At 67.1% G+C, this 57,671-nt stretch carries 46 protein-coding genes (2 of these 46 cut by a window edge); 17 read left to right on the forward strand and 29 right to left on the reverse strand.

Going from position 1 to position 57,671, the window contains the following annotated elements; genetic code table 11:
• Positions 1-807 carry the 3' portion of a phytanoyl-CoA dioxygenase family protein gene (locus ABC728_RS05215; protein ID WP_416621314.1) on the forward strand. Its footprint begins 153 nt before the window's first position, so 807 of the gene's 960 nt are visible here — the last part of the coding sequence; its start codon lies off the left edge, out of view; it ends in the stop codon at positions 805-807.
• A gap of 81 nt (positions 808-888) precedes the next feature.
• Positions 889-1,374, forward strand: a complete 486-nt coding sequence (locus tag ABC728_RS05220) for a hypothetical protein (protein ID WP_416621315.1) — start codon at positions 889-891, stop codon at positions 1,372-1,374.
• An 18-nt stretch (positions 1,375-1,392) separates the two neighbouring features.
• Here the strand turns inward: ABC728_RS05220 and ABC728_RS05225 are convergent, their stop codons facing one another.
• From ABC728_RS05225 to ABC728_RS05245, 5 genes are read right to left on the reverse strand one after another with little or no spacing between them, the layout of a single operon-like run.
• Complete coding sequence (locus ABC728_RS05225; protein WP_416621316.1) at positions 1,393-2,166, reverse strand: crotonase/enoyl-CoA hydratase family protein; 774 nt, start codon at positions 2,164-2,166, stop codon at positions 1,393-1,395.
• 2 nt (positions 2,167-2,168) lie between these two features.
• The gene (locus ABC728_RS05230; RefSeq protein WP_416621317.1) at positions 2,169-2,939 is read right to left on the reverse strand and encodes an SDR family NAD(P)-dependent oxidoreductase; all 771 of its coding nucleotides are present in this window, start codon (positions 2,937-2,939) and stop codon (positions 2,169-2,171) included.
• A complete protein-coding gene (locus ABC728_RS05235; protein WP_416621318.1) occupies positions 2,936-3,820 on the reverse strand; it encodes a succinate--CoA ligase subunit alpha in 885 nt (294 codons plus the stop codon). The genes ABC728_RS05230 and ABC728_RS05235 overlap by 4 nt, the downstream gene beginning before the upstream one ends.
• A complete protein-coding gene (locus tag ABC728_RS05240) occupies positions 3,813-4,976 on the reverse strand; it encodes an ATP-grasp domain-containing protein (RefSeq protein ID WP_416621319.1) in 1,164 nt (387 codons plus the stop codon). The genes ABC728_RS05235 and ABC728_RS05240 overlap by 8 nt, the downstream gene beginning before the upstream one ends.
• Before the next feature lie 37 nt (positions 4,977-5,013).
• Positions 5,014-5,769 carry an SDR family NAD(P)-dependent oxidoreductase gene (locus tag ABC728_RS05245; RefSeq protein ID WP_445376372.1) on the reverse strand — a complete coding sequence of 252 codons (756 nt, stop codon included), beginning with the start codon at positions 5,767-5,769 and terminating at the stop codon, positions 5,014-5,016.
• A 233-nt stretch (positions 5,770-6,002) separates the two neighbouring features.
• Between ABC728_RS05245 and ABC728_RS05250 the strand changes: the two genes are divergently transcribed.
• The 7 genes from ABC728_RS05250 to ABC728_RS05280 all read left to right on the forward strand — a co-directional run bounded on the left by ABC728_RS05250 (position 6,003) and on the right by ABC728_RS05280 (position 15,521).
• Complete coding sequence (locus tag ABC728_RS05250) at positions 6,003-7,055, forward strand: amidohydrolase family protein (RefSeq protein WP_416621321.1); 1,053 nt, start codon at positions 6,003-6,005, stop codon at positions 7,053-7,055.
• 215 nt (positions 7,056-7,270) lie between these two features.
• Positions 7,271-9,646: a TonB-dependent receptor gene (locus ABC728_RS05255; RefSeq protein ID WP_416621322.1), complete on the forward strand. Its 2,376-nt coding sequence runs from the start codon at positions 7,271-7,273 to the stop codon at positions 9,644-9,646.
• Positions 9,647-9,891: 245 nt separating this feature from the next.
• Positions 9,892-10,728: an enoyl-CoA hydratase-related protein gene (locus ABC728_RS05260; RefSeq protein ID WP_416621323.1), complete on the forward strand. Its 837-nt coding sequence runs from the start codon at positions 9,892-9,894 to the stop codon at positions 10,726-10,728.
• Positions 10,729-10,731: 3 nt separating this feature from the next.
• Positions 10,732-12,426, forward strand: coding sequence for an acyl-CoA dehydrogenase family protein (locus ABC728_RS05265; RefSeq protein ID WP_416621324.1), 1,695 nt, complete (start codon positions 10,732-10,734; stop codon positions 12,424-12,426).
• A gap of 50 nt (positions 12,427-12,476) precedes the next feature.
• A complete protein-coding gene (locus tag ABC728_RS05270; protein ID WP_416621325.1) occupies positions 12,477-13,259 on the forward strand; it encodes an enoyl-CoA hydratase-related protein in 783 nt (260 codons plus the stop codon).
• A 6-nt stretch (positions 13,260-13,265) separates the two neighbouring features.
• On the forward strand, positions 13,266-14,756 hold the full coding sequence (locus ABC728_RS05275; protein ID WP_416621326.1) for a 3-hydroxyacyl-CoA dehydrogenase: 1,491 nt from the start codon (positions 13,266-13,268) through the stop codon (positions 14,754-14,756).
• A 3-nt stretch (positions 14,757-14,759) separates the two neighbouring features.
• On the forward strand, positions 14,760-15,521 hold the full coding sequence (locus ABC728_RS05280) for an enoyl-CoA hydratase/isomerase family protein (protein WP_416621327.1): 762 nt from the start codon (positions 14,760-14,762) through the stop codon (positions 15,519-15,521).
• A gap of 57 nt (positions 15,522-15,578) precedes the next feature.
• Here ABC728_RS05280 and ABC728_RS05285 read toward each other — a convergent pair whose 3' ends face one another.
• Positions 15,579-15,896, reverse strand: a complete 318-nt coding sequence (locus tag ABC728_RS05285) for a 2Fe-2S iron-sulfur cluster-binding protein (protein ID WP_445376373.1) — start codon at positions 15,894-15,896, stop codon at positions 15,579-15,581.
• Positions 15,897-15,997: 101 nt separating this feature from the next.
• Positions 15,998-19,558, reverse strand: coding sequence for a response regulator (locus ABC728_RS05290; protein ID WP_416621329.1), 3,561 nt, complete (start codon positions 19,556-19,558; stop codon positions 15,998-16,000).
• 255 nt (positions 19,559-19,813) lie between these two features.
• Between ABC728_RS05290 and ABC728_RS05295 the strand changes: the two genes are divergently transcribed.
• Both ABC728_RS05295 and ABC728_RS05300 read left to right on the forward strand, forming a co-directional pair.
• Positions 19,814-21,871, forward strand: coding sequence for an MHYT domain-containing protein (locus ABC728_RS05295; RefSeq protein WP_416621330.1), 2,058 nt, complete (start codon positions 19,814-19,816; stop codon positions 21,869-21,871).
• The gene (locus ABC728_RS05300; protein WP_416621331.1) at positions 21,868-22,953 is read left to right on the forward strand and encodes an HD domain-containing phosphohydrolase; all 1,086 of its coding nucleotides are present in this window, start codon (positions 21,868-21,870) and stop codon (positions 22,951-22,953) included. The genes ABC728_RS05295 and ABC728_RS05300 overlap by 4 nt, the downstream gene beginning before the upstream one ends.
• A gap of 7 nt (positions 22,954-22,960) precedes the next feature.
• Here the strand turns inward: ABC728_RS05300 and ABC728_RS05305 are convergent, their stop codons facing one another.
• On the reverse strand, positions 22,961-24,136 hold the full coding sequence (locus ABC728_RS05305) for a glycosyltransferase (RefSeq protein WP_416621332.1): 1,176 nt from the start codon (positions 24,134-24,136) through the stop codon (positions 22,961-22,963).
• Positions 24,137-24,475: 339 nt separating this feature from the next.
• Between ABC728_RS05305 and ABC728_RS05310 the strand changes: the two genes are divergently transcribed.
• From ABC728_RS05310 to ABC728_RS05325, 4 genes are all read left to right on the forward strand, one after another.
• Complete coding sequence (locus ABC728_RS05310; RefSeq protein WP_416621333.1) at positions 24,476-25,756, forward strand: efflux RND transporter periplasmic adaptor subunit; 1,281 nt, start codon at positions 24,476-24,478, stop codon at positions 25,754-25,756.
• Positions 25,753-27,735 (forward strand): MacB family efflux pump subunit, encoded by a 1,983-nt coding sequence (locus ABC728_RS05315; protein WP_416621334.1) that lies wholly within the window; start codon positions 25,753-25,755, stop codon positions 27,733-27,735. Before ABC728_RS05310 ends, ABC728_RS05315 begins: the two co-directional genes overlap by 4 nt.
• Before the next feature lie 21 nt (positions 27,736-27,756).
• Positions 27,757-29,163 (forward strand): efflux transporter outer membrane subunit, encoded by a 1,407-nt coding sequence (locus ABC728_RS05320; protein ID WP_416621335.1) that lies wholly within the window; start codon positions 27,757-27,759, stop codon positions 29,161-29,163.
• 237 nt (positions 29,164-29,400) lie between these two features.
• Positions 29,401-30,228, forward strand: coding sequence for a MipA/OmpV family protein (locus ABC728_RS05325; RefSeq protein WP_416621336.1), 828 nt, complete (start codon positions 29,401-29,403; stop codon positions 30,226-30,228).
• Positions 30,229-30,316: 88 nt separating this feature from the next.
• Here ABC728_RS05325 and scpA read toward each other — a convergent pair whose 3' ends face one another.
• The 11 genes from scpA to ABC728_RS05380 all read right to left on the reverse strand — a co-directional run bounded on the left by scpA (position 30,317) and on the right by ABC728_RS05380 (position 46,790).
• Complete coding sequence (gene scpA, locus ABC728_RS05330; RefSeq protein WP_416621337.1) at positions 30,317-32,470, reverse strand: methylmalonyl-CoA mutase; 2,154 nt, start codon at positions 32,468-32,470, stop codon at positions 30,317-30,319.
• A 169-nt stretch (positions 32,471-32,639) separates the two neighbouring features.
• Entirely contained in the window at positions 32,640-34,640 is a 2,001-nt protein-coding gene (locus ABC728_RS05335) for an acetyl-CoA carboxylase biotin carboxylase subunit (protein WP_416621338.1), read from the reverse strand.
• A 148-nt stretch (positions 34,641-34,788) separates the two neighbouring features.
• Positions 34,789-36,321 carry an acyl-CoA carboxylase subunit beta gene (locus tag ABC728_RS05340; RefSeq protein ID WP_416621339.1) on the reverse strand — a complete coding sequence of 511 codons (1,533 nt, stop codon included), beginning with the start codon at positions 36,319-36,321 and terminating at the stop codon, positions 34,789-34,791.
• Positions 36,322-36,517: 196 nt separating this feature from the next.
• Positions 36,518-37,177 (reverse strand): biliverdin-producing heme oxygenase, encoded by a 660-nt coding sequence (locus ABC728_RS05345; protein ID WP_416621340.1) that lies wholly within the window; start codon positions 37,175-37,177, stop codon positions 36,518-36,520.
• A gap of 6 nt (positions 37,178-37,183) precedes the next feature.
• Complete coding sequence (locus tag ABC728_RS05350; RefSeq protein ID WP_416621341.1) at positions 37,184-39,661, reverse strand: response regulator; 2,478 nt, start codon at positions 39,659-39,661, stop codon at positions 37,184-37,186.
• A 4-nt stretch (positions 39,662-39,665) separates the two neighbouring features.
• On the reverse strand, positions 39,666-40,163 hold the full coding sequence (locus ABC728_RS05355; protein ID WP_416621342.1) for a response regulator: 498 nt from the start codon (positions 40,161-40,163) through the stop codon (positions 39,666-39,668).
• On the reverse strand, positions 40,156-42,438 hold the full coding sequence (locus ABC728_RS05360; RefSeq protein ID WP_416621343.1) for an ATP-binding protein: 2,283 nt from the start codon (positions 42,436-42,438) through the stop codon (positions 40,156-40,158). The genes ABC728_RS05355 and ABC728_RS05360 overlap by 8 nt, the downstream gene beginning before the upstream one ends.
• Before the next feature lie 210 nt (positions 42,439-42,648).
• Positions 42,649-43,275, reverse strand: coding sequence for a PRC-barrel domain containing protein (locus ABC728_RS05365; RefSeq protein ID WP_416621344.1), 627 nt, complete (start codon positions 43,273-43,275; stop codon positions 42,649-42,651).
• A gap of 28 nt (positions 43,276-43,303) precedes the next feature.
• On the reverse strand, positions 43,304-43,651 hold the full coding sequence (locus ABC728_RS05370) for a hypothetical protein (RefSeq protein WP_416621345.1): 348 nt from the start codon (positions 43,649-43,651) through the stop codon (positions 43,304-43,306).
• Positions 43,648-46,131, reverse strand: a complete 2,484-nt coding sequence (gene ctaD, locus ABC728_RS05375) for a cytochrome c oxidase subunit I (RefSeq protein WP_416621346.1) — start codon at positions 46,129-46,131, stop codon at positions 43,648-43,650. The genes ABC728_RS05370 and ctaD overlap by 4 nt, the downstream gene beginning before the upstream one ends.
• Entirely contained in the window at positions 46,128-46,790 is a 663-nt protein-coding gene (locus ABC728_RS05380; RefSeq protein ID WP_416621347.1) for a cytochrome c oxidase subunit II, read from the reverse strand. The genes ctaD and ABC728_RS05380 overlap by 4 nt, the downstream gene beginning before the upstream one ends.
• 129 nt (positions 46,791-46,919) lie before the next feature.
• Here ABC728_RS05380 and ABC728_RS05385 point away from each other — a divergent pair, with 129 nt between their 5' ends.
• Positions 46,920-47,444: a DUF2231 domain-containing protein gene (locus tag ABC728_RS05385; protein WP_445376374.1), complete on the forward strand. Its 525-nt coding sequence runs from the start codon at positions 46,920-46,922 to the stop codon at positions 47,442-47,444.
• On the opposite strand, the gene ABC728_RS05390 is transcribed toward ABC728_RS05385, so the two are convergent.
• From ABC728_RS05390 to ABC728_RS05415, 6 genes are all read right to left on the reverse strand, one after another.
• The gene (locus ABC728_RS05390) at positions 47,426-47,902 is read right to left on the reverse strand and encodes a CopD family protein (RefSeq protein ID WP_416621349.1); all 477 of its coding nucleotides are present in this window, start codon (positions 47,900-47,902) and stop codon (positions 47,426-47,428) included. The two genes, ABC728_RS05385 and ABC728_RS05390, sit on opposite strands and share 19 nt — an antisense overlap.
• On the reverse strand, positions 47,899-48,633 hold the full coding sequence (locus ABC728_RS05395; protein WP_416621350.1) for a cytochrome c oxidase assembly protein: 735 nt from the start codon (positions 48,631-48,633) through the stop codon (positions 47,899-47,901). Before ABC728_RS05395 ends, ABC728_RS05390 begins: the two co-directional genes overlap by 4 nt.
• Before the next feature lie 138 nt (positions 48,634-48,771).
• Positions 48,772-49,692, reverse strand: coding sequence for a 2-dehydro-3-deoxygalactonokinase (locus ABC728_RS05400; protein WP_416621351.1), 921 nt, complete (start codon positions 49,690-49,692; stop codon positions 48,772-48,774).
• Positions 49,693-49,763: 71 nt separating this feature from the next.
• Complete coding sequence (locus tag ABC728_RS05405; RefSeq protein WP_416621352.1) at positions 49,764-50,399, reverse strand: 2-dehydro-3-deoxy-6-phosphogalactonate aldolase; 636 nt, start codon at positions 50,397-50,399, stop codon at positions 49,764-49,766.
• A complete protein-coding gene (locus ABC728_RS05410; protein ID WP_416621353.1) occupies positions 50,396-51,262 on the reverse strand; it encodes a 2-dehydro-3-deoxygalactonokinase in 867 nt (288 codons plus the stop codon). The genes ABC728_RS05405 and ABC728_RS05410 overlap by 4 nt, the downstream gene beginning before the upstream one ends.
• Before the next feature lie 4 nt (positions 51,263-51,266).
• Positions 51,267-52,859, reverse strand: a complete 1,593-nt coding sequence (locus tag ABC728_RS05415) for a sodium/sugar symporter (protein ID WP_445376375.1) — start codon at positions 52,857-52,859, stop codon at positions 51,267-51,269.
• 155 nt (positions 52,860-53,014) lie between these two features.
• Here ABC728_RS05415 and ABC728_RS05420 point away from each other — a divergent pair, with 155 nt between their 5' ends.
• The gene (locus tag ABC728_RS05420) at positions 53,015-53,755 is read left to right on the forward strand and encodes a FadR/GntR family transcriptional regulator (protein ID WP_445376376.1); all 741 of its coding nucleotides are present in this window, start codon (positions 53,015-53,017) and stop codon (positions 53,753-53,755) included.
• 30 nt (positions 53,756-53,785) lie between these two features.
• On the opposite strand, the gene ABC728_RS05425 is transcribed toward ABC728_RS05420, so the two are convergent.
• The 4 genes from ABC728_RS05425 to ABC728_RS05440 form a co-directional block, all read right to left on the reverse strand.
• On the reverse strand, positions 53,786-54,712 hold the full coding sequence (locus tag ABC728_RS05425) for a family 43 glycosylhydrolase (RefSeq protein ID WP_416622248.1): 927 nt from the start codon (positions 54,710-54,712) through the stop codon (positions 53,786-53,788).
• A complete protein-coding gene (locus ABC728_RS05430; protein WP_416622249.1) occupies positions 54,709-55,857 on the reverse strand; it encodes a cellulase family glycosylhydrolase in 1,149 nt (382 codons plus the stop codon). The genes ABC728_RS05425 and ABC728_RS05430 overlap by 4 nt, the downstream gene beginning before the upstream one ends.
• 129 nt (positions 55,858-55,986) lie before the next feature.
• A complete protein-coding gene (locus ABC728_RS05435) occupies positions 55,987-57,144 on the reverse strand; it encodes an aldose epimerase family protein (RefSeq protein WP_416622250.1) in 1,158 nt (385 codons plus the stop codon).
• A 17-nt stretch (positions 57,145-57,161) separates the two neighbouring features.
• Positions 57,162-57,671, reverse strand: partial view of an SMP-30/gluconolactonase/LRE family protein gene (locus tag ABC728_RS05440; protein ID WP_416622251.1) — the 3' portion only. 345 nt of this gene lie beyond the right edge of the window; only the last 510 of its 855 coding nucleotides appear in the window; its start codon lies beyond the right edge, outside the window — the gene reads right to left on this strand; the stop codon is at positions 57,162-57,164.

Here is a 57,671-nt window from a genome sequence, read left to right on the forward strand (position 1 = left end):
GATGCGGCCTGGATGCGGGGCGTGATCGAGAAGGTGTTCCGCGACAATCCCGACTGGCACGGCATCGTGCGCATGCCGCACATCCCCTTGCGCGAGGGGCAGCAGGAAGGGGTGAAGGGCGGTGAGGAACTGTTCAAGATCGCCATCCATCCGACCCTGATCATGGCGGCCAGCCGGCTGGTCGGCCCCAACCTGATCATGTGGGGCGGGGAGATTTTCGCCAAGCCGGCCGGGACAGGCAAACGCACACCCTGGCACCAGGACTGCTACAACCCCGCCGTGAAGGCCGGGCCGGGCCGCCGTCTGCCGCAGAGCGCGCAGATATGGATCGCCGTCGATGATGTCGACCCGGACAATGGCAGCCTGAGCTTCATCGCCGGCAGTGGTCGTGAAGGACCCATCCGTCATGAACAGCACCAGGAACTGCGCGACCTGCTGAATTTCGAGGTCGACCGGTCGGGCCTGCAGGATGCGCGCATCGTCAACAGCGTCCTGCCCTCGGGCCATTTCTCCATCCACGACCTGTTCGTCGTGCATGGGGCCAACGCCAACACGTCCGGCCGGCGCCGGGCCGGCCTGACCTTTCACTACATGGCGGCGGAGGATGTTTACGATCGCAGCTTCGGCGCGGCCATCGGCACGGGCCGGGACCGCCCCGCCCCGCTGGCCCAGCGGCCCATATGGCTGGTGCTGGGGGAGAACAAGGTGCCGCAGAATGATTTCGTGACGGGGCATCAGAACCTGTCGGACCTGGACGCCATGGCCGAGGCGCGGCGGCGGGAACTGACCCCGCAAGCGGCGGCCTGAGTGCCGGCCAGCCGCCCCCGTCACCCTTAATCCGGCATATCTACCCGGACCGGCCGCTGCTGCCCGCGGCGGCCCCGGTCTATGCTGTCCGGGGTCCACAATGGCGGCGGGTGCGGCATGGAATGGAACGATCCGGGTGATATGGCGCTGATCACGCGCATTTTCCGGGCATGGGCGGAGGCCGTCCTTGCCAAGGATGGGGATCGGGTGGAGAGCTTTCACGACGAAGGCTTCAAGGTGCGCATCGGGGAGCGTCTCTTCGACAAGCGGGCACATATCGCCATCGAACTGGCCGTCGACAGCCGGGAGATGCGGCTGGTCGCCATCGATGCGGTGCGCCGTGTGGGCGACCTGCTGCTGGTCTGGTCCTCCCATTTCATCCGGGCGGAGAATGTGCCCGCGATCCCGGCGTTGGGCCTGCCGGATGGTTGGGCCGATGGCGATCTGGCGCGCGCCGGCTTCACACAGACGGAATTCACTGTGTGGCGGGTGGACGGTGATCACGCCCGCTGCCTGGCCTTCGATATTTCCGGCGCACAGCCGGGGCTTGCCGGCGGCGGGCCATAACGACCGGAGGGGCGACGCCTATTCCCCCTGCCAGCGGGGGCTGCGCTTTTCGATGAAGGCGCGCAACCCCTCGGCCCGGTCGCGGGCTGTCAGGGCCGGGGTGGCCAGCCGCCGCTGTTCCTGCCAGGCATCGTCGTCCATCCCCCCGCCGGCCCGGCGCAGGATGGCCAGTGTGGCGGCCAGGGCCGTCGGCCCGTTGGCCAGCATGTCGCCCGCCAGCACCCGCGCCGCCGCCAGCGCCCCGCCCGGCCCGGACAGCCGGTTGACCAGCCCGTGCCGGTGCAGGGGTGCCGCCGCCACCATGCCGCCCGTCAGCGCCATTTCAGCGGCCAGCGCATAAGGCAGGCGGCGGGGCAGGCGCAGCAGGCCGCCGCCCAGTGCCACCAGGTTGCGCCCGACCTCGGGCAGGGCGAACCGGGCATCCTCGGCGGCGACGATCAGGTCGCAGGCCAGCGCCATCTCGAACCCTCCACCCACGGCGTGCCCCTCCACGGCCGCGATCAGCGGCTTAAGGGGCGGGCGCCGGCACAGGCCGAAGGGCCCGCGGTCCGTCACCGCCCCGCTTTGCCCGTCGCGCGCCGCCGCCTTCAGGTCGGCCCCGGCGCAGAAGGTGCCGCCGGCCCCCGTCAGGATTGCGGCGAAGATGGACCGGTCCCCGTCGATCCGGTCCATGGCGGCGTGCAGGGCGGCGGCCGTCGGGCCGTCGACGGCGTTGCGGACCCGTGGCCGGTCGATCGTGACGATCAGCAGATGGCCGTGCAGATCACACCGCACGCCTTCATCCCCGGCCATGGTCAGCCGCCATTGGCCAACTGGCCGCCATCGGCCAGGATGGTCTGTCCCACCACCCAGCGCGCTGCATCGGAAGCCAGGAACATCACCACGCCGGCAATATCCTCCGGCGTGCCCATGCGTCCCGTGGGCTGGCTGGCCAGCGCGGCCTGATAGGCCGGGTCGCCCGACAGGCGCCTCTTCTCCCAGAAATGGCCCGGCGCCTCGGTGGAACCCGGCGCCACGCCGTTGACCCTTATGCCGCGCGGCAGCAGGGCCAGGGCCTGACTGCCCGTATAGTTCATCAGGGCGGCCTTCATCGCGGCATAGGCGGGGGCGCTGCGCGATCCGCGATAGGCGGTGATGGAGTTGATATGGACGATGGCCCCACCCCCATCGGCCCGTTCCAGCCAGGGCAATGCCGCACCGGACAGGCGCACGGCGCCCAGCAGATCCGTCTGTACGCCGGCCAGCCAGCTTTCCTCCCCGTCGCCGCGTGCGATGGCCGACACGTTGCTGACCAGCACGTCGATGCCGCCCAGTGTCGCCGCCGCTTCCTGCACATAGGCGGTTATCTGGGCGCCATCGGCCATGTCGCAGCGGGCGGCATGCACCGTGCCGCCCAGCGCGGCCAGGTCCGCCCGCGCGTCCTCCAGCCGGTCGGGCCGGCGGGCACAGATGGACAGGGCGGCACCGGCCCGGGCGAAGGCCTGCGCGATGCCCCGGCCGATCCCCCGGCTGGCGCCTGTGACCAGCACGCGCCGGCCTGTGAAGTCGAATGCCGTCCGTGTCATGCCGCCGCTCCTTCCCGCCGGACGCCGGCAACGGCGTCGACCAGGTCCCCGATGCGGGTGAAGACCCGGGCGCCGGCCGCCGTCAGGGCGCGGGTTTTGCTGGCCACCGTGCCCGTTTCCCCGTGGATCAGCGCGCCGGCATGACCCATGGTCACGCCCTCGCGCGAAGACTGGCCGGCGATCAGGGCGTAGACGGGCTTGGCCAGCCCCTGCGCCATGATGGCGGCGGCCAGTTCCTCCTCCTCGTCCCCGCCGATCTCCCCGATGACCACCAGGGCGCGCGTGCCGGGATCGGCCGCAAAGACCGGCAGCAGGTCGGCGAAGCGGGTACCCTTCACGGGATCGCCGCCCACGCCCACCCACAGGCTCTGTCCCATCCCCCGGACCACCAGCCGGTGGCAGACTTCATAGGACAGGGTGCCGCTTTTCGACATGACGCCCAGATCCCCCGGCGCCAGCGACACGTCGGGCAGGAAGCCCATCTTCAGCCGGCCGGGAATGGCAAGGCCGGGGGTGGACGCACCGATCCAGCGCGCGCCCGCCGACCGCACCGCGGCCTTTGCCTTCACGGCATCATGGATGGGCATGCCCTCCGTCAGGGTGACGATGGTGCGGATGCCGGCGTTCACCGCTTCCAGGATGGCGGGCAGCACGGACAGCGGCGGCACGATGGCAACGCTGGCCGCGGCCCCCGTCGCCGCCACGGCGGATGCGCAGTCGCGGAACAGCGGCACGCCCTCCACATCCTCCTCACGCGGGGAGACGCCGCCCACGATGCGGGTGCCATAGGCCAGCATGTGCCGTGTGTGGGTGCGCCCGGCGCGGCCCGTGATGCCCTGCACGATGACGGGTGTGCCGGCGGTGATGAAGGCGTCATGCATGGGCTGTCTCCGCGGCGTTGATGGCCAGCGCGATGGCGCGCTCCAGGTCCGTTTCGATCCGTACCGGCTCGCCGGCTTCCCGGATGATGGCGCGGGCCCGGTCCAGCCCGTTGCCGATCATCCGCGCTGTGACGGGCGCTTTCAGATGCGGCACGGCCTTCAGCGCGATGACCAGCAGCCGCGCGATTTCCCCCAGGTCCGTATGACCGGCGAAGAAGTTGATCAGCACCGCACGGATCGACGGCCCGGCCGCGATGCGCTCCAGCACTTCGATCAGCCGCGCCGGGTCGCCCCTGAACTGGCCCGTGCGTATGTCGCAGAAATTGAAGGGTCGCCGCCCGCGTGCCACCAGCTCGTCGACCAGTTGCATCGACAGGCCCGCTCCCGTGGTCACCAGCCCGATATCGCCGTCGGGATCCAGCAGGACATAATCGTATCCCTGTTCCAGCTTCAGGGCGGCCTCGGGATAAAGGTCGGGATTGTCGCGCACGATGGCGGCCAGTTCCGGCTGGCGGACAAAGGCGTTCTCGTCCACCGCCAGCTTGGCGTCGCCCGCCACCCATGACCCGTCGGCCCGGATGAACAGCGGGTTGATCTCCACCAGCAGCGCCTCCAGCCGGAAGAACAGCGGCACCAGGGCTCGCGCCGCCGCCATCAGCGGCGCGCGGGCGGCATCGGGCAGATGCGGTGCCAGGGTGTCGATGCCGGCCATCAGGCTGTCCGGGTCGGCAGGGACGGCGGCGGACAGCAGGTGCGGGCGCATGGACGGGTCTTCCACATCCATCCCGCCCCGGGCCGACATCAGCAGCCGCACATTGCCCGGCCCCGCATCCAGCGTGAAGGACAGATACGCCTCGCCCGTGAAATCCACGGCCTGTTCCAGGCGGCAGGCGCGAACCTTATGCCCCCGTATCTCCAGCCCCCCCACGGCGTGCAGGGTGTGGGCCAGGGCGTCGGCGTCGCGCACCATGCGGATGCCCCCGGCCTTGCCGCGCCCCCCGACGGGCACCTGTGCCTTGACGACCAGCGGCAGGGGAAGGGCCGGGGGCACGGACGCCAGTCCGGCAATGTCGGTGCTGCGGACCAGCCGGCCGGACGGTACAGGCAGGCCGGCATCCGCCAGCAGGCGCTTGGCATCATGTTCAAGCAGCATCATGGAAGGAAAACCTCTTGCGGGTTCCGGCCCGGCGGCATCACAGCCACCAGCGGCCGCCATTGACGATGATGGTCTGGCCCGTGACATAGCGGCCTTCATCGCTGGCCAGCAGGGCCACCATTCCGGCGATATCCTCGGGCTCGCCCAGGAAACCGACGGGAATGGCGGCAACGGCCTTGCGCGCCTCTTCCCCCGCACTGCGATCCAGCGCGCGGGTGCGGACGGGCCCCGGGCAGACGGCGTTGACGGTCACGCCATGGGGCGCCAGTTCACGGGCCACGGCGCGGGTGAAGCCGATGATGCCGGCCTTGGCGGCGGCATAATCATGGCTGCCGACGGGGCCGATCACGGCCAATTCCGACGACATGTTGATGATGCGTCCCCGTCCGCGCGCCACCATGCCCGGTGCGGCCAGATGCGAGAAACGCATGGTGGTGAAAAGATTGACCTCCATCACGAAGCGCCAGACCTCCTCCTGCGACTGGAGGAAGCTGGTCTTGCGCTCCCGCGCGCCCTGGCCGACATTGTTGACCAGGATGTCGGCTGGCCCCAGGGCGGCGTCCGCCGCCGCCATGAAATCGGCGGCCTGCGCCCGGTCGGTGCAGTCCGCAGCGCGGGTGAAGACCCGTGCTCCGGCGGTTCCCAGTTCCGTCTGCAAGGCCGTCAGCGGCCCTTGCTCCAGGTCGATGACGGCCAGCGCCGCCCCTTCCGCCGCCAGCCGCAGGGCGCAGCCCCGGCCGATGCCGTTGGCGCCCCCCGTGATGATGGCGACGCGGCCTTCCAGGCGTTTCATGGCGTCCGCTCCCTTGGTCCTTTTCGCTGTTCCAGCAGTGCCGCCGGGCGATCCGGCGCGCAAACGAGTTTTATGCATCGTCATGAGGGGTGGTCATGGGCCGGCCGGCGCGGCTGGGGGTGATCGCGCATGATCCCCCCTCATGCCGCGGGCCGATAATTCGGGCCGGCCCCTGGCGCCAGCGGGTGCTAGGCTGGTGGAAAGCAGGGAAAGCGTGGGAAGGGGGAGGACGCATGCATAATGGAAGGGCGGGTGGCGTTCCTGCCGGCACGCGGACCATGGCCGAACAGGATGCCTGGCTGTCGCAGATGCGGGAGGAGGTGATCGAGCCGGACCTGCCCATCATCGACGCCCACCACCACATGTGGGACCGGCCGCCGGAAAGCTACCAGTTGCCCGAACTGCTGGCCGACACCGGGTCGGGCCACGATATCCGGGCCACGATCTTCGTACAGTGCAACGCCATGTACCGCGCGGACGGCCCGGAGGTGATGCGGCCCGTGGGGGAGACCGAATATGTGAACGGCGTCGCGGCGGCCAGCGCCAGCGGCACCTATGGCGCACGGCGTCTGTGCGCCGGCATCGTCGGCTTCGCCGACCTGCGGCTGGGGGCAGGCGTGGGGCCGGTGCTGGATGCCCATATCGCAGCAGGTGGGGGACGGTTCCGCGGTATCCGGCAACAGGCCCAGCACGATCCCGTCCTGGGTTCCCTCAGCCGTCTGTCTCCGCCGCCCGGCCTGCTGGCCGACGCCGCCTTTCGGCGTGGCTTCGCGGCGCTGTCCCCGCGTGGCCTGTCCTTCGATGCCTGGCTCTATTTCACGCAATTGCACGAACTGGCCGATTTGGCGGCCTGCTTCCCCGATACGCTCATCATCCTGAACCATGTCGGCGCGCCGCTGGGCATCGGGCCCTACGCGGGGCGCCGGCATGCGGTGTTCCAGGAATGGGCGCAGGGCATGCGGGTGCTGTCGCGCCTTCCCAACCTCTGCGTGAAGCTGGGCGGGCTCGGCATGCCCTCCTACGGGTTCGGCTTCCATGAACGGACCGTGCCGGCCAGGTCACCCGAACTGGCGGCGGCCTGGCGTCCCTATGTAGAAACATGCATCGACCTGTTCGGGGTCGAACGCTGCCTGTTTGAAAGCAATTTTCCCGTGGACCGGCAATCCTGTGCCTACCGCACCCTGTGGAACGCCTTCAAGCGTATCGCCGCGGGCTGCACATCTGCGGAAAAGGCGCTGCTGTTCGCCGGCAGCGCTGCGCGGATCTATCGCCTGCCGCCGGTCTGAAGATCCCGGCCCAAAGGGGAGGCGAAGCCCTTTCCAATGACGATGAGCAATGCTCATCCCCTGCCGCACAAAACTCGATTCCGGTCACGCCCCTGCCGCCATACCTTTCAATGGCGCCGAAATGGGAATGCCATTGTATTCAACAGGCAGGCACGGCGCATTTTCCCAAAAAACAAGACGCCGCAAGCGAAGAACATCAGGGAGGAAAAGTGCCCATGCGCACCATCTGTCACTGCGCGCGCAGCGCGTTCCGGCGCTCCACCGCCATCGCCCTTCCCGTCATGCTGGGGTGGCTGGCCGTGCCTGCCGCGGCCCAGGCGCCGGTTGCCGGCGCCGCCACCGGCCTGCTGGAGGAAATCATCGTCACAGCGCAGAAGCGCAGCCAGAACCTGCAGGACGTGCCCATCGCTGTCACGGCCGTCACGGCCAACATGCTGGATGTGGCCGGCACCTATAATGTTCTGGACCTGGAAAAGATATCGCCGGGCCTGCAGGTCTATCAGACGGGTGCATCGGTTCTGCCCTTCATCCGCGGCATCGGGTCCAACCAGTCCAATCCCGGCTTTGAAAGCCCCGTGGCCGTCTATCTGGACGGCATCTATCAGGCCAACAAGGGCGGCAACAGCTTCGATCTGGCCAATATCGAGCGGATCGAGGTGCTGAAGGGCCCGCAGGGCACCCTGTTCGGGCGCAATGCCACGGGCGGCGCCATCAACATCATCACCAAGGATCCCGGTTCCCGCCCTCGGATCGAGGCGGAATTCGGCTATGGCCGCTTCAACGAGAAGCGGGCCCGCGCCTATGCCGACGGGCAGGTGACGGACACGCTGTCGGCCTCCCTGGCCTTCACGGGCCGCTGGGACGACGGCTATATCGACAATATCTATCTCGACAAGAAGGCCAACCCCTCCGAAAACATGGTGGGGATGGCCAAGCTGGTCCTGAAACCGAACGACAATTTCACGGCCCGGCTTTCCGGCTCCTATTATTACCATGACAGCGCAACCTTCCTGTCGCCGCATGTCCTGGCGGGCACGCTCCCGACGGCGGCCGGTGCCGGCTATGCGCCTGTCTACGGCAAGTACGAAACGGCGACCGCGCATGATACCGGGGTGACCAACAAGGGTTACCGCGGCACGTTGAACATGGATTATGATTTCCAGGACATGCGCCTAGTCTCCTACACCGGCTATGTCAAGGGATCGTCGCGGACCCTGTCCAGCAGCGACATATCGGAGGCGACGATCGGCTATTCCGGCAGCCGCAACCAGCCGGGCGAGCAGTTTTCCCAGGAGCTTCAATTCCAGTCGACGGGCAGCGACCGGTTCAACTGGATCGGCGGGCTTTACTACATGTGGTTCAGGGAAGGGTTCGACAACCTGATTTCCACGTCCAACGTGCCCTCGCCGATCCGGCCCATCGACCTGACCCGGCCGGGTGCCAGTGTCACGGCCTTCAACTCCTACATCACCACCAACGCCTATGCCGCCTTCGCGGAGGCCAACGCGCAACTGACAGACGATCTGCGCGTGACGGCGGGCCTGCGTTACAGCAGCGAGAAGAAGGCCGCCGACGGGGAGATGTTCCGTTTTGCCGCCGTGCCCTACACGGGCAGCCCCGGTGAGGATTTCTATAATACCGTGTTGGAGCCGGCCGGTGACAATCTGGCCTTCGGCAAGACGCCGCTGGCCGCCATGGACCTTGCCAAGACCTTCGACAAGCTGACCTGGCGCCTGGCGCTGGATTACAAGATCGATGACGATGTCATGGCCTATGCCAGCTATAATCGCGGCTTCAAGAGCGGCACCTATAATCCCAGCGTGGTCAGCCCCGCGCAGGTGCCCGTCAGCCCGGAAATCCTGGATGCCTATGAAATCGGTGTGAAGACGGAATTGCTCGACCGGCGCCTGCGCCTGAACACGGCCGCCTTCTACTACGACTATTCCAACATCCAGGTCGGCCTGATCTCGGCGGCCGGTGTCACGACGGTACAGAATGCGGCCTCGGCCCGTGTCTATGGCCTGGATGTCGACCTGACGGCCATGTTGTCGGATCGGCTGACCATGCGCGGCGCCGTCAACCTGCTGGACAGCAAATACAAGAACTACGCCAGCGCGCAGATATTCCTGCCGCGCACCGGTGCGGCCTGTTCGGCACCGCCGCCCGCCATTTCCTATGATCAGGCCAAGACGCTGGCGGCCGCCCCCAAGCAGCCGGGAAGCTGTTCCTATGCGTTGAACGCGACCGGGCTGGACCTGATCTTCGCACCGAAGATCAGCGCGAACATCGCGCTGGATTATGAGGTGCCGCTGGACCAGGCGCGGCTGGTGCTGACCGGGGCGCTTTACTACAATGGCGGCTATGACATCGTGCCGGGCGGCCTGTTCGGCCGTATCCCGTCCTATGAGGCGCTCAGCCTGTCGGCCACCTATCATGCGCCGGGCGACCGTTATTTCGTCCGGCTGTGGGGCGACAACCTGACCGACAGCGATCACCCGATCTACATTTCCCCGCAGGCGCTGGGCATCCAGGAGGTCAATGCCCGACCGCTGTCATTTGGCGTGACCGTGGGGTTCAAGTTCGGCGATTGACGGACGGCGCGCCCCGTTTTGCCTGAAAACAAGGCCGCGGCCCCGGTGTACGGGTTGCCGCCCGCCGGGGCCGTCATGTGCCTCCCGGACCCCGGCTGTGCCGGTGATCCCCCGGGAAGGACATGACGGCCCGGCGATGAGCCCGCCTCATGCGGGCGTCCCAAAAGTGGTTTGCCGGGCCTTGCCCCGCATCGGCACTTTCCGGGCGACCTTTTGAAACCAAACGAGATATCTGGAGTTGGACCATGGCCGCAGCACAGGTCGGTAAATCGGTGGAGGAGATGATCCTCGTCCGGCTGGAGGAACGGGCCGAAGGGGGCCGCGTGGCCTATGTGACGGTCGACAATGTCGAAAAGCACAATGCCCTGCCCGTGGAAGGGCGGGCGGCCCTGGCGCGGACCATGCGCGGGCTTGCCGTCGATCCGGAGCTGCGCTGTGTCGTGCTGACGGGTGCGGGCACCAAATCCTTCATCGGCGGGGCCAATATCTCCGAGATGTCGGAATTTCCCGACCATAACATTGCCGAGAACGGCAGTGCGACGACCCATGCCGCCTGTGACAGCGTGCGGCGCATGCCGGTCCCCGTCATCGCCCGTATCGCCGGCTATTGCCTGGGTGCCGGGATGGAGATCGCCACGGCCTGCGACATGCGGGTTGCGGCGGACAATGCGAAATTCGGCATGCCGGAGGTCCGCTACGGCGTGCCGTCGGGTATGGAGGCCTGCCTGATCCCCACCCTGGTCGGCTGGGGCAAGGCGCGGGAGCTGGTCTATACCGGCGATATCATCGATGCGCAGGAAGCGTACCATTTCGGCTATATGGAAAAGCTCGTCCCGCTGGAAAAGCTGGATGAGCAGGTGGAGAAATGGGTTCGGTCCATCTGCATTTCCGGCCCCCGCGCCATCCGCCTGCAAAAGGAACTGATCCGCGACTGGGAGCAGATGTCGGTGGCCGACGCGGTCCAGGCCGGCATCCGGTCCGTCGGCCGCGCCCACACGACCGACGAGCCGCGCCGTCTGATGACCGCGTGGCGTGAGCAGCAGCGGCTGAAGAAGCTGGCGCGGCAGCAGCGGGGGGAATGAGGGATGGCCCCCCCCGACCTGTCGGCCCTCTCCCTGCCGCCGGCCCGGCTGCTGGCTGATTGCCGTGCGGCCCTGCTGGCGGCCGGCCAGTATCTGGCCATGGCGCGCCATCGCCTGGGTCGCCGTGTGGCGCCGGAGGGACAGGTCGATGCCGGTCTGCTGACCGTCCATCAGCATGCCGCCCATGGCCTAGCCTGGATCGCCACCTATGTCGCCAGCTTGCGCGCCCTGCTGGACTGGGCGGTGGCGCTGGAGGCGCAGGGGGCGCTGACCCCGCCGGAACGGCTGATCCTGTCGGCCGGCTTTGCCGAATATCTTGCCCAGATGGCAGGCGGCATTCCCATGGGCCAGGGAGAGTTCGCCCGGCCTGCCGACCTGGATCTGGGGACCGAGGCCGCCATGCTGTGCGCCAACCCGGCCTGTGCCCGGCTGATGGCCGACGGCAACGGCCCGGCCGTGCGTACCGCGCTGGCCGCCCTGCTGGCCGATGGCCGGTTCGGCGATCCCCGGCATGATGACGAAGTGCTGGGCATGATGGCGGCGCAATTGCGCCGCTTCGTGGCCGACCGGGTGGCCCCGTTTGCCCATGGCTGGCACCGCGACAATGCCTATATCCCGCTGGACATCATTGCGGAAATGGCGGACCTGGGCGTCTTCGGCTTGACCGTGCCGGAGGAATGGGGTGGGTCCGGCCTGGGCAAGCTGGCCATGTGCGTCGCGTCGGAGGAATTGTCGCGCGGCTATATCGGGGTCGGTTCCCTGGGCACGCGGGCGGAAATCGCGGCCGAACTGATCCGGCTGGGCGGTACCCCGGCGCAGAAGGAATGCTATCTGCCGCCCATCGCCCGTGGGGCGTTGCTGCCTACCGCCGTCTTCACCGAGCCGGATACCGGTTCCGATCTTGCCAGCCTGCGCACGCGGGCCGAACGGGTGGAAAAGCCGGATGGCAGCCGCGTCTGGCAGGTGACGGGCAACAAGACCTGGATCACCCACGCCGCCCGCGCCGACATCATGACCCTGCTGGTCCGGACCGACCCGGCGCAGACGGGCTATAGGGGCCTGTCCATGCTGCTGGCGGAAAAGCCGCGCGGTGACGATGCCAACCCGTTTCCGGCCACGGGAATGAGCGGTGGTGAGATCGAGGTGCTGGGTTATCGCGGCATGAAGGAGTTCGAGATCCGGTTCGACCGGTTCGAGGTGCCGGAGGCGAACCTGCTGGGTGGTACGCCGGGCCAGGGCTTCAAGCAATTGATGGAAACCTTTGAAAGCGCGCGCATCCAGACGGCGGCCCGCGCCGTGGGCGTGGCACAGGATGCGCTGGAGGCGGGGCTGGGCTATGCCCTGGACCGTCGCCAGTTCGGCCAGCCCCTCATCCATTTCCCCCGCGTCTCGGGCAAGCTGGCCTGGATGGCGGTGGAAACCATGATGGCGCGCCAGCTTTCCTATGCCGCCGCACGGGCCAAGGATGGCGGCCGGCGCTGCGACATGGAAGCAGGGATGGCCAAGCTGCTGGCTGCCCGCGTCGCCTGGAGCAATGCCGACAATGCCTTGCAGATCCATGGCGGCAACGGTTTCGCCCTGGAATACCGGGTCAGCCGCCTCCTCTGCGACGCGCGCATCCTGTCGATCTTTGAAGGGGCGGCGGAAATCCAGGCGCAGGTGATCGCGCGCGGCCTGCTGGGGCGGGACGCGGCCTGACCGGGGGCGTTCCGTTCTCCGCTCGGCCAGATTGAAGGGGTGAAGCATCAATGACCGATGAAACGCCGGCGCCCGTCCGCATCGACCATGACGGCCCCGTCGCCACCGTCATGCTGGACAGGCCCGACCGGATGAATGCGCTCGACCTTGCCATGCGCCGGGCGCTGGCGGCGGCCTTTGCCGGGCTGGCCGCGGACCCGGCCGTCCGCGTCATCATCGTGACGGGCGGGGACAGGGTTTTCGCGGCGGGGGCCGATCTGCGGCTGCTGGCGGACAAGGGACCGGCGGCCGTGCGCGACCTTGGCCTGCCCGACCTTTGGCGGCCGCTGGCCGATTGTCCCAAGCCCGTTGTGGCTGCCGTCGCGGGCCCGGCGCTGGGTGCCGGGTGCGAACTGGCACTGATGTGCGACATGATCGTGGCCGACCGCACGGCCCGCTTCGGCCAGCCCGAGGCGCGGGTCGGCATCATGCCCGGGGCCGGCGGCACGCAACGGCTGGTCCGTGTGCTGGGCAAGCATGTGGCCAGCCATCTGCTGATGACGGGCGGGGTTCTGGACGGCGAGCGGGCCTGCACGCTGGGCCTTGTCTGCGAACTGGCCGATGATGGCGCCGTCCTGGTCGTGGCGCGCCGGCTGGCGGACAGGGTGGCTGCCATGCCGCCGCTGGCACTGGCCGCCATCAAGCGCACCCTGGCCACGGGCGCCGACCTGCCGCTGCCGGCGGCGATGGCGCTGGAGAACAGGGAATTCCTGCTGCTTTTCGATACGGGTGACCAGAAGGAGGGCATGGCCGCCTTCCTGGAAAAGCGGCCGCCCGATTTCAAGGGAAGGTGAGGAACCATGACCAGCGAGATCATCGGTGTCGTCGGCGCCGGTGTCATGGGCCGGGGCATCGCCCAGCTTTTCGTCAGGGCCGGCCATCAGGTTTGCCTGCATGACAGCCGGGAGGGTGCCGCCACGGTCGCGCGCGCGCATGTGCTTTCCATGCTGGACAGGCTGGCCGCCAAGGGGGCGATGACGCAGGCGGATGTGCGTGCCGCGGCCGGACGCCTGCTGCCGGTGCCGGACCTGTCCGGACTGGCCGGCTGCACCCTGGTGGTGGAAGCCATTGTGGAGGATCTGGAGGCCAAGCGTTCCTTGTTCGCGGCCCTGGAAGGGATTGTCGGCGAGGGGTGCCTGCTGGCCAGCAACACCTCATCGCTGACCGTCTCGGCCATCGCTGCCGGCTGCCGCCATCCGGCGCGGGTGGCGGGGCTGCATTTCTTCAACCCCGTGCCGCTGATGCGGATCGCCGAGGTGATCCCCGGCCTGCTGACCGACCCGGCCGTTGCGGACAGGCTGGCGGCGCTGGTGGCGGGGACCGGCCATCGTGCCGTCCTTGCCGCCGACCAGCCCGGTTTCCTGATCAACCATGCCGGCCGCGCGCTTTATACCGAGGGGTTGCGCCTGCTGGAGGAGGGGGTTGCCGGGGTGGCCGATATCGACCGCATCCTGCGGGACACGCTGGGCTTGCGCATGGGACCGTTCGAACTGCTGGACCTGACGGGCCTGGACGTGTCGGGCAAGGTCATGCAGTCCATCTATGAGCAGTTCCAGCATGATCCGCGCTATCGCCCGTCCTCGCTGGTGCCGCCGCGCCTGGCCGCCGGGCTGCATGGTCGCAAGACGGGACGGGGCTTCTACGCCTATGATGACGGGATGAAGCAGGAGCCACCGGAAATGCCGGTCCCGGCCGCCATTTCCGGCACGGCCTGGGTGCAGGATGGCGATGGTGCCGCGACGTTGCGCGCCCTGCTGGCCGCCGGGGGGGCCGCCCTGGCCGATGATCCGGCGGCGGCCGATATCCTGTTCACCCTGCCCTGGGGGATGGATGTGACGGGGGTGGCGGCCGCTGCCGGCCTGGAGGCCGCGCGGCTGGTCGGTGTCGATCCGCTGGGCGGGCTGTCGGGCCGGCTGGTGCTGATGGCGTCACCCGCGACGGACCCGGCCTTGCCGGTCCGGGCCCGGGGCTGGCTGGCTGCCGCGGGGCGGCAGGCAAGCCTGATCGCCGACAGCCCCGGCTTCGTCGCCCAGCGTGTGCTGGCCATGATCGTCAATACCGGTTGCGACATCGCACAAAGATCCATCGCCGCCCCGGCCGATATCGATGCCGCCGTGCGCCTGGGGCTGGGTTATCCCCTGGGGCCGCTGGAATGGGGCGACCGGGTTGGCGCGGCGCGGGTCCTGTCGATCCTGCAAGGGCTTCTGGCCGTCACGGGCGATCCCCGCTACCGGCCCAGCCCGTGGCTGCGCCGCCGCGCCCTGCTGGGCCTGCCGCTGACGGAGGCGTGATCCATGGAGACATTGTTGATCGACATGCCGCTCCCCGGTGTCCGTCGCCTGCGCATCGACCGGCCGGCGGCGCGCAATGCCATCGATGCCACCACGCGGGCGGCCCTGCGCGGGGCCGTGGCGGCTGCGGCGGGCGATCCTGCCGTGCGGGCGCTGGTCATCGCGGGCAATGGCGGCCTTTTCTGCGCGGGCGGCGACCTGGCCAGCCTGTCGGGGCTGGACTATGATGCCGCCCTGGCCCGCATGCGCGACGGGCATGGGCTGGTGGAACGGCTGTGGCATTTCCCCAAGCCGGTTGTGGCGGCCGTGGAACGCTATGCCATTGGTGCCGGCGCGGGGCTGGCGCTGCTGGCCGACCGGATCGTGATGGGAAGCGATGCCGTGCTGGGCCTTCCCTTCCTGAAGCTGGGCCTGGTGCCCGACTGGGGATTGATGGCGACCCTGCCGCGCCGTGCCGGCTGGCCCCTGGCCTGCCGGCTTCTCCAGGATGCGGGCAGCCTGTCGGCCGAAGCCGCCCTGGCGGCCGGTGCCGCCGACGCCGTGGCCGCCCCCGATGCCGTCATGCACGATGCATTGGCAGCGGCGGAACGGCTGGCGGCCCTGCCATCGGCGGCCTTTGCGCTGCTGAAGGCTCGGATGCGGGCAGGCGGGCTGGACCTGCCGGCGGAGGCGCAGGCGCAGGCCCTGTGTCTGGCCGGGCCGGAATTCGCGGAGGGTTACGCCGCCCTGCGTGAACGGCGCCCGCCCCGTTTCCATCCCGGCTGACGGATATCCGCCGTGCCGTACCATATCCCGGTGAGTGCAACTCACTGGGATCCGGTATCAATCCTCCGGCGCGATGGTGACGCGCATGCCGTCCAGCGCCGGGGTCAGCGACACCTGGCAGGACAGGCGGGAATTGTCCCGACGATGGTCGCTGCTGTCCAGCAGGTCGTTCTCGTCCGGTCCGACGGGCGGCAGCACCGGGGTGAAGGCCGGATCGACATAGACATGGCAGGTCGCGCAGGAACAGCAACCACCGCACAGGGCCAGCAGGTCGTCAAAGCCATTGTCGCGCAATATCTCCATGACCGACAGGCCCGCATCCCCTTCCACGGTCCTTTCTTCGCCCTGTCGGGTCGTGACGATCAACCTTGGCATCCTGTTCCCCTTCTTGTCGGCCGCTATCATGACCGGTTGTCAGCAGATCGTTACCAGCACGGCCCCATTGCTGGCAACAATATGCTGCGGTCCTGCGCCGGTCAGGCCGCAGGGGCGGGAAGGGCGGCGATGGTCCCGGCATGGCGGCTCACCGCCGCCCAGCCTTCCGGCGCATCGGCCAGCAAGGCATCGACCAGACCCGCGGCCTGATCATGATCACCCTGGATCAGGGCCTGTTCGATCCGTCCCGCCAGATGCTGCATCCGGCGCAGCCCCATGTTGCCGGCCAGGGAGATCATGCTGTGCGCTTCCCGCCGCAAATGGTCCCAGTTGCCTTCCCGGCGGAGGGTGTCCATCCGGGCGGTACGGTCTTGTGCGGCTTCCAGAAACTGTTCCAGCATCCGGGTCAGTTGAGGCGCGCTGGTGAAATCCAGCAACCTGTCCAGCACGCCGGTTTCCATTATGGATGGCAGGCCGGTATCGTCCCTGCTCTCCTCCTCGCCGCCTGCCCCTGGTTTGCCAGGTTGCGCCGTTGCGCGCGGATGCTGGCCGGCCCAGCGCGACACCGCCTGGCGCAGCGTCGCAGGGGCATAGGGCTTGGAGATATAATCGTCCATGCCGGCCTGCAGGTAGGATTCGCGCATGCCGACCATGGCGTTGGCGGTGACGGCGATGATGGGGGTCCGGTCCATGCCGGTCTGGCTTTCCTGGGTGCGGATCAGGCGGGTGGCTTCGATGCCGTCCATTCCCGGCATCTGGACATCCATCAGGATCAGGTCGTAGCGGCAGGCACCGGCAGCGACCGTCGCTTCCATGCCATCACCCACCAGATCGACGCTATAGCCGTCACGCTCAAGGATCAGGCGGGCCACGTTCTGGTTCACCGGATTGTCGTCGACCACCAGCACGCGCTGACGGCGGTCGGTGGGCGTTGACGGTGCGGCGGCAGGCGTCGGGATGGGTTCGCCGAACAGGCGGCCCAGTGTTTCGCGCAAGGACTGGATGCGGACGGGCTTGGGAATGACGGCGTCGAAGGCGTCGGCAGCGGGGTCGCCCGTATCCAGCCGCCCGGAGGAGGTGACCAGCACCAGCTTGATGCCCGCGAAACTGGGATGGTTGCGCAGCCAGCGGCCCAGCGTGTCCCCGCCCATGCCCGGCATCATATGATCGATCAGGATCACCTTGGGGCAGGTGCCTTCCCGCAGACCCCGTTCCAGTTCCGACATTGCCGTCGGGGCGCCATTCGCCGTCACGGGGAGCATACCCAACTGTTCAAGCTGCCGGCCCAGGATGCGGCGGTTGGTTTCCACATCATCGATCACCAGTGCGCGGTGTCCCTTCAACTGTTTCGGCAGTTCCTTGGTGTCGGGCGGTGCCGCGGCCGCTGGCGGCAGGGCCAGTGTGAAGCTGAAGCGGCTGCCTTCGCCCGCCTGGCTCTCGACCTGGATGTCCCCGCCCATCAGGTCCAGCAATTGCCTGCAGATTGTCAGGCCCAGGCCTGTGCCGCCATAACGGCGGGTGATGGAATTGTCGGCCTGACTGAATTTCTGGAAAAGCTGCTCCATCTGCCCGACCGTCATGCCGATGCCCGTATCGGTCACGGTGAAGCGCAAGGCCGTATGCCCCGCTGCGGTGCCGACTGCACTCTCATCGGTGCGCACATCGATGGTGACACTGCCGCTTTCCGTAAATTTCACGGCATTGCCGGCCAGGTTCAGCAGGATCTGGCGCAGCCGGGTCGGATCGCCGCGATAGGCCCTGTTGACGTCTGGCGCGATATCGGCATTCAGCGAGATGCCCTTCTGCCGCGAACGCGGCGCCAGCAGGGCCACGACCCCGTCCACCATGTCTGCCAGCAGGAAATCGATCGTCTCCAGTTGCAGCTTGCCCGCCTCCAGCTTGGAGACGTCCAGAATGTCGTTGATGATGTAGAGCAGCGCGTCGGCGCTGTCGCGAATCGTCTCCGCGTATCCCTGCTGCTCGGGTGTCAGCGCCGTATCCATCAGCAGGCCCGCCATGCCGATGATGCCGTTCATCGGCGTGCGCACCTCATGGCTCATATTGGCCAGGAACTCCGATTTGGCCTGATTGGCGCGTACTGCCTCGCCACGTGCAGTCTCGGCGGATGCCGCGGATGCCTCTGCCACGCGGCGGGCCCGGTCCAGGTCGGCGGCCAGGGCCTGCAGGTTCCGGGCCTGGTCGCCCAGCCGGTCGCGCGCCGCGCGCAGTTCCTGCTCCTGCGCCACGCGCTGCCCGACTTCACGGGTGGCCGACACGATGCGCTGTCCGGCCCGCGCATCGGCGGCCAGGGCGAATGCCGTTTCCACCCAAATCCAATGCCCGTCGCCATGGCGCATGCGATAGGTCACCGGCGGGCAGGGCATGCCGGCCAGCAGGATTGACAGGCCACGTTCCAGCGTTTGCAGATCATCTTCATGCACCCGGTCCTGCGGCGCGCTGCCCACCAGTTGCTCGGGTGGATGACCCATCATCCAGGTGGCGGTCGGCGACACGTAGAGATAGGTGCCGTCCAGGGCGTGCAGGGCCACCACGTCGCTGCTCTGTTCAGACAGCAGCCGGTATTGCGCATCGCGGGTTGCCAGTTCGGATGCCTGACGCTGCAGGTTGCCGGCCATTTCGTTCACGGCGTCGGCCAGGCGGCCGATCTCCCCGGGACCGGACGGCGCGCGCAGACCCAGTTCGCCTTCGCCCAGCCGCTGCACCGTGCGTGCAAGCTGGCGCAGCGGGTCCAGCACGGTGCGCGACAGACCCAGGTAAAGGGTCAGGATGGCCAGCACGGCCAGCAACAGAACCATGCCCATATGGCGCCGGAATTCCGTCGTGGCATTGGCCAATACCTGCGCGCGGGGATAAGAAATGATGATGTGCATGGCGCCGTTATCCACGGACGCGAACCCCATCAGCCGGTCCACCTCGTCCAGCCCCGGCCCGGTCCAGACACCGCTTTCATGGGTCATTGCCTCCCGGACGAAGGGCAGGTGATCCAGCCGGGTGCCGTCGAGCCCGCGCACCACGGGATAGCGCATCAACAGGGCCCCATCGGCATCCAGCGCCATCAAGGTGGCGCCGGGCGCGCTGGCCAGCGTCCGGGTGGCCAGATCCTCCAGCCCGTCCGTCAGGGCGCCGATGACGGCGACGCCCACCACATGCCGGTCCTGGTCCAGGATAGGCTGTGCATGCACCATGATAGGGCGCCCGCTGACGCGGGAGCGGAGATAGCCGCTGGTGACGGGCACGCCCGTTGCCAGAACCTTCTGGAAATAATCGCGGTCACCCAGATTGACCTTGCTGTCATCCTCCGCCGTGGAACAGACGATCGAACCGTCGGGACGGGCAATGAAGATATGTGACAGCCACGGCTGTATGCTGCGCAGGGTCAGCAGGCTGTGCTGGCAATCCTGGCGCGGCAGGCCGGCGATGCGGGTGGCGACGACATTCACCATCCTCTGCAATCCCAGGATCAGTTCCGTATGTTCACTGGCAGCAAAACGGGCCAGATCCAGGGCGTGGACCATCATCTGCCGTTCCGCGTCGTTGCGCCGTGACTGGTTCTCCACGATCAGAATGGCGGCAAGGGCGGCAATCACCGTTGCCACCAGCAATATCAGGCGCCCGCGCAAGGTGAGGAAATGTACCGCCATAGTGGGTTTGATCCAGGGGGAAGTCGGTCCGCCTGTAACGGCCGACTAACCGCATCATACGCCGATGCACTGACAAACAGAACGTCCCGCCGCGATCGCGGGTCGGTCCATTGGGATAGGCGCAAGAGGTGTGCCTATACGGAATGGGCGCTTGCTTCTGTAGCGTTCGGGGTTAACCTTTAGGCAGGATAATGATGTTAAGCGTCAGGTTGTGTCTGCTGATGTCTGCGTGTGTATGTGCGCCGGGGGCTCGTCTTGGAATTCAACATACTGGGTCTGTGCTTCACCGGTGCCGATGATGGACTGACGATCAGCCATGACCCATGGCTGGTCGCGCTTTCCTATGTGACGGCGGCTTTCGCGTCCTATGTCGCCCTGGACATGGCCGAACGACTGCGTCACGCCGAGGGGCGCTGGCGGGCGGCTTGGCACACCGCGGCCGCTGTGGCGCTGGGCGGTGGCATTTGGGTCATGCATTTCCTGGGCATGCTGGCCCTGCGCGTGGCTTTTCCATTCGGCTTCCACGAGGGGCTGACCCTGCTGTCACTGGCCGTGCCCATCGGTGTCGTGGCCCTGGGCCTGTGGCTGGTGGGGCAGGGAACGGGTCTGCTGCGCCTGTTGCTGGCCGGGGTCATTGTCGGCATGGGTGTCGTGGTCATGCATTACACCGGCATGGCGGCGATGCTGGTGCCTGGCACCATCGCCTATACGCCGGGTCTGTTCTCCCTGTCGGTGATGATCGCGGTGGCGGCGGCCATCGTGGCGCTTTGGCTGGCCCTGACCCCGCAACGCATGGGGTTGCGGGTGGTGGCGGCACTGGTGATGGGCATGGCCATATGCGGCATGCATTATACCGGCATGGAAGCGCTGGTGATCAATATCGACCCCACCCTTCCGGTCGACATGGATGGTCTGCCCCGGCCCCTGCTCGCGGCATTGATCGCTGTCATGGCGTATGGCCTGCTGATCCTGGCCCTGGTGGCCGGCATTGCCGACCGCCGCATCTCCGCCGCGTCCGCGCGTGAGGCCGAGCAGTTGCGCCGCGCCAACCACATCCTGGAAGAGGAGATGCGCGAGCGCCGGCGCGTGGAGGCGGAGCTGGAGCAGGCCCGTCAGGCGCTGGAATGCCGCGTCGCCGAGCGCACCCGCGATCTGGAGGAGGCGCGCCAGCGGGCCGAGGCGGCCAGCCAGGCCAAGTCGGACTTCCTGGCCTCCATGAGCCATGAGCTGCGGACCCCGCTGAATTCCGTCATGGGCTTTTCCCAGCTTTTGCTGTTCAACCGTGCGCGGGAACCGCTGACGCCCAAGCAGGAGCGCGCGGCCACCCAGATCGAAAAGGCGGGTGCCCATCTGCTGCGGCTGATTGATGAGGTGCTGGACCTGGCCAAGGTGGAGGCCGGGCACATGACCTTGTCGCTGGAGCCGGTGGATGCCGCCGCCGTGGCGCGTGACATGGTCACGACGCTGCAGCCCGCGGCGGATGGCGCCAATGTCGGCCTGTCGCTGGAACTGCCGGATGGCCCCGTCAGTGTGGTGGCGGATCAGACACGCCTGACCCAGGTGCTGACGAACCTGACCAGCAATGCCATCAAATACAATGTCCCGGCGGGTCGTGTCGTCCTGTCGCTATCGGAAGGGCCGGAGGGGCGCATCACCCTGGCGGTCAGTGATACGGGCATGGGCATTCCTGCCGACCGCCTGTCTGACCTGTTCCAGCCGTTCAACCGTCTGGGCCGGGAACATGGGGCGGTGGAAGGGACGGGCATTGGCCTGACCATCTGCCAGCGGCTGGTCGAGGCGATGGGGGGCGCCATCGAGGTGGAAAGCCAGGAAGGGAAGGGCAGCCGGTTCTCCTTCCACCTGCCGGCGGCCCGTCTGGCCAGCCTGGCATCTGTGGGACCTGTGGAGCGGGTACAGGCCGGTCCGGCACCGGGTGTGCAGACCATGCTCTATGTGGAAGACAATCCCGCCAACATCCAGCTCATGCGGGACCTGATCGACAGTCTTGGCGGCTTCCGCCTGCTGATCGCCGCCGATCCGGGATCGGGGCTGCATCTGGCCACCACCTACCGGCCCGACATCATGATCCTGGATATCAACCTGCCCGGGATGGACGGGTTCGAACTGTTATCCCGGCTGCGGGCGGACCCCGCCACGGCCGATATCCCGGCGCTCGCCCTGTCGGCCAATGCCCTTCCGCGTGAAGTGGAACGGGGGATTGCTGCCGGCTTCCGCAGCTACCTGACGAAGCCCCTGCGCGTCCCGGAGTTCATGGCCGCGGTGGAGGAGGCTTTGGCGGAGGCACGCAGATGACCCAATTCATCCTCCCGCCTTCGTCCGACATGGAGGATGCGCTTCTGTCGGCGCGCCTGCTCGTCGTTGACGACCTGCCGGCCAATGTCGAACTGCTGCTTGGCATGCTGGAAATGGCGGGCTTCACCGACGTGCAGTCCACCACCGATCCGTTCGAGGGGCTGGCCCTGGCCCAGCACGGGCAGCCCGACCTGGTCCTGCTGGATTACCGGATGCCGGGCCTGGACGGCCCGACCTTCATTTCCCGCCTGAAGGCGGGTTTGGGCACGGAAGCCCCACCTGTCCTGGTCGTGACAGCCCAGAATGACGAGGGCAGCCGGCGCAAGGCACTGGAAGCCGGCGCCCGGGACTATGTGACCAAGCCCTATGCCTTCTGGGAACTGATCGCGCGGTCACGCAATCTTCTGGAACTGCATCTGCTGCACCGGGCCCAGCGCCAGCATTCCGTGCGGCTGGAACAGCAGGTGCTGGAACGCACGGCCGAGCTGGAACGCACGCGGGCGGAAATCATCCGTCGCCTCTGTACAGCCGGGGAGTTCCGGGACGAGGACACGGGCCAGCATGTCACCCGCATCGGCCGGCTGTCGGCCGAACTGGCGGGGCTGGCGGGGCTGGACACCATCTATGTCAACAAGATCGGCAGTGCGGCCCCCCTGCACGATATCGGCAAGATCGGCATCCCCGACAATGTGCTGTTGAAGCCCGGCCGCCTGGACGAGGCCGAATGGGTCATCATGCGCACCCATGCGGAGATCGGTGCCCAGATCCTGGGCGGCAGCGGGTTGAAGCTGCTGGACCTGGCGTCGGAGATCGCCCTGTCCCATCACGAGAAATGGGACGGCAGCGGCTATCCGCGCGGGCTGGCGGGGGAGCACATTCCCCTATCCGGCCGCATCGTGGCCATCTGCGATGTGTTCGACGCCCTGCTGTCGCGCCGGCCCTACAAGGAACCCTGGCCGGTTGAGCGGGTCATCGACCATCTGGCGGCCAGTGCCGGCGCCCATCTCGATCCCGGACTGACACGGCTGTTCCTGGATAATATTGACCGGATGCTGGCCATCCGCGCCGAATTGGCGGACTGATCGCCCGTCACTCGGTCTGCCAGGCAAGGCCCTTGGCCGGCCCTGCCGGGTGGCGGGGCATACCCTGCCACGTGCCCAGATGCAGCAATGCCGTCTCGTAGGAGGTCGTGGCATTGTCCAGGGTGAAATCCTGTACCCGCCGGCGCAGGGCATCTGCGGACACCGGATGGCTCAGGGCGGCATCCATGGCATCGGCCAGCGCCGCCGTGTCGTCAACGGGCACCAGCGGTCCCAGCGCCCCCTGGCGCAGCAATTCGCGCGGGCCGCCAGGGCAATCGGTGGACACCACGGGGCAGCCCAGAGCCATCGCCTCCACCAGCACCCCGGGCATTCCTTCCCAGCGCGAGGACAGAACGAACAGGTCGGCCCCGGCGAACCGGTCGAACGGGTTGCTGACCAGACCGGGAAACTCGACAAGACCGGCGATGCCCAGACTGTCGGCCAGGACATGCAAGGCCGATCGGTCCGGCCCGTCGCCGGCCAGCACCAGCCGTGCCTTGCGCCGGGCCGACAGCAGGGCGAAGGCGTGCAGCAATGTGTCGAATCCCTTCTGCCGCACGAAGCGCCCCATGGCCAGGATGCGGACCGTCCCGTCGCCTGCCGGCAAGGGCCGCCGCGCGGCATGCAGCCGGTCGGGCAGAATGGGGCTGGCCACCGTCAGCACGCGGCCGGCAGGCAGACCGGTCACGCTGACCACGTCGCGCGCGACATCCCCGGATACGGCCAGCACCGCATCCGCCCGGCGCCAAAGCCAGGCTTCCGCTGCGCGGCGGGGGTTGATGGTCGCGTCGTGCCGCCGGGACAGATGATTGCTGGCCCGCAGCACCAGGCGGATGGCGGGCCGGCCGGCCAGCGTATGGGCAAGGACGGACGGAATCACGGCATGATTGGCCATGCCGACCAGCATGTCGGGGCGGTTATGGCGCAGGTAGCGGGAGAGCGGGCGGATGGCAGCGGCAAGATCGCCCGTGCGCACGCCGCCCGATGCAACATCGGGGGCAGGGGAAGGGGCCAGCGGCAGGCGCATCACCCTGGGGCCGACAAGACCGGTTTCCGGGCCGCCATCGACGGCTGTGACCAGATCGATGCGGTGGCCGCGTGCGGCCAGCCCATTCGCCAGCATGATGGTGCGCCGTTGGGCGCCGCCCGTGGAAAGCGAATGCACAAAGAAGGCGAGATGCATGGATAAGGGGCCCCCTCAGACCCTTCAGGCGGTTGTGCCTGCCGCCCGTCTCCATTCCTGTGGGGCGGTCGATATGGCGCCGCAGCATACCGCGTGTGCCTGACAATTTTCTGACGGGGCCATGACCGGACCGTGACGCGGATCGCGGAACAGCATTACAAAAAGTTTATGATCTTTTTGGCGCAGGGCTTTGCCGGGCCGGGCGTATAAGGTGTTGTGAAACCTTGCCCACCTGCCCAAAGACAGGATACGCAACCCGTGAGCACCCATCCGCCCAAGGCCACCCAAAGCCGGACTGGCCGCCGTAAGTCCCTTTCTTTTTTCCGACGCCGATCATTCATGGCCATAGTGGGTGTCGGGCTTGCCGCGGGTGCGGCCTGGTGGTTCCTCGGGCGTGACGACGGGGGCGGGGAGACCGCCCAGTTTCTGACCGCGCGGGTTGAGCGGGGCAATATCGAGGACAGCGTGACGGCGCTGGGCAATCTCCAGCCCCGTGATTATGTCGATGTCGGCACCCAGGTATCCGGCCAGTTGCGCATCGTCCATGTGGAGGTCGGGCAGGATGTGAAGCAGGGCGACCTGCTGGCGGAGATCGACCCCACGGTTTACGAGGCACGGGTGGAGGCCGACCGTGCGCAACTGGACAATCTGGCGGCACAGCTTATCCAGCGGGAAGCCGAGCTGGATCTGGCCCGCCTGCAATTCACGCGGCAGAAGAATCTGCTGGCTGAAAACGCGACCAGCCAGGACAGCTTCCAGAGCGCGGAGAAGACCCTGCGCGCTGCGGAGGGTGCCGTGAAGGCCGTGCAGGCCCAGATCCGTCAGACCAACTCCACCCTGCGCGGGGACGAGGCCAATCTGGGCTATACCAAGATCTATGCCCCCATGTCGGGCACGGTCGTTTCACAGAATTCCAAGCAGGGCCAGACCCTGAATGCCAACCAGTCGGCCCCCATCGTGGTCCGCATCGCCGATCTGTCGGTGATGACCGTGACGACGCAGGTTTCCGAAGCCGACGTGTCGCGACTGCGCATCGGCATGCCCGCCTATTTCACGACGCTGGGCCGGCCGGATCGCCGCTGGACGGGCACGCTCGCCAAGATCAACCCGACCCCCGAAATCGTGAACAATGTCATCCTCTACAACGCGCTGTTCGATGTGGAGAATCGGGGCGGCGATCTGATGACGCAGATGACGGCGCAGACCTTCTTCATCGCCGCCGCCGCCCAGGATGTGCTGCGCGTGCCTGTGGCCGCCTTGCAGCAGCGTGGCTCCGGCCCCGCCGGGGGTGCCGCCGACGGGGAGCGCCGCCGCCAGCGTCCGGCCGCCCCGGCCGGGGAGACTGCCCCCACCGGCGCCGCACCGCCCGAGGCCGCCCCCGCCGATGGCCAGCCGCGTGGCCGCCCGCGCATGGCGCAGGTGCTGAAGGCCGATGGCACGGTGGAGGAACGGCGCATCATGATCGGCGTCAGCGACCGCGTGAATGCGGAGGTGCTGTCCGGCCTGCAGGAAGGGGAGACCATCGTGGTCGGCCGCCGCCCGTCCGCCGGACAGTTGCAGGCGCAGCGTAACCAGCAGCAGCAGAACATGCAGCGCATGCGGCCGCCGGGGATGCTATGAGCACGCCACACGCCAACGGTGGGGTCACACCGCTGATCGAACTGGTGGACATCACCAAGACCTATTCCAACGGCGATCTTGCGGTGCAGGTGCTGAAAGGCGTCTCGCTGAAGATCCATCCGGGGGAATTCGTGGCCATCATGGGCGCGTCGGGTTCCGGCAAGTCGACCCTGATGAATATCCTGGGCTGTCTGGACCGGCCGACCACGGGGCAGTATCTGTTCGACGGGCGGGACGTATCCACCTTCGACCGCGACATGCTGGCCCTGCTGCGGCGCGAGGCGTTCGGCTTCGTGTTCCAGAGCTATAACCTGATCCCCATGGCCACGGCGGCGGAGAATGTCGAGGTCCCCGCCGTCTATGCCGGCATGGGGCGTCAGGCGCGACAGGAGCGGGCGGGCGAATTGCTGTCCGCCCTGGGGTTGGCCGACCGCATGGACCACAGGCCCAGCCAGCTTTCCGGCGGCCAGCAGCAGCGCGTGTCCATCGCGCGCGCGCTGGTCAATGGCGGTCAGGTGATCCTGGCCGACGAACCGACGGGCGCCCTGGACAGCCGCAGCGGCGAAGAGGTGATGCGCCTGTTGAGCGATCTGGCGTCGCGCGGCCACACCGTCATCCTGATCACCCACGACCGTGACGTGGCCGGCAATGCCCGCCGGCTGGTGGAGATAAAGGACGGGCAGATCGTGGCCGACGGCCCGACCCCGCATGCGCTGGAGGCCGCGGCCCCGCCGCCCGTGCCCGTGCATCCCGTGACCGTTCCGGAACCGGGACAGGATAGCGGCTGGACCGTGTGGGAACTGGCGGAGGCCTTCCGCATGGCCCGCCGCGCCCTGTCGGCCAATCTCTACCGCACGGTGCTGACGCTGCTGGGCATCGTCATCGGCGTGGCATCGGTGGTGACCATGCTGGCCGTGGGCAACGGGTCGGAAAGGGCCATGGTGGAGCGGATCAGCGCCATGGGCACGAACCTGCTGGTCATCCGCCCCGGCGCGCCGGGACAGCGCAATGCCAATGGCGTGGCCACCCTGGTGCCGGAGGATGCCGACGCCATCCACGGCATCCCCAACGTCATCGTGGCCGTGCCGGAATATAGCGGCAACATGACGGCCCGCGCCGGCAACATGGACTATCAGACCCAGGTGACGGCCACCAGTCCCGGCATGCAGCAGGCCCGGGCCTGGGAAATGGCGGCCGGCACCTTCTTCGACGATGCCGCGGAGGACAGCTATGCCCCCGTCGCCGTCATCGGTCAGACCGTGGCCAACAACCTGTTCGCCGGCGCCGATCCCGTGGGTCAGTACATCCTGCTGCGCAATGTGCCGTTCCAGGTGATCGGCGTCCTGGCACCGAAGGGTGCCAGTCCGGTCGGCCAGGATCAGGATGATGTCGTGTTCGTGCCGCTGACCACGGGCAGCTATCGCGTGTTCGGCCAGCGCAACCTGCGCTCCATCACGGTGCTGGTCGATGATCTCTCGATCATCGGGGAGACGGAGGCCCTGATCACCAGCCTTCTGACCGCCCGCCACCAGGCAGAGGATTTCCAGGTCCGCAACACGGCCTCCTTCATCGACACGCTGTCGGCCATGCGCCAGACCATGACCATCCTGCTGGGCTCCATCGCGGCGATCTCGCTGCTGGTGGGCGGCATCGGGGTCATGAACATCATGCTGGTGAACGTGACGGAACGGACACGGGAAATCGGTATCCGTATGGCCACCGGCGCCCGTGCCCGGCATGTCATGCAGCAATTCCTGCTTGAAGCGCTGCTGGTATCGGCGCTGGGCGGGGTGATCGGCGTGGCGCTGGGCATTTCCGTGTCGCTGCTGTTGACCTTCTTCGGGGTCGACATCCAGCTGACCCTGCCCCCCATGATGCTGGCCTTCGGCTGTGCCTTCGCCACGGGCCTGATCTTCGGCTACACGCCCGCCCGCCGGGCCGCCCTGCTGGACCCCGTCGTGGCCCTGGCGGCCGACTGACCCTTTTTCCGGATCATCTGCATGACCGCTCGCCCTTCCCGTCTTTTCCTTCCCCTGCTGCTGGCCGGAACGGCGTTGCTGACCGGCTGCGCACATGGCGATTACGGCACCACCACGTCCCCTGTCACGCCGCAGGCCGCCTGGCAGCGGGCCGATGCGTCCGTGGCGTCCACCCCCTGGCCGGCGGCTGACTGGTGGGGCGGCTTCGGGTCGGCGGAGTTGCTGACCCTGCTGGGGGATGCCCGCGCCGCCAATCCGGACCTGGCCGCCGCCGCGGCGCGGCTGGCGCAGGCCGATGCCCGGGCGCGGGCCGCGGGTGCCGCCCTGCTGCCCACCCTGGGGGCCAGTGCCGGCCTCAGCCGTCAGGAAAGCGATGCCTCGGGTCCCGGCGGGCGCAGTGGCCGGACCAGTTCCAGCCTGGGGCTTTCCGCCGCCTATGAGCTGGATTTCTGGGGGGCGAACCGCGCTGCGGCCGACAGTGCGGCGGCCGGCGTGGTCATCAGCCGGCTGGACCAGGAAACGGTGGCCCTGACCGTGACGGCGGGGGTCGCCAACGGCTATTTCCAGGTCCTGTCCCTGCGCGACCGTGTTCGCAGCGCAGAGGAAAGCCTGGCGCTGGCCGAGCGGGTGATGGCGGTGGTCGATGCCCGCTATCGCAACGGCGCCGCCACGGCGCTGGAGGTGGCCCAGCAGCGCAATGCCCTTGTCAGCCAGCAGGCTGCCCTGCCGGCCCTGCGCCAGCAGGAGGTGGCGGCGCTGAACAGTCTGGCCGTGCTGCTGGGGCGTGCCCCGGCCGACCTGTCGGTGTCGGGCACGGGCCTGGGCGGCTTGGGCCTGCCCGCCACGGGCGTCGGCGTGCCGGCCGATCTGCTGGAACGCCGGCCCGACCTGAAGGCTGCTGCCGTGCAACTGGAGGCGGCGGGTGCGGACATCGTGGCCGCCCGCGCCGCCCTGTACCCCGCCGCCACGCTGAACCTGTCCGGCACCCTGACCGGTGCCGGCCTGTCCAGTCTGGTCGATGCGCCCGGTGCGGTGGCCAGCCTGGGCCTTTCCCTGGCCCAGAGCCTTTTCGACGGCGGCCGCCGCCGTGCCCAGGTGGAGGTGGCCCAGGCCCGCCGCGTGGAACTGGTGGAAACCTATCGCAAGGCCATCCTGACCGGCTTCTCCGATGTGGAGACGGCGCTGGCCCAGGCCCGCAACACCGAAAGCCAGCGGCGTTTTCAGGAAGAGGCCGTGCGGCTGTCGCGGGAGCTTTTCCGGCTGGCTGAAACCCGTTACCGGGAAGGGGCCGTGGACCTGTTGACCCTACTGGACGCCCAGCGTTCGCTGTTGTCCGCCCAGGACCAGTTGACACAGGTGCGTCTGGCCGAAATGCAGACCGCCATCGCCCTTTTCCGCGCCCTGGGCGGCGGCTGGTCCGCGGCCTGAGGGCGGTGGGGCGCTTTCCGGCGCCCTTTGGATGTGTCCGGTATCCGCTGCTGCCGAGGCCGGGTGGGGGCTCGTCGGGTGATAACCGCCCGCAACGGGCAAAGATGAATATTTTGAGCAATGTTCATTTTTGTGACGCCCGTCACACCGGGCCTCTGCCTGCTTTGTCACAGTGCCGGCGCGGTGATGGCTGGGGCGAAGGGCCGGGGCCGCTTCCAAAGGATCGGAGAGAAATCGATGAACACCCGTTCGATCGGGCGGTTGCGCATGGCTGTCGCCATGTCCGCCCTGCTTTCATCCATCTCTGCCACCGCCGTCCATGCGCAGGCGGACCGGCCGGATGATGGCTGGTATGTGCGGCTGGGCGTGCTGGGGGGCGTCATGCCCGACTATGAAGGATCCGACAGCTATAGAATCCGTCCCCTGCCGGATGTCGAGATCACCTACGACAACCGCTTCTTCCTTTCCCGCCAGGGGCTTGGTGCCAATCTTGTCAGCAACGACAATCTGACCCTGGGCGCGGCCATCGCGTTTGACAGCGGGCGCTCGTCAAAGCGCGATGCGGCGCTGGCCGGTTACCGCAATGTCGGCGATACGGCCCTTGGCCGCATCTTTGCCGAGTATACGATCGACCGGCTGATGCTGTCGGTGGATGTCGCGACCGACCTGCTGGGTGATGGCCATAAGGGGACGGAAGCGACCCTCTCCGCCACCTGGATGTTCAATCCCGCCGGTCGCACCATGCTGCTGGTCGGCCCGTCGCTGACCTGGGCCAGTGATGATTACATGCATTCCTATTTCAGCACCACGGCCGACCGGCTGCGGCCGGCGGGCGGTTCGGCCGCGGTCCCGCCGGGATCGCGCACGGGATACAGGGCCGGGGCGGGGCTGAAGAATGCCGGCCTTACGGCCATCATGATCCATCCGCTGGGCGAGAACTGGTCGATCACGGGCTTCGCGGGCTATTCCCGCCTGCTGGGCGATGCTGCCGACAGCCCGTTCGTGAAGGATAATGGCAGCCGTGACCAGGTGATGGGCGCGCTGGGCCTGTCCTACACGTTCTGACGCCGCTTCAGGCGCTGCCCGTCGAACGCCAGAAGGGGGGCGGAATTTTCCGCCCCCCCTTCTTTCCCATGTTCGTCGCTCCGCAGGGTCAGGCCGTGCGCTTGGCGCTGATCATCTCCATGATCTCCGCCGCGGCCTTCGGGATGTTGGTTCCCGGGCCATAGATGGCGGCCGCACCGGCCTTCAGCAGGAACTCGTAATCCTGGGGCGGGATGACGCCGCCGCAGACGATGAGGATGTCGCCCGCACCCTGTTCCTTCAGGGCGGCGGCCAGTTGCGGGACCAGTGTCTTGTGGCCGGCGGCGAGGCTGGAGACGCCGACGACATGGACGTCGTTTTCGATGGCCTGACGGGCGGCTTCTTCGGGCGTCTGGAACAGGGCACCGACATCGACGTCGAAGCCGATATCGGCGAAGGCGGTGGCGATGACCTTGGCGCCACGGTCATGGCCGTCCTGGCCCATCTTCACCACCAGCATGCGGGGGCGGCGGCCTTCCTGCTCGGCGAAGGCGGCCACGTCCTTCTGGATCTGCTGGAAGCCGGCATCCCCCTCATAGGCCGCGCCATAGACGCCGGAGACGGAGCGGATGGTGGCGCGGTGGCGCGTGAATACCTCTTCCATGGCGTCGGAAATCTCCCCGACCGTGGCGCGGGCACGGGCGGCATCCACCGCGAGCGCCAGCAGGTTACCGGATTTCTCGGCCGCCGCCTTGGTCAGGGCGGCCAGGGTCTCGCGCACCTTGGCTTCGTCACGGCTGGCGCGGATGCGCTGCAGCAGGGCCACCTGTGCCTCACGCACGGCGGTATTGTCGATGTCCAGCACGTCCACCTTTTCCGGATTCTGCGGACGGTACTTGTTGACGCCGACGATCACCTCCTCGCCCCGGTCGATGCGGGCCTGACGCCTTGCGGCTGCCTCCTCGATCATCAGCTTGGGCAGGCCGCTTTCCACGGCCTTGGTCATGCCGCCCATCTCCTCCACCTGATCGATCAGCTTTTCGGCGGCTTCGGCCAGCGAGGCCGTCAGATGCTCGACATAGTAGCTGCCGCCCAGCGGATCGACCACATGCGGGATGCGGGTTTCCTCGGCAATGATCAGCTGGGTATTGCGGGCGATGCGGGCGCTGAACGGCGTGGGCAGGCCCAGGGCCTCGTCGAAGCTGTTGGTGTGCAGGCTCTGCGTGCCGCCCATGATGGCGGCCATGGCCTCAATCGTGGTGCGGATGACATTGTTATAGGGGTCCTGCTCCGTCAAGGACACGCCCGAGGTCTGGCAATGGGTGCGCAGGGCCAGCGAGCGGGCATCCTTGGGCTGGAAATGCTTCTCCATCAGCTTGGCCCAGAGCAGGCGGGCGGCGCGCAGCTTCGCCACCTCCATGAAGAAATCCATGCCGATGGCGAAGAAGAAGGACAGGCGCGGGGCGAACTTGTCCACGTTCAGGCCCTTGGCCAGGGCGGCGCGGACATATTCCATGCCGTCGGCCAGCGTGAAGGCCAGTTCCTGCACCGCCGTGGCCCCGGCCTCCTGCATATGGTAGCCGGAAATGGAGATGGAGTTGAACTTGGGCATGAAATTCGCCGTGTATTCGATGATATCGGCGATGATCCGCATGCTGGGTTCGGGCGGATAGATATAGGTGTTGCGGACCATGAATTCCTTCAGAATGTCGTTCTGAATGGTCCCGGACAGCTTGGCCGTGTCGACACCCTGTTCCTCACCGGCCACGATATACATGGCCAGGATGGGCAGAACCGCCCCGTTCATGGTCATGGAGACGGACATCTTGTCGAGCGGGATACCGTCGAACAGGATCTTCATGTCCTCCACGCTGTCGATGGCCACGCCGGCCTTGCCGACATCGCCCACGACGCGGGGATGGTCGCTGTCATAGCCGCGATGGGTGGCCAGATCGAAGGCCACCGACAGGCCCATTTGCCCTGCGGCCAGGTTCGCGCGGTAGAACTTGTTGCTGGCCTCAGCGGTGGAGAAGCCCGCGTACTGGCGGATGGTCCAGGGCTTCACCGCGTACATGCTGGCGCGCGGGCCGCGCGTGAAGGGGGCGAAACCGGGCAGGGTGCCCACGCTTTCCAGCCCTTCCAGGTCCTCGGCGGTATAGAGCGGCTTGACCGCCAACCCCTCCGCCGTCGTGCGGGTCAGGTCTTCAAGCTTCGCGTCCTTGCCCACATCCTTGGCGGCGAGGGCTTCCCAGTCGGCGAGATTCTTGGGCGGGAACTGGGTCATCTCTTGGGGCTCCAGGCTTCTAAAATGTTTATTCGTCATCCTCGCGTATGCGGGGATCCAGCAAGAGCGGCGTCTGTCGCGATACGGTTCATATCGGCGCTGACCACGCCTTACGCTGGATCCCCGCTTTTACGGGGATGACGGTAGAGAGGTGGCAAATGTAGCCCGTTCACTCGAACTCGATGATCTTCTCATCCACCGCGAGCGAAGCGCCCTTGGCGGCATGGACCTTCTTTACCGTACCGTCGGCTTCGGCGCGCAGGATGTTTTCCATTTTCATGGCCTCCACCACGGCCAGTTCCTGGCCGGCCTTCACCGCCTCGCCTTCCTTCACCGACACCGACACCAGCAGGCCCGGCATGGGCGACAGCAGGTACTTGGACATGTCGGGCGGCAGCTTGACGGGCATCAGTTCCGCCAGTTCGGCTGCGCGCGGGGTCAGCACATCCACCTGGAAGGCGAAGCCGCCATGGGTCAGGATGAGCGAGGTGCCCTTGCGGTCCACCTGAACCGTCATGAAGACCCCGCCGACAGTGCCCTGCCACAGTGTCTGACCGATCTCCCAGTCCCCGATGACGGTCAGCGGGCCATTGGCCAGACCGACCGTGGTGGCCCCCCCCGTCACGGCCAGATGGGCCGGATGGTTCTGCCGTTCGGCGCGGGCCACCCAATCCTGGGACACGTGCAGGCCGTGGCCCGCCATCTGGCCGGACACCATGGCGTCACGGCTGGCGATGCGTGCATGCAGGACCGTGGCGAGCGCCAGCAGGCGGTCGCGCACGGCGGGGTCCGGCGTCAGGCCGTGGAACCCGTCGGGATATTCCTCGGCGATGAAATTGGTGGTCAGGCGGCCGTCGCGGAAGCGCTGCTTCTGCATCAGCGAGGTAAGGAAGGAGATGTTGTGTCCCACACCGCGGATCTGGAACCCGTCCAGCGCATCGGCCATGGCGTCCGTCGCCTGCTCGCGCGAAGGTGCCCAGGTGATCAGCTTGGCGATCATCGGATCGTAATACATGCTGATCTCACCCCCCTCATACACGCCGGTATCGACGCGGATGATGGAGCCGTCCTCGCGCTTGCCCTCCACGGGCGGGCGATAGCGGGTGACGCGGCCGGTGGACGGCAGGAAGCCGCGGGTCGGCTCCTCCGCATAGACGCGCGCTTCCAGCGACCAGCCATTGATGCCGATATCGGCCTGGGTGAGGGGCAATTCCTCCCCGGCGGCCACGCGGATCATCAGTTCGACCAGATCCAGGCCGGTGATCATCTCCGTCACGGGATGTTCCACCTGCAGGCGGGTGTTCATCTCCAGGAAGTAGAAATTGCGGTCCTTGTCCACGATGAACTCGACCGTGCCGGCGGAACGATATTGCACGGCCTTGGCCAGCGCCACCGACTGTTCGCCCATGGCCTTGCGCGTGGCCGCGTCCAGGAACGGGCTCGGCGCCTCCTCGATCACCTTCTGGTGACGGCGCTGGATGGAGCATTCACGCTCGTTCAGATAGACGACATTGCCATGCGCATCGGCCAGAAGCTGGATTTCGATGTGACGCGGCTCGGTGATGTATTTCTCCACGAACACGCGGTCATCGGCAAAGCTGGACCGCGCCTCGTTGGTGGCCGACCGGAAGCCCTCGCGCACCTCCGCATCGTTCCAGGCCACGCGCATGCCCTTGCCGCCGCCGCCGGCCGAGGCCTTGATCATGACGGGATAGCCGATGTCGCGGGCGATGCCGACGGCTTCCTCGTCATCCTTGATCACGCCCAGATAGCCCGGAACGGTGGACACGCCGGCCGCCTTGGCCAGCTTCTTGCTCTCGATCTTGTCGCCCATGGCGCCGATGGCATGCACATCGGGGCCGATGAAGACGATGCCGGCCTGCTTCAGCGCCTCGCAGAAGGGGGCTTTCTCCGACAGGAAGCCATAGCCGGGATGCACCGCCTCCGCCCCGGTCTGCTTGCACGCCTCGATGATCTTGTCGGCGATCAGATAGGATTGGGCCGACGGCGCCGGGCCGATATGCACGGCCTCGTCCGCCATTTCCACGTGCAGCGCGCCGGCATCGGCGTCGGAATAGACGGCCACCGTCTTGATGCCCATGCGGCGGGCGGTCTTGATGACGCGGCAGGCGATTTCGCCACGGTTGGCGATGAGGATTTTCTTGAACATGGGGGCCGGTGACCTTCGTGGCTGGTGCTTGCGCGGCGTGTTCGGGGCGTAGGAGAGACCAGAGGTTCCGCTTCATCTACCGCCACCCCCGGCTTGTCGCCGGGGTGACGGTTGAGAGGGGGCGATGGCGGAGCCCTTAAATCCTCCCTTACAGCGGCAGGTTGTCGTGCTTCTTCCAGGGGTTCTGGAGCTGCTTGTTCTTCAGCATCGACAGCGCCTTGCACAGGCGGCGGCGGGTATTGTGGGGCATGATCACGTCGTCGATATAGCCACGGCCCGCCGCCACGAAGGGATTGGCGAATTTCTGCCGGTATTCCTCTGTCCGCGCCTCGATCTTGGCAGCGTCGCCGATATCGCCACGGAAGATGATCTCCACAGCACCCTTCGGCCCCATCACGGCGATCTCCGCGCTGGGCCAGGCATAATTGACGTCGCCGCGCAGATGCTTGGACGCCATCACGTCATAGGCGCCGCCATAGGCCTTGCGGGTGATCAGCGTCACCTTGGGCACCGTGGCTTCCGCATAGGCGAACAGCAGCTTGGCGCCATGCTTGATGATGCCGTTATATTCCTGGCTGGTGCCGGGCAGGAAGCCCGGCACGTCGACCAGCGTCACGATGGGGATGTTGAAGGCATCGCAGAACCGCACGAACCGCGCGGCCTTGATGGCGCTGTCGATGTCGAGACACCCGGCCAGCACCATCGGCTGGTTCGCCACGAAACCGACCGTGGAACCCTGCATGCGGCCAAAGCCGGTGATGATGTTCTTGGCGTATTCCGGCTGGATTTCGAAGAAGTCGCCCTCGTCCACGATCTTCAGGATCAGTTCCTTCATGTCGTAGGGCTTGTTGGGATTGGCGGGGATCAGGGTGTCCAGGCTCATTTCCGGCCGGTCGGCCGTGTCCGGCGTGGGGCGCGACGGCGGCTTCTCGCGGTTGGACAGCGGCAGGAAATCCACCAGGCGGCGGGTTTCCAGCAGGGCCTGCACATCATTCTCGAACGCCAGGTCGGCGACGCCGGACTTGGAGGTGTGGGTCACGGCCCCGCCCAGTTCCTCCGCCGTCACCACCTCATGCGTCACCGTCTTCACCACGTCGGGGCCGGTGACGAACATGTATGATGAATCCTTCACCATGAAGATGAAGTCGGTCATGGCCGGCGAATAGACGGCGCCACCGGCGCACGGTCCCATGATCAGGCTGATCTGCGGGACGACGCCCGACGCCAGCACGTTGCGCTGGAACACTTCGGCATAGCCGCCCAGGCTGGCCACGCCCTCCTGGATGCGCGCACCGCCGCTGTCATTCAGACCGATGACGGGGGCGCCCACCTTCATCGCCTGGTCCATGATCTTGCAGATCTTCTCCGCATGCGCTTCCGACAGGGACCCGCCGAAGACGGTGAAATCCTGGCTGAACACGAAGACCAGACGGCCATTGATGGTGCCATGGCCGGTGACGACGCCGTCGCCCGGCACCTTCTGCGTCTGCATGCCGAAATCGGCGCAGCGATGTTCGACGAACATGTCCCATTCTTCGAACGAGCCCTCGTCGAGCAGGATCTCGATCCGCTCCCGCGCCGTCAGCTTGCCCTTGGCATGCTGGCCCGCGATGCGCTTCTCACCGCCGCCCTGACGGGCACCGGCCCGCATCTCCTCCAACCGCACCAGCACATCCTGCATGGGAAATCCGCCCCTTGGGAAAGGTTCATGGGAATTTAGGCGGAGTTTGCAAATTCCAGGGCGTCGTGAAAAGGCGTGGATGGGTGTGGAATTGCGAAGGCGGTGATGGTGAATTGCAAATTTTGCGAATTTGCAATTCACCATCAAATCCGCGTTGCCGGCCCAGATGGGGCGACGGGCAGGGGCGGGGTGCCCCTTAGCGGTGCGTCCTGCCGAACAGCCTGTCGACCAGTCCCTGGACCCGTGCGAAGGCCGCGCGGGCGCCGTCGGCCGCGTGGGCGTCCTGCGTGCTGGACAGGGGGATGGCATCCAGGGCTGACGTGAAGGTCCGCCAGTGCAGGCCGCGTCCCGCCGCTGCCCCTGCCAGATGGCGGGCGCCGAAGCGTTCCGACAGGCCTAGCTTCGCGGCTTCCTTCAAAAGGTATGCGGCGCCCAGGTTGGACCCTTCCGCGACGTACAGCCAGCCCAGCGCCGTGGGCAGGTCCATCGGCGCACCGGGTGCAAAGACCGGTTCGGTGTCCGGTATGGCGAAGTCGGCCGGCCCGTGCCCCAGGTCCTGCTGATCCTGTGTGATCAGGTCCAGCCGGCGACCCGCCGCCAGACCCGGCAGAAGGGTATTCAGCGCCGGGCTGACGTAAAGCGCATCGACATCGCGATGAAAGGCATGCTGCACGGCCAGGAACAGGGCATAGCGCTCGCGGCTGGCAAACGGGTCCCGCCGCATGATGGCCTGGTCCAGCCGGGTATGCGCGGGGCCGGTTGCGGCCTTCAGATGCTGCGCGCGGCCGGCATCCGCCGGTGCCGGCCGGCCATGTTCCGTCGTGCGGAAGGTGTTTTCTGCGGATCGAGGTTGCACGATGTGTCAGGCGTAGTGGCGTTTCGCGGGGGAGTTTTCCGGGGCGGGGAAGTCCGGGCCGGCGGCACCGCCGGGTCCCGACAGCATCTCGCGCACCCGGGTCACCAGAATGCGGGTTTCAAATGGCTTCTGCAGAACCTGGCATCCCGGTTCCAGAATACCCGTGCCCAGCGTGACATCGAAGGCATAGCCTGTCATGAACAGGACCCCCAGGCCGGGACGCCGCTCGCGCGCCGCCTCGGCAAGCTGGCGCCCGTTCATGCCGGGCAGGCCCACGTCGGAGACCAGCAGGTCCAAACGCAGCCCGTCATCCAGCAGGGCCAGGGCCTGCGCGCCGTCAGATGCCTCCACCACCTGCAGGCCGGCATCCTGCAGGGCCTGCACGGCGACCATGCGGACCAGCACTTCGTCCTCCACGATCAGCACGGTGCCGCTGGTCGCGTTGCGGGCCTCGATGGTGGCGGCCACCACCGGTTCCCCGGCCTGTTCCAGCCGGCCCTTCTCGCTGCGCGGCAGAAACAGATGCACGGTCGTGCCCCGGCCGGGTAGGCTTTCGATGCGCACCACCCCGTTGGACTGGCTGACGAAGCCATAGACCTGGCTCAGCCCCAGTCCGGTGCCCTGCCCGATGGGTTTGGTGGTGAAGAAAGGGTCGAAGGCCCGGGCGATGATGTCCGGGGCCATGCCGGAGCCCGTGTCGCTGACCGACAGGCGCACATAATCGCCGGGCTGGCCCCCGTGCGTCAATTCCGCCTCCGTCAACCGGGCATTGGCGGCGGTGATGGTGATGCGGCCGCCATCCGGCATGGCGTCGCGCGCGTTGACCACCAGGTTCAGCAACGCGATCTCCAACTGGTTGGCATCGCACCAGGCGGGCCAGATGCCGGGCGGGGCCTCGGTCCGGATGCTGACCTGCTCGCCCACCGTGCGGCCCAGCAATTCCTCCATGCCCCGGATCAGCGTGCCGGGCTCGGTCTCGTCGGGGCGCAGGGGCTGGCGCCGTGCAAAGGCCAGCAGCCGCTGGGTCAGCGCCGCCGCGCGTGCTGCGGCGGCCTTGGCATTGGTCGTATGCGCACGAAGCCCGTCGCGGTCATCACCGTCGATGCGGGCATTCAGCAGTTCCAGGTTGCCCGTGATGGCGGTCAACAGATTGTTGAAATCATGGGCGATTCCGCCGGTGAGCTGGCCCAGCGCATCCATCTTCTGGGCATGGCGCAGCGCTTCTTCCGCCCGTTCCCGCTCCGCTTCGGCGCGCAGGCGGGCGGTGACATCGACGATGGCGTCCATGGTGCGCAGGAAGCGGCCCTGTTCGTCCCGGTCGATACGGGCCGATACCAGGATGTCGGCCACTTCCCCCGACCGTTTGATGATCTGATAGGGCAGGTCGCGGACCACGCCTTCACGCATCAGTTCCGGCCAGCGGCTTTGCAGGTGCAGCCGGGCATAGTCGGGGGGCATGAATTCCGTGATGTGGCGGCCGATCACCTGGGACCGGTCATCGTAACCCATGAATTCCAGCCAGCGGTCGCTGACACTCAAAAGCCGCCCCTCGCTGTCCAGCGAATGCAGCGGCACGGGCGTCTTGGCATAAAGGGCGCTGAGGTCGGCCTGGGCGCGCTTGCGCTCGGCCACCTCCGCCCGCAGCTTGGCATTGGCGGAGATCAGCTCCCCGGTGCGCGCATCCACCAGCCGCTCCAGTTCCTCCCGGCTTTCCGACAGGGCCGTGCGGAACTTGATGGCGTCATCGATGTCGGTGCAGGTACCGAACCAGCGGATGATCTGGCCATCCTTGTCATAAAGCGGCAGGGCGCGGCCCAGGAACCAGCGGAAAACGCCGTCATGGCGCCGCAGCCGGTACTCGATCTCATATTCCTCGCCAGTGGCCACGGCGGTGCTCCAGCGATCCTGCGTGCGCCGCCGGTCGTCGGGATGCAGCACCGCCAGCCAGCCGTCACCGATATTCTCGCCGTTTTCCGCCCCGGTATAGTCGTGCCAGTTGCCGTTCAGATAATCGACCGCGCCCTGGGGCTGTGCCGACCAGACAAGTTGCGGCATGCTTTCCGCCAGGGCGCGGAACTTTGCTTCCGCCTGCTGGCGTTCGACCAGGATGCGCGCCTCGTCGATGGCACGGTTGACGGCCGCGGCCAGGCGGACAAGCCGTTCCTTCAGCACATAATCGCGCGCGCCGTGGCGCAGCGCCTCGACGGCCAGTTCCTCCCCCATCTTGCCGGACAGGAAGATGAAGGGTGTGTCGGGCGCCCTGTCCTGGGCGATCTGCAAGGCGGACAATCCGTCGAAGCCGGGCAGCACGAAATCGGCCAGGACCAGATCGAACCGTGTCGTTCCCAGTGCGTCGGTGAAGGCCTCGCGGGTTTCAACACGGGTGATTTCGCATTCCAGTCCGGCTTTGCGCAGGTGCGCCCCGACCAGTTCGCAATCAAGCGGGCTGTCTTCCAGATGCAGAATATGGATGGCGTCGGGCATTTGGTCAGGCGCCCTTGCCCGTTTCGCTTTCCATCGGCGCGCCTGCCGGCTGTGGCCGGCGGGCGCAGCCCACGGGGGGCTCGTTCACGATGGCCCAGAAGACACCCAGGTCGCGGATGGCCTGGAAGAAATCCTTGAAATTCACCGGTTTCACGACAAAGGCGTTGACCCCGTGGCGGTAGGAGCGCAGCAGGTCGGTCTCCTCGCGCGATGCGGTCAGCATCACGATGGGCACGTGGCGGGTGTCCGGGTCGCTCTTGACCCTTTCCAGCACTTCCAGCCCGTCCACCTTCGGCAATTTCAGGTCCAGCAGCACGACGGCAGGCAGCCAGGCCGGCTGGCCGCTCTCCGGGTCGCGGCGGGTCAGCAGCGCCAGCGCCTCCTCCCCGTCACGGGCTACGACCACGTCATTGGCAAGCTGGCACTTGTCCAGCGCCGCCAGGGTCAGTTCAAGGTCCCGCGGGTTGTCCTCCACCAGCAGGATGGGTTTCAGGTCACGCATTCATTTCCCTTTTGTCCGGTGCCGCCGCCTCGGCCTTTGGCAGCGTGAAGTAGAAGGTGGCACCGTCATTGATGCGCCCCTCGGCCCAGGTCCGACCACCATGCCGGTCGATGGCACGCCTTACATTGGCAAGACCGATCCCGATCCCCTCGAACTCCTCGTTCCGGTGAAGCCGCTGGAACACCCCGAACAATTTCTTGTCATATGCCTGATTGAACCCAACGCCGTTGTCCCGCACCCAGAAAACCGTTTCGTCCGCCTTATATTCATAACCCACGGCGATGCGCGCGGGTTCCCGGCCTCTTGTATACTTGATGGCGTTGGACAGCAGGTTTTGCAAGACAAGCCGGATCATGGTGGGATCGCCCCGCACCACGGGCAGCCGGGCCAGATCCCATTCAATGGCCCGTCCGGCGGCCTCCGGCGCCAGCACCTCCCGAACATCGCGGACCAGATTGTCCATGTCGATGGCGACCGATGTCAGGGCGCTGCGGCCCATCTGCGAAAAATGCAGCAGGTTGTCGACCAGGGACCCGGCGGTATTGGCCGCATCCACGATCGTGTCCAGATAGCGCCGCCCGGTTTCGCTGAAGCGTTCCGCCTCCAGTTCCTGCAAAAGCTCGGCGAACCCGACGATATGCCGGAACGGCGCCCGCAGGTCGTGAGAGATCGAGTAGGAAAAGGACTCCAGTTCCTTGTTGGACCGGGTCAGTTCCCGCGACAGGGCGGCGAGTTCCTCGGCCTTGCGCAGCACGATGCCGATGATGGCGTGGCGCAGGTCGGCCGCGGTCTCCCGCTCCGCCTCGCTCCAGGGCAGCGAGCGGTGGCGCACGATCTCCTTCCATTCCTCGAAGGACCGGCGGGGGTCCAGTCGGGTCGGGTTGCCGGTGGAAGCCGCCGGCTTGCGCGGATCGCCGCCCCAGCGGACGGTGCGCACCACTTCCGGCCGAAACCACAGGATATAGCTGGCATGCAGCTTGGACACCGCGATGGCCAGCAGGCCGGCCGCCTTGCCCCGGAACGCGGCGGCCGGTGGATAAAGATCGGGCAGGGTGTCGGTGGCGAAAATCTCCGGCTCCCCCTGCTCGGACAGCCATCCGACCAGGGATCTGACAGCCGCCGTCCCGGGCGTGTCACCCACCAGCGCACAGGTTTTTTCGAACACGATCGCGGCACCGGTCGCACCGGCGAAGCGCAGCAGTTCATCCGGCACATCCTGCAAGCCGGCAATGAAAGGGTCGGCCTGGGCCATGGCGGCCAGCAGGCGGGCCTGGATGGCCTTCAGGGCGATGCGGCTCTCCGCGTCACGGCGTTCCTCCACGGCGGCGATGCGGACTGACAGGATCTGGGCGATCAGGTCACAGGCCGCCCGCACGGCGTAGGATACGGCCCGCGGCTGCCGGTGGTGGCAGGAGATCAACCCCCACAGCCGCCCGCGCAACAGGATCGATACGGACATGGACGAGGCCGTCTCCATGTTCCGCATATATTCGACATGCACGGGGGATACGCTGCGCAACACGGAAAAGCTGAGATCGAGAGGCTCTCCCGTCGCGGGGTTCAACGCGGGCAGGACGGGGACGGGCACATAGCCGGCATCGGGGATCTGCCGCTGCCGGTTCAACCGGTAAAGATCGCGGGCCTGTGCCGGAATGTCGGAAGCGGGGAAGCGCAGGTCCATGTAGGAGGGAAGGCGGCCATTGCCATCTTCCCCCACCACGGTGCCATGCCAGTCCGCATCGAAGCGGTAGATCAGGACGCGGTCGAACCCTGACAGCCCCCTGACCTCCTGCGCGGCGCAGGCCAGTATTTCCGCCGGGGTCTCCAGCGCCTCCATCCGTTCCAGCGCGTCGCGCATCCGTGGATAGACGCGGTCGATCAGGCCATTGCCGTCGGACAGCCATTCCAGTTCCACGATGGCGGCCCCGTCCGGGCCGCCATGGGCCAGAACCTGGACCGTGCCGGAACCGGGCAGATCGACGATGGCCAGGGGCGTGGAGCGGTTGGACAGGCGCGGCTCGGTCAGGAAGTCGGCCACGGGACCCGACAGCAGGGGATGCAGTGCCTCCACCGGTGTCAGGCCCAAGGCCCTGTCGATGCCCGTCACAAGGGCGGGGGCGGCATTGGTGCTGGCCTGCGTCAGCCGCCAGGCACCCTCTCCACCCGGGGGGCCTTCCCGCGTGAAGGCCAGCAACATGCCGTGGGGCTGGATGCTGCCGGGAATGTGGATCGGTTCCCGGCTGCACAGGTCTAAATCGATATCAGCGTTCGTCATCGCATCCCGCAATATCTGTTCCTGTCCGGTTCAAGCCATCTCCATTGCCAACCCGGCCTGCGGTGCCACCGGTCGGGTCGCGTCATATATTCGGGCCGCACCGGCGGCGGCCGGGGGGAACCCAGCCTAGCCGGTTTCAGCCCGGCCTTAAAGAGACGATGGTATGTCGCACCCACGAACGGGACCATGGTCACAGCCTCGCCTGTCCGTTCAACGGGTGCGGGCATGATCGGTCTCCGCCTGTTCGGCCATGCATGCCGGCCCGACTTCGGCGGGCCAGTCGCCGTCCGCCAGCGGTTCTATGCGCTCGAAGGCGGCACGCGGCATCAGCAGGCACAGCCCGTCGGCATCGAAACGGACCTGTTCGCGCGCGACGGCCCGCAGGCATTCGTCGACGCCCCCGACACCCCCGCTGGCCACCACCACATAGCTGATTTCGCCAGACGCGCATTCGACCAGCGCTTCCACGCTCTTGCCCAGCGTGCTGCCCCCGTTGTCCCGTACCGGCATGCCGGAAAATGCCGTGGCCGTGAACAGGGTCGGGGCGGCCGACCGGCGGCTGGCAAGGGCGGCGGCGCGGCCCCCATCCTCATAGGCGCGCTGGCGGCCCAGCCAGCGCCAGATACCCACCATGTTGACGCCGGTCAGGAACAGGTTCGTGGCCAGCAGCCCCGATTGGTCGGTGGCCCACCCGACGACGGACCAGCTTATCGAGCCCAGCGTGAAGACGACGAAGCCCCAGCCGGTCACGCGCGCACCCAGGTTGGATGCGGTCATCATGGCGGCGATCATGGTGGCGGCCGGTGCGACCCAGCCGGCGATGGTATCAGGTTCCATGGGCTTCCTTCCCGTTGCGGGGCTGGTTTCAGGGGGGCAATGCGAGGGCGGCAGCCACGGCCGGTGCGCAACTGCTGATCCCCAGCACGGGAAACAGCGTCAACAGGGTGGCACCCAGCCCCGTCCAGGCGCCGATCCGGACGATCTCCGCTGCCCGGCCGTTCCCCTGCTTCCGGCCCAGCCACAGGGCAAGCGCCAGCCCGCCTGCCAGGAAAAGCACCCAGAGCAGGATCAGGATCACATGGTGCAGGCTGCCGAGGGGGGTGGCAACGGCCGGCCAGCCCCAGGCACAACCGGCCCCGTGTACAGCATAGAGCAGGGAAAACCCGACGGCCCACAGCAGCGGGCCCAGCAGCGCACGCAGGGGCCAGGTCATGAGAGCACCTCCTGACCGGCGATCACCAGGACAAGAATGGCGGTGGTTGCACCCGTATAATCCTGCCAAAGGCGCCAGAGCGGGCCGGCCCCGACCCGGCCGGGAGCGATACGACCGTCGCGGCGCTGTACCTGACAGAGCAGGGCCAGCATCAGGCCCACCACGACATGGAACAGGCCATGGGCCAGGGCGGCGGCGCGCAGGGCATCACGGGCATGCCGGGTCGGATCGTCCAGCAGCGGTGCCAGCAGGCCCAGTGCCGCCAGGGCCAGCAGCAGCGCCGCCATCGCCGGCACCGCCCCCGCCGCCTGTTCCCGCCGGGACCAGACCGACGCGGCACCCAGTGCCGCCAGGGCGACCGCCGCCAGTCCGGCTGCCAGGGTGCCGGTGGGGCCGCCCGCCAGCCCGCTGGGCGGCGGGGGCCAGTTCGGTGCGACCACCGACAGAAAGCCGATGGCGAACAGGAAGCAGGCGAACAGCGTGCCGTTGGCGATCAGCGTACAGACCATGCCCGTCCTTGCCAGCCCGTCCGGCACATGCCAGTGCAGCGGCAGGGCCAGGCCCGGCGCCACCGGCACGGGTGGATGATCATGAACCGCGCCGGTACCGCGATGCCATTGCCAGACGGTGACGGCGATGGCCAGCAGCCCCAGCGGGGCCAGCCCGTAAAGGCCGAACAGCAGCATGAGCACGAAAAGCCCGATCACGGCCGCTGTGGTGATGGGCAGCAATGTGTTGCCGGGCAGGACCGCGACATGGCGCGGCTGTCCATCGGTAACGGATACCACCAGCGTCTCGCGCCGGCCGCGCGGCGCGCCGGGCAGCAATCCCTCGCCCCGGGCCAGCGACAGTGCCGACCCGCCATCGGCGGACCGCGGCAGGGAGGCGATATTGTAGCTGGGGGCCGGCATCGGCATCTGCCATTCCATGGTCCCGGCCCCCCAGGGGTCGCGGCGGGCCCGCCGCCCCAGCAGGCATTGCAGCAGGATATCCAGTGCGAACAGCGCGAACCCCGCCCCCATGACGAAGCTGAAGATGGAACTGACCAGGTTGGGCACGATCCATTCCGGATTGCCGGCATAGACATCGATGCGCCGCGGCATGCCCAGCAGGCCGGTCAGATGCATGATCAGGAAGGTGCCGTGAAAGCCGATCAGCACCATCCAGAAGGCAGGATGGCCCAGCCCCCTTATATGGAGCCGCCCCGTGATCAGGGGCAGCCAGTAGGTCACGGCCGCCATCATGGGAAAGACGAAGCCGCCGATCAGCACGTAATGCAGGTGTGCGGTGACGAAGGCGGTGTCATGGGCCTGCCAGTTGAAGGGCACGATGGCCAGCATCACGCCCGTCAGCCCGCCCATGACGAAGGTGGCGAAGAAGCCCATCAGGTAAAGCATGGGCAGGCGCATCTCCGGCCGGCCCTTCCATAGGGTGCCGATCCAGGCGAAGACCTGCACGGCCGTCGGTACCGCCACCAGGGCCGACGCGGCGGAGAAGAAGGCCAGCGCCATGTGTGGGATGCCCACGGTGAACATGTGGTGGACCCAGAGCCCGAAGCTGAGGAACACCAGACCCAGGATGGCCCCCACGATGGCGCCATAGCCGACGATGGTGGTCCGTGACATCACCGGCAGGATGGTGGAGATGGCACCGGCCGCCGGCAGGAAGATGATATAGACCTCGGGATGGCCGAACAGCCAGAACAGGTGCTGCCAAAGCAGCGGATCGCCGCCGCGCTCCACGTCGAAGAAGGGCCAGCCAATGGCCCGTTCCACCTCCAGCAGCACCGACCCCAGGATCAGCGGGGGGAAACCCACCAGCATCATCACCGACGTGCCCAGCAGGTACCAGGCCATCAGCGGCATGTCGGTCAGCCGCATGCCCGGTGCGCGCATGCGCAGGATGGTGACGGTGATCTCCACCGCTGCCGACACGGCGGAGATTTCCACGAACGTGACACCCAGCAGCCAGACATCGGCATTGATGCCGGGGCTGTATTCCTTGCCAGACAGGGGCGTGTACATGAACCAGCCGCCATCCGGCGCCACCCCCGCCAGCAGGGCCAGCAGCAGGATCGTGCCGCCGAACAGGTAACACCACCAGCCCAGTGCCGACAGCCGGGGAAAGGCCAGGTCGCGTGCGCCCAGGATCTTGGGCAGCAGATACATGCCCAGCCCTTCCAGCATGGGAATGGCGAACAGGAACATCATGATGCTGCCATGCATCGTGAAGATCTGGCTGTAATGCGATGGCCCCAGGAACGCGCCTTCCGGCGTGGCAAGCTGCGCCCGGATCAGCATGGACAACAGCCCGGCCACGGCGAAGAAGAAGAAGGACGTGACCATGAACCGCAGGCCGATCTCGCTGTGGTTCACCGAGGATAACAGCCCGCGCAGCCCGGCGGGCCGGCCCCACACCGCCGACAATTCACGATGCAGCGGCAGGGCGCGGCGGGGGGTGTTGGGGGGGATCGGCGTCATGGTCCGTCCTCCGCGGCCAGGGGTGAGAAGACGGGCGGTGCCGCGGGCGGATAGGCCAGCACCTCGAACTGCATGCCGGCATAGCCCGGTCCGGAGAATTCCGCCGACCGGCCCCGGTAGATGCCGGGCTGGTTGGCCTCCAGCCGCAGCAGGTTGGGGCGGCCGGGGATGGCATCCATCTTCCCGGCCAGTTTCGGCACCCAGAAGCTGTGGATCACATCCTGCGTGGTGATCACGACATCCACGGGCCGGCCGGCCGGGATATGCAGGCGGTCCCGCGTTTCCACCATGCGTCCCTCTGCGTCGGGCTGGCGGAACCGCCATTCCCATTGCCGGGCAATGGCCTCCACGCGCATCACTGGCGGGCCCTGACCGGGCGTCACGGGGTGGGGTTGCTGGCGTTCACCGGCCCACAGCCCGGCCCCGACCAGCGCCACCAGCACCGTCAGGGTGAAGCCCACGCCCAGCCCGTGCGTCCAGAAGCGGCCGCCGGGCTGACGTGCGACGGGGCGGCGGAAGCCGATGGCCACCATTGCCATGACCATTATGGTCAGCATCGTGGCGCCCGCCAGCATGACCCACCACAGGATGGCGACCCGTTCCGCGGCGGGCCCCTGCGGGTCCAGCGTTGAAAACGGGCCGCCGCATCCCGCCAGCATCAAGGGAACCAGCAGGGATGTCAGCCGTTCGCTTGGCAGGGGGCGGCGCCGGCCTGCCCCCGCCCGGCAACCGAAAAAGGTCCTGCACCCATGGCCCCATCCGCACAGCCACCGCAACCACCCTCGGCTTTGACCGCCCGACCGCGCAAATCGTGGCGCCGTTTTCGCGACCCCATCCATGAGCATCGCAATTTCCGTCTGACCGAAAGCCGCATCGCCATTGCCGGCCATCCGCTTCATGCCATGCTGGTGGCCTTTCCCATCGCGCTGTGCATGTGTACGCTGGGGGCCGACGCGCTTTATTGGTGGACGGGCGACCTGTTCTGGCCGCGCGCGGCGCTGTGGGCCTCCGGTGTGGGCTTCCTGATGGGTCTGCTGGCCGGCATTGCCGGCACGGCCGAACTGTTGCTGGTACCCGGCATCCGGATCCGGGCGGCAAGCTGGACCCATTTCATCCTGGCTGTGATGCTGCTGTCGCTGCTGGGTGCCAATTGGGGCCTTCGCCTGACCGATCCGGCCGGCGCCGTCCTGCCCTGGGGCCTGCTTCTGTCCTTTCTGGCGGCCGGCATGACGGGCATGACCGGCTGGCACGGCGGCAAGCTGGTCTTCGATTATGGTGTGGGTACGCAGCAGGATCACAGGCTTCCCCCTTGAGGCACCAGCAGCCAGCCGGGCATGGACTTGCGCAGGCCGTCCAGGTCCGGCTTGGCCAGGACCAGGAACAGCACCGCCAGGATCAGCGGCAGGACGATGAACAGCCCGGCCAGCGGCCGCTTGCCGCGATGCGCCCGCCGCTCCTCGCCCGAGCGCTGGATCAGGTGCCCGAACCAGGCATGGATCAGCACCATGCCCGCGACGAAGGCGAGCTTGGCCAGGAACCAGGGCGCAAAGGTTTCGGCCAGGAACATCAGGACCGTGCCGGCCGCGATGGCCACCAGGGCGGCCGGTGTGGCGATATAGGCGTAGCCGATATGGGTGATCAGCCGGAATTCCACGAACTCCCGCGCGCCGCGGGCCCGTCCATGGACATGCAGCAGGACGGGCAGGGTGATCAGGGCTGCACACCAGGACAGCAGGCCCGCGATATGCAGGAACTTCACCGCCGCGATCATGAAAAGGCCTCACGCCGCCAGGCCCGCGCTGCCACCAGCCCGGCGATTGCCGCCAGGGGCAGCAGGCCCGGCACCCACATGACAAGCCCGGCAAGCTGCTGGTCCGCCAGCGGATCGGTGCCCCAGGCCAGCGCACCCGGCCGGTGCTGCGGATAGAGCACATCGCCGGCGAAGACCAGCACCGCCCCGATCAGCCCCATGACCCCGGCCAGCCCGCCGATCAGCACGGCGGATACGACCATGGTCCCCGCATCTCCCGAACGGCCGCCCTGCAGCACGCCCGACCAGAAGCCCCAGGCCGGCACCAGCAGCAGTCCCTGCATCAGCCAGTAGATCGTCGTCCCGTTCCAGGCGGCGGCATAGACCGCCGGGACATGCCAGAGCACCAGGGCCGCAGCCGTCAGGCAGAAGAAGGCACCCGGTCCGGGGCGGGCTTTTGGCAATGCCACGGCGAACAGGGGGGCCGCCACCCCCACCAGCAGCAGATGATGCAGGGCGCGCACGCTGAAAAGGGCCGTGGTCAAGGCGCAGAGCGGGGAGACGAAGGCCAGCACCAATGCCAGCCAGCCGGCAACGAATACAAGGGGTCGCCGCGAAAGGACCGTGCCGGCCACCACCAGCAGTCCCAGCGCCAAAAGCAATGGCGGGTCCAGATTCCAGGCGGTCCAGGCCGCGGCCGGCGCCGGTGCCGGTCCGCAATAAGGAATGCTGCCTCCTGCCACATCTTCCATGGACCGCCCCTTTCCTTGTGGCTGGCGTCCGCCGGGTCCGCGGCCCGTCGAACGCCCCTTTGGAAGGCAACGCCCCTGACGGCATTTGGTTTCATGCCGGTATGGTCGGATGTGGCGGGTCCCCCTGAACCCCTTGTTTCAGGGCGACGGGGCGGCCAGGGCCAGCAGGCCGGCCGTTGCCGCGGCGTCACCGTCGAACAGGCGGCTGGTCAGGCCCAGATGGGCCAGCGCCTCGGCGAAGCACCGGCCCAGGGCGGGGTCGGCAATGATGGTGACGGGCAGGCCGGGCGCCGGGCGATACCGGGACAGGGTGCCGGCGCAATCCTGGCCGATCAGCAGGCCCGACAGGAAGGAAAGGCCCCAGGCCGGTCCGCGTCCTTCCCGCAATTGCCGGCTGCGGGTTTCAAAAAGCAGGTGGGGCAGGGTTGCGCCCTGTTCCTCCATCCCGCGGGCGAGACCGGCCTGGAAGGCGGGGCCATTGTCGGGTTCCAGCCCCTCCGTGCCCTGTCCCAGGATGCTGTGCCGGCGCAGGGTGGCGAAAAGCTCGCCGGTCATGGCGGTCTGGAAATGCGTGACCTGTCCGTCCTTCAACAGCACCCATTTGCTGTGCGGGCCGGGAAGGCAGAGGATTTGCCGTCCATGGGCCAGGTCGGGCAGGCTGGCCATGGCGCCCAGAATCCGCGTTTCCTCTCCGCGCATGATGTCGGGCGCCCCCAGCGGATTGGTGCAGGACAGGCCGGGCGCGATGGCCACCGCGTGCCCGGCGGCCATGAACCGGACCAAGCCGTGCCGTATCGCCGCGGGTGTCGCCGGACAGGGAAGATAGGGGGTCTCCCGCCATCCCAGTCCGGAACCGACCATGCCGCAGAGATAGACGGGCAGGGCACCGTGCCTTTGCGACCAGGGGGCCGTCAGTGCCAGCAATGCCGCCTTCGCCCCGCCCGCGACGGCCGTGATGCCGGGACCCGTCAGGCTGTCCACCATCCGGCCGTCACGGCAAAGCAGCAGCCGCAGCCTGTGGGCGCCCCAGTCGCCGGCGATGAAGCTTGTCTGATCCATGCCTGTTCCATTCCGGCCCGGGCGATATCAGGGCGCGTACCGGTCAATTATTATATTATTAATAATCTAAATTAACTCAACCCCTTCAGTGCGGCAATGAAGGCGGCGGCGTGGGCGGCGACCTCTTCCGGGCTGTGGCCGGGCCGGTAGAGCATGGAGCCGATACCAAAGCCGCTGGCCCCCGCCGCGCGCCAGACGGCCATGTTGTCCGGGGTGATGCCGCCGACCGGCAGCACGCGCAAGGTGCGCGGCAACACGGCGCGCCAGGCCTTCAGCACGGTGGGTGATGCCCCTTCGGCCGGGAACAGTTTCAGTGCTGTGGCGCCGGCACCCAATGCCGCGAAGGCTTCCGTGGGTGTGGCCACGCCGGGCAACGAGACCAGTCCGCGTGCCGCCGTCGCGGCGATCACCCCGGTATCGGCATTGGGAGAGATGATCATGCTTCCGCCGGCATCGGCGACCGCGGCGACGGCATCGACCGACAGCACGGTTCCGGCCCCGATCACGGCCCGATCGCCGGCGATGCCGGCCAGGCGGGCGATGCTTTCCAGCGGGTCGGGGGAGTTCAGCGGCACCTCGATCAGGGTGAAGCCGGCCCCGATCAGCGCCTCACCGACGGGAACGGCCTCATCCGGCGTCAGGCCGCGCAGGATGGCGACCAGGGGGCAGCGGGCGAAGGCCCGGTCGAAATCGTGGATAGTGTTCATGGACAATGGCTTTCGATGGCGATGATGCCGGCAAGGAAGGCGGCATGGCTGTCGATCAGGGAGGCCGCATGGCCGTTGGCGTGGATGGCGGCGACATAAAGATCGCCCAGTTCCGGGCCGGACAGGATATGGACCGTGTCGGGCGGGCTGTCGGCCAGCCGTGCCGTGACATCGCTGCCGATCAGCAGGCCGCTGGCATAGGCGGCGGCATCCGCATCGTCGCGGGTGCCCAGCATGCGGGCGGCGCGGATGCCGAACAGCGAGGCGGCGAGATCGCGGCGCCTGGCCTCCTCCACCCCGGCCAGGAAGGCCGCGGTCACCCCGACGGCGCCGGAAAGCTGCGGGGCCAGCAGGCTGTGGCTGCGCAGCAGGGCGAACAATTCGCCCGTCATGGCCGTGGTGAAGCCGGTCAGGCGTCCGCCTTCCATACGCGCCCATTTGCAATGGGTGCCGGGTTGGACCAGCAGCGCATCGGGAGGGGCCAGCCCGGCGGCGACCGCACCCAGCAACTGCACCTCCTCCCCCCGCATCACGTCCGGCCGGCCGCCGGCCAGGGTGGATACCCCCGGCACGATGGCGGTCCGGTCATCGATGCGCAGCAGGCTGCGGGCCAGATCCCCCACCCCGGCGGGCGCTGCGACATAGGGGGCCGGCCGCCAGCCGATATTGGCGCCCACCATGCCGGCCAACAGCATGGGCAGGTCACCGAAGGCTGCGCGGATGCCCTCGACCTCGGCCGCGAAGTCCGTGACGGCCGTGACGCCCCTGCCGTCGCGCTCGGTACGGGTGACCCGGCCGTTCTCGATCCTGTAGACCCTGCGGTTGGTGGTTCCCCAGTCGACGGCAAGGAATGTGTTGGCCATGGGATCACCACCAGGTCGCGTAGAGCGCGATCAGGATCAGGATGACGCCGATGCCCGCGATGTTGAAGGTGGTCGGCGTGGTGAAGGAGATGCCCTGCATGGAGATGCGGTTGGCATCGCCGCGGCCCTTGAAGGTCAGGCTGATGACCACGGCCAGCGCCAGACTGATCAGGAAGACGATGCCCATCCGGTTCATGAACGGGATTTCCGGCATCATCATCTTCAGGGCATAGGACAGGACGACCGACGCGATGGCGGCGGCAATGGCCCCGGCCTCGTTGGCCTTCTTCCAGAACAGGCCCAGCATGAAGATGACGGTGATGCCCGGCGTGAAGAAGCCGGAGAATTCCTGGATGAACTGGAAGGCCTGGTCCGATTTGCCCAGCAGCGGCCGGGCGGCGGCCAGCGCCATGATGACGGCGACGGCGGCGGCGATGCGCCCGACCAGGACAAGGTGCTTTTCATGCCCGCCCCGGCCGGCCTCCGCCTTGGAATTGATGCCGCGCGCCTTGGCATAGAGGTCCAGGGTGAAGATGGTGGCCACCGAGTTGATCTTGGACGCCGTCGACGCGATGATGGCGGCGATCAGGGCTGCGAAGACCAGCCCCAGCAGGCCGGGCGGCAGCAGCCGCATCATGGTCGGATAGGCCTCGTCCGGCTTGGACAGGTCGGGGGCCAGCACCACGGCGGCGATGCCGGGCAGCACGATGATGACGGGCATCAGCAGCTTGATATAGGCGGCGAAAACGACGCCCTTCTGGGCCTCGCCCAGGCTCTTGGCGGCCAGCGCGCGCTGGATGATATACTGGTTGAAGCCCCAATAGCTGAGATTGGCGATCCACATGCCGCCGACCAGCACGGCGATGCCGGGAAGATCCTTGTAGAATGGATGGTCGGGCTCCAGGATCATGTCGAAATGGCCGGGAACGCGCTCGGTCAGGACCTGGAAGCCGGCGATGACGCCCCGGCCGTCGCCGATCTCCTGCAAGGTCAGGTAGGAGATGACCAGCCCGCCCAGCACCAGCAGCGTGACCTGCACGATGTCGGTCAGCGCCACGGCTTTCAGCCCGCCATAGAGCTGATACAGCAGCGCGAAGGCGCCCAGTGCCACCAGCGCCACGTTCTGGTCCACGCCCGCCACCTTGTTGACGGCGATGGAGCCTAGCCAGACAATGGCGGTAAGGTTGACGAAGATGTAAAGCGCCAGCCAGAACACGGCCATCAGCACGGGCAGGACGCGCCCATACCGCTGTTCCAGGAACTGCGGCATGGTATAGATTTCGTTCTTCAGGAAGATCGGCAGGAAATACTTGCCCACGATCAGCAGGGTCAGGGCGGCCATCCATTCATAGGAGGCGATGGCAAGACCCAGCGCATAACCGGAACCGGACATGCCGACGATCTGTTCGGCGGAGATGTTGGCGGCGATCAGCGAGGCGCCGATGGCCCACCAGGGCAGGGATTTCGACGCCAGGAAATAGTCCGACGTATCCTTGGCATGGCCCGCCTTCTCACGGCTGACCCACTGGGCCAGGCCGAAAATACCGATGGCGTAGATCACCACCACCGTCAGATCGATCTGCGATAGGTTTGTCACTGCGTTCCCCCTCCTGATCCCCCGGCCATTGACCGTGGAATTTGCATATATATCTGATTAATGATCCTTGTCCAGCCGACGTAGAGGAATTATGTGGATTCCGAAACCGTCCACGGATTAACTATGTTGCACGAACGGCAGGGAAGGCTGGAATTTTGTCGAGCGAACTGACGGGGTCTGGAGAATTCAAGCCTGAGCTGGGTCGGAACCTGACCTATGGTCTTCTTGACAATCTTGGTCGGGCGATCGTGACGGGCCGTTTTCACCATGAGGCTTTTCCGACGGAAGCGGAGCTGGCGAAGCAGCACGGTGTCAGCCGTTCTGTTACGCGCGAAGCAGTGAAGATGCTGACGGCGAAGGGCTTGCTGAGCGCGCGTCCGCGTCAGGGTACGGTTGTGCAGCCGACCTCGTCCTGGAACCTGTTTGATACGGATGTTCTGCGCTGGCTTTTGGAGCGTCAGTTTTCGATAGAGCTACTGAAGCAGTTCAGCCAGTTGCGCGTTGCGATTGAGCCTGAGGCGGCCTCGCTTGCGGCGCGTTTTGCCAGTGTGCAGAGCCTTCGGCAGATCAATGAGGGTCTGGAGCGGATGAAGGCTGCGGAACGCGGGGCCGATGACACGCTTGAGGCGGACATCGCGTTTCATGTTGCGGTGCTGCGGGCTTCCGGGAACCCGTTTTACATGCAGTTCCGGGAGGTTGTGGCGACGGCGCTGCGCACGTCGATCCGTTTCACGAACCGGATCAAGGGGCGCACGGCCAGCGTGGCCGATCATACGGCGGTGCGCGATGCCATCGCGGCGGGCGATGCCGACCGCGCCCATGCCGCCATGCGCCATCTGATCACCGATGTCCTCCGGCTGATCGATCAGGCCGAGGAAAAGGGCGCCGCCATCTGACGGCGCCCGGTGGAAAGGACTGCCCGCAGATCATTGCATCATGATGGGGCGAATGCTGCCATCCGCCTCATAGTCGATCTCCTGTACCTTGATCTGCCGCTGGCCCCGATAGGGGCCGTCCCCCGTCTGGCCTTCCCAACGGTGATAGGCGATCAGCCAGCGGCCATTGTCGGGCCTGTGCAGAAAGGCGTGGTGCCCGGGTCCCTTTCGGGTGCCGTCGCTGACCAGGACCGGACCCTTGTAATGCCAGGGGCCCGTCGGGGATGCCGATACCGCATAATGCACGGAATAGGAGGCGTGGCGCCATGAACCGTGCGAGTAGGACAGATAGTAGACGCCGTTGCGCTCATGCATGAACGCGCCCTCGGTGAAGAACGGGGGCGTTTCCACCGGCACTTCCCGCTCGATCCCCACCATGTCCGGCGTGAGCAACCAGACACGCAGGGTCGCCCCGGCGCTGCCGCCGGCATAAAGATAGCGGTTGCCGCTGTGCGGATCGATGAAGATGGCCGGGTCGATGGCTTCGAACCCGTTGCCGCCGGTGATCAGCGGCCGGCCGCTATCCGTGCAGGGGCCGGCCGGCCCGTCGCAGCGGGCGACCCCGATGCGGCTGGGCGTCGGGTTCTGCGGCCCGACGGAATAATAAAGAAGGTATCGCCCGTCGGCGGCGACCATGTCGGGCGCCCAGAGATGATGGCGCGGTGCGCCATCCTGCGCGATCCATCCCACGGCGTCGAGCCGGAGAAGGGCCGGCCCGCGCCGCCAGACGGCCAGATCGCGGGACGTCCAGGCATGCAGGACGTCCCCGCCCGTCGGATAGATCCACCAGGCCCCGTCGGCATGTTCCATGTCGGGATCGGCGCCGTTGAAGGGCACCGATCCGTCATGGGCACCGGCACTGACCGCGGCGCCGGCAAACAAGGCCGCGGCCAGTGCCCGCCGGCGCCGGCCGATCATTTGGGTGCCGCCGGCACGACGCCCTTGGGGGCCGCGGCCAACCGCTTGATCAGGTCGGTCTCGGCCTGGCGATAGGGCTTGCCGTCGGCCCGGAACACCTCGTGGAACCAGATGGTCGGTTCGTCATAGGTGTAGGGCTTCTTCCAGCTATCCCAGGGCAGGCGCGTCTGGGTCTTGCCATCCGCGAAGCCCCAGTTATAGGCGCCGACATTGTATTTCTTGGCGATGGGCAGCGACCCGTCGAAGGTGGAGCCGTTGCCGCGCGCCATATACTCGGTGCAAAGCACGGGGCGGCCGTAGCTCTGCATCTGCTTGACCCGCTTCTCGAACGTTTCCGGCCAGCTGTAATCGTGGAAGGAATTGATGTCCGACTGGGTCAACTGGACGCGCTCGACCTCGTCCACCTTGTCCAGTTGGTCCCAATGCTCGCCGATCCACACGCCCGAGGTCAGCGGCTGGGTCGGATCGGCGCTGCGGGCCCATGCGTAGACCTGGGGCAGCAGCAGGGCGACATATTTGTTCTTGTCCGGGATATGGTCGTAATTGCCGCCGCCCTTGTTGTTCGGCTCGTTCCAGACATCCCAGACCACGATGCGCGGGTCCTTGGCGAAGGTGCCGACAATGTCCTTCACATAGGCTTCCAGCTTGTCATACTGGCTGGCATCCTTCAGGCGGGCCTCGCCCGGGGCCTGGACCCAGCGGGAATTATGGACGCCGGGGATCGGCGGGCTTTGCAGGCCATAGACCGGGTTGGGATCCCAGACGCTGTCGAACAGCACGAACATGATGCGGATCTTGTGCTTCTCGGCGATGTCGAGAAACTGCCCCATCCGCTTTTTCAGCCCTTCGGCATCATTCTCCCACAGCAGATTGTGCAGGAAGACGCGCATCGTGTTCATGCCGATGCTGGCGGCCCAGCCCAGTTCCTTGTCGATGGTGGCCGGATCGAAGGTGGCCTCGTGCCACATCTCGATCTCGTTGACGGCGGAACCGGGATTATAGTTGGCGCCGATCAGCCAGGGCTGCTTGTCGTACCATTTATTGGCCTGTTCCCGGCTCCATTGCTCGCGGGCCTCGGCCGGCGACACGGCCGCGAAGGCCATCGCCACGGCGGCGGTGGCGAGCAGGAATGTCCGACGGATCATGATGTCCCCCCTTTTGGGTTTGTGCCGGTTCCCGATGAACCGGTTGGGCGGCGGCTGCCACCGCACGCCGCATGGCGTGGAAACCGTGCCGTCCTTCCCGCTTGAAGGGACGGCAGCGGATGCTTGCGATCAGTTGCCGCCTGCCGGCAGGTTGGTGAGCAGGCGGTAGGTCATGATGTTGCGATAGGTCTGGCCCGGCTCCAGCCGGGCGCTGGGAAAGCCCTTCTGATTGGGGGCATCGGGGAAGTTCTGCGGCTCCAGCACGATGGCATCACCCATGCGGTAGACCTTGTTGGCCTTGCCGTGGGTGGTGCCGTCCAGGAAATTGCCGGAATAGAACTGCACGCCGGGCTGGTTGGCCCACAGCTCGAACCCGCGGCCCGATCCCGGTGCCACGACCCGCGCCATCAATTGCCGGTCCTTTGGCGGGGTCCGGCTGACCACCCAATTATGATCATAGCCGCGGCCGAAGCGGATCTGCTCGTCCGAGGCGTCGCGGACGCGCTTGCCCACGGGCTGCGGCTTGCGGAAATCGAACACCGTGCCGGCCACGGGCCGGAACTCGCCCGTCGGGATGGCCCCATCGTCCGTCGGCAGATAGGTTTCTGCCGGGATGGTCAGCAGATGCCCCATGGCGCCGTTGACCGACCCTTCGCCCAGCAGGTTCCAATAGGCGTGGTTGGTGATGTTGACGATGGTCGGCTTGTCCGTGACGGCCCGGTAATCGATCGTCAACTCGTTGCCGTCGCTCAACGAATAGATGGCATCGACGGTGAGTGTGCCGGGATAGCCCTGATCCCCGTCGCGGCTGACATAGCGCAGCGTCACCGAGGCGGTGGGACCGTCGGTCACCGACTGCACGTCCCACAACACCTTGTCGAAGCCCTGGGTGCCGCCATGCAGCGCGTTCTTGCCGTTGTTCACCGGGGTCTGGTGGGCCTGCCCGTCCAGCGTGAAGCGACCGGCGGCGAGGCGATTGGCGAAGCGGCCGACCGTGGAGCCGAAATATTGCGGCTGCTGGATATAATCATCGATATTGTCATAGCCCAGTGCCACATCGGCGGCATTGCCGTTGCGATCCGGCATGACCACGGATTGCAGGGTCGCGCCATAGGTGATGATCGTTGCCGAAACGCCCTTCTCGTTGCTCAGCGTCACGGCCGCCACCTCCCGCCCGTCCGGCAGCGTGCCGAAGGTCGATTTCCGGGTGCTGGCCGCCTCCGCACCGCTGGCCAGCAGGCAGGCCACGATGGCCGTGGATGCAAGCAAGGCGCGTTGTTTCGACATGATCCTTATCCTCCCTGTCAGCCGCGATACATCAGGGTCGGCCGGCCGCGGCAGCCGGGATCGACCTCGAACAAGGCACCACCCGCCGGCTCGTCGACATCGACGGCGGCAGAGGTGACGAACATCCGGTCCAGGTCCGGACCGGCGAATGTACAACTGGTGATCTGGCTGGCAGGCAGGTCGATCGACCGGTCCCGCCGCCCGTCCGGCGTGAAGCGGGTCACGCAGCCGGCCCCCCAGCACGCCACCCACAGCCCGCCCTCGGCATCGAAGGTCATGCCGTCGGGATTGCCCCATGCCGGTTCGAACCGGATATAGGGCTGCCGCGCCCCCAGGCTGCCATCCTCCCGGATGTCGAACCGGAAGATGGTGGCGAGAGCGGTATCCGTGTGCAGCAGGAAGCGGCCATCCGGATCGATGGCCGGACCATTGGCGATGGTATAGGGGCCGTCCACCCGGGTGATCCCGCCATCGGGGTCCAGCCGGTGGAACGCGCCCGTCGGCCGGTCACAGGTGATGGGCATGGT

Source organism: Niveispirillum fermenti (assembly GCF_052474395.1).

Coding starts and splice junctions, on each gene's coding strand:
- ABC728_RS05435 (WP_416622250.1), bottom strand. CDS start 57,144: ATGTCGAAACAACGCGCCTTGCTTGCATCCACGGCCATCGTGGCCTGC.
- ABC728_RS05255 (WP_416621322.1), top strand. CDS start 7,271: ATGCGCACCATCTGTCACTGCGCGCGCAGCGCGTTCCGGCGCTCCACC.
- ctaD (WP_416621346.1), bottom strand. CDS start 46,131: ATGACGCCGATCCCCCCCAACACCCCCCGCCGCGCCCTGCCGCTGCAT.
- ABC728_RS05400 (WP_416621351.1), bottom strand. CDS start 49,692: ATGGATCAGACAAGCTTCATCGCCGGCGACTGGGGCGCCCACAGGCTG.
- ABC728_RS05225 (WP_416621316.1), bottom strand. CDS start 2,166: ATGGCCGGGGATGAAGGCGTGCGGTGTGATCTGCACGGCCATCTGCTG.
- ABC728_RS05220 (WP_416621315.1), top strand. CDS start 889: ATGCTGTCCGGGGTCCACAATGGCGGCGGGTGCGGCATGGAATGGAAC.
- ABC728_RS05260 (WP_416621323.1), top strand. CDS start 9,892: ATGGCCGCAGCACAGGTCGGTAAATCGGTGGAGGAGATGATCCTCGTC.
- ABC728_RS05350 (WP_416621341.1), bottom strand. CDS start 39,661: ATGCCCGACGCCATCCATATTCTGCATCTGGAAGACAGCCCGCTTGAT.
- ABC728_RS05285 (WP_445376373.1), bottom strand. CDS start 15,896: ATGCCAAGGTTGATCGTCACGACCCGACAGGGCGAAGAAAGGACCGTG.
- ABC728_RS05315 (WP_416621334.1), top strand. CDS start 25,753: ATGAGCACGCCACACGCCAACGGTGGGGTCACACCGCTGATCGAACTG.
- ABC728_RS05360 (WP_416621343.1), bottom strand. CDS start 42,438: ATGACGAACGCTGATATCGATTTAGACCTGTGCAGCCGGGAACCGATC.
- ABC728_RS05425 (WP_416622248.1), bottom strand. CDS start 54,712: ATGATCGGCCGGCGCCGGCGGGCACTGGCCGCGGCCTTGTTTGCCGGC.
- ABC728_RS05365 (WP_416621344.1), bottom strand. CDS start 43,275: ATGGAACCTGATACCATCGCCGGCTGGGTCGCACCGGCCGCCACCATG.
- ABC728_RS05320 (WP_416621335.1), top strand. CDS start 27,757: ATGACCGCTCGCCCTTCCCGTCTTTTCCTTCCCCTGCTGCTGGCCGGA.
- ABC728_RS05245 (WP_445376372.1), bottom strand. CDS start 5,769: ATGAAACGCCTGGAAGGCCGCGTCGCCATCATCACGGGGGGCGCCAAC.
- ABC728_RS05405 (WP_416621352.1), bottom strand. CDS start 50,399: ATGAACACTATCCACGATTTCGACCGGGCCTTCGCCCGCTGCCCCCTG.
- ABC728_RS05380 (WP_416621347.1), bottom strand. CDS start 46,790: ATGCTGGCGGGATGCGGCGGCCCGTTTTCAACGCTGGACCCGCAGGGG.
- ABC728_RS05355 (WP_416621342.1), bottom strand. CDS start 40,163: ATGCGTGACCTGAAACCCATCCTGCTGGTGGAGGACAACCCGCGGGAC.
- scpA (WP_416621337.1), bottom strand. CDS start 32,470: ATGACCCAGTTCCCGCCCAAGAATCTCGCCGACTGGGAAGCCCTCGCC.
- ABC728_RS05395 (WP_416621350.1), bottom strand. CDS start 48,633: ATGGAAGATGTGGCAGGAGGCAGCATTCCTTATTGCGGACCGGCACCG.
- ABC728_RS05340 (WP_416621339.1), bottom strand. CDS start 36,321: ATGCAGGATGTGCTGGTGCGGTTGGAGGAGATGCGGGCCGGTGCCCGT.
- ABC728_RS05250 (WP_416621321.1), top strand. CDS start 6,003: ATGCATAATGGAAGGGCGGGTGGCGTTCCTGCCGGCACGCGGACCATG.
- ABC728_RS05280 (WP_416621327.1), top strand. CDS start 14,760: ATGGAGACATTGTTGATCGACATGCCGCTCCCCGGTGTCCGTCGCCTG.
- ABC728_RS05230 (WP_416621317.1), bottom strand. CDS start 2,939: ATGACACGGACGGCATTCGACTTCACAGGCCGGCGCGTGCTGGTCACA.
- ABC728_RS05335 (WP_416621338.1), bottom strand. CDS start 34,640: ATGTTCAAGAAAATCCTCATCGCCAACCGTGGCGAAATCGCCTGCCGC.
- ABC728_RS05275 (WP_416621326.1), top strand. CDS start 13,266: ATGACCAGCGAGATCATCGGTGTCGTCGGCGCCGGTGTCATGGGCCGG.
- ABC728_RS05310 (WP_416621333.1), top strand. CDS start 24,476: ATGGCCATAGTGGGTGTCGGGCTTGCCGCGGGTGCGGCCTGGTGGTTC.
- ABC728_RS05390 (WP_416621349.1), bottom strand. CDS start 47,902: ATGATCGCGGCGGTGAAGTTCCTGCATATCGCGGGCCTGCTGTCCTGG.
- ABC728_RS05270 (WP_416621325.1), top strand. CDS start 12,477: ATGACCGATGAAACGCCGGCGCCCGTCCGCATCGACCATGACGGCCCC.
- ABC728_RS05240 (WP_416621319.1), bottom strand. CDS start 4,976: ATGATGCTGCTTGAACATGATGCCAAGCGCCTGCTGGCGGATGCCGGC.
- ABC728_RS05430 (WP_416622249.1), bottom strand. CDS start 55,857: ATGATCCGTCGGACATTCCTGCTCGCCACCGCCGCCGTGGCGATGGCC.
- ABC728_RS05325 (WP_416621336.1), top strand. CDS start 29,401: ATGAACACCCGTTCGATCGGGCGGTTGCGCATGGCTGTCGCCATGTCC.
- ABC728_RS05370 (WP_416621345.1), bottom strand. CDS start 43,651: ATGACCTGGCCCCTGCGTGCGCTGCTGGGCCCGCTGCTGTGGGCCGTC.
- ABC728_RS05300 (WP_416621331.1), top strand. CDS start 21,868: ATGACCCAATTCATCCTCCCGCCTTCGTCCGACATGGAGGATGCGCTT.
- ABC728_RS05265 (WP_416621324.1), top strand. CDS start 10,732: ATGGCCCCCCCCGACCTGTCGGCCCTCTCCCTGCCGCCGGCCCGGCTG.
- ABC728_RS05410 (WP_416621353.1), bottom strand. CDS start 51,262: ATGGCCAACACATTCCTTGCCGTCGACTGGGGAACCACCAACCGCAGG.
- ABC728_RS05290 (WP_416621329.1), bottom strand. CDS start 19,558: ATGGCGGTACATTTCCTCACCTTGCGCGGGCGCCTGATATTGCTGGTG.
- ABC728_RS05305 (WP_416621332.1), bottom strand. CDS start 24,136: ATGCATCTCGCCTTCTTTGTGCATTCGCTTTCCACGGGCGGCGCCCAA.
- ABC728_RS05235 (WP_416621318.1), bottom strand. CDS start 3,820: ATGCATGACGCCTTCATCACCGCCGGCACACCCGTCATCGTGCAGGGC.